Origin of the sequence: uncultured Sphingomonas sp. (assembly GCF_913062585.1) — a bacterium.
Classification (GTDB): domain Bacteria; phylum Pseudomonadota; class Alphaproteobacteria; order Sphingomonadales; family Sphingomonadaceae; genus Sphingomonas.
Window position 1 is genome coordinate 1 of the sequence record NZ_CAJXWX010000025.1, and the last position, 55,806, is coordinate 55,806.

Genomic DNA, 55,806 nt, shown 5'->3' on the forward strand with positions numbered 1-55,806 from the left:
AGCATCGCCTTGCGACGATCGCCGAAGCCCGGTGCCTTGACCGCTGCGACCTTCAGGCCGCCGCGCAGCTTGTTGACGACGAGCGTGGCCAGAGCCTCACCCTCGATGTCCTCGGCAATGATCAGGAGCGGACGGCCCGACTGGACGACGGCTTCCAGGATCGGGAGCATCGCCTGCAGGTTCGACAGCTTCTTCTCGTGGATCAGGATGTACGGGTCGTTGAGTTCGACCGTCATCTTCTCCGGGTTCGTGATGAAGTAGGGCGACAGATAGCCGCGGTCGAACTGCATGCCCTCGACGACGTCCAGCTCGAACTCGAGGCCCTTGGCCTCCTCGACGGTGATGACGCCTTCCTTGCCGACCTTTTCCATGGCCTCGGCGATCTTCTCGCCGACTTCACGGTCGCCGTTCGCCGAGATGATGCCGACCTGGGCAACTTCCTGGCTGCCCGAGACGGGCTTCGAGCGCGACTTGATGTCCTCGGTCACCTTGGCGACGGCGATGTCGATGCCGCGCTTCAGGTCCATCGGGTTCATGCCGGCCGCGACCGACTTCATGCCCTCGCGGACGATCGCCTGGGCCAGGACGGTCGCGGTGGTGGTGCCGTCACCGGCAATGTCGTTGGTCTTCGACGCCACTTCGCGCACCATCTGGGCGCCCATATTCTCGAACTTGTCCTTGAGTTCGATTTCCTTGGCGACCGAAACGCCGTCCTTGGTGATGCGAGGCGCACCGAACGACTTGTCGATCACGACGTTGCGGCCCTTGGGGCCCAGCGTGACCTTGACGGCATCGGCGAGGATGTCGACGCCCTTCATGATGCGCTCACGCGCGTCGCGCGAAAACTTGACTTCCTTGGCTGCCATGGTGGCTACCCTTTCAATCTGGAATGGTCAGAAAAACGGGAGAAGGATCAGGCTCAGCCGATGACGCCGAGAATGTCCGATTCCTTCATGATCAGCAGGTCTTCACCGTTGACCTTCACCTCGGTGCCCGACCACTTGCCGAACAGGATGCGGTCGCCGGCCTTGACGTCCAGCGGGGTGACCTTGCCGTCTTCGGCCTTCGCGCCCGAACCGGCGGCGACGACCTCGCCCTCCTGGGGCTTTTCCTTGGCGGTATCCGGGATGATGATCCCGCCAGCCGTCTTTTCCTCGGCCTCGACGCGACGGACGAGAACGCGGTCGTGCAACGGACGAAAGTTCATTGCCATGTCCCTTTATCTGGCATGTTACACTTTTCTGGCACTCGAGCCATGCGAGTGCCAACGCGACGGATATGTGAACGGCCATTCAGACCGTCAACGCCCTGCCCCAAAAAATTTCGGCGAGCCGCCCCGAAAGCGGGAACAAATTCGGCGCGCAGGGCTGCGTATTGGCACGCTAACACGGACCATTGCCGAGCCCTCGCGGCTGGGCTAGCCATGGTGCATGACCGACGCCCGCGCCGACGCCCTTCCGCCCGCCTCCCCGCTCGACCAGGATTTCAGCCGCCCGGGGCGCAAGCCCGGCAAGCGGAGCGGCTGGCGGCTGGTGCGCGGCGCGTGGAAGCTGCTGGTCGGCATCAAGGACCTGCTGGTCCTGGTTGCGATGCTCCTGTTCTTCGGGCTGATCTTCGCCGCGCTCAACGCGCGTCCGGGGACCAAGGCGATTAGCGACGGCGCGCTGCTCCTGAAGCTGGACGGCCCGATCGTCGAACAGCCCGAGACGATCGCGCCGCTCGCGCTGCTGTCGGGTGGCGGCGATACGCCGCGCCAGTACCGCCTGCGCGACGTGGTGCGCGCGATCGACACGGCGAAGGACGACAGCCGCGTCAAGGTGCTGGTCCTCGATCTCGATTCCTTCGGCGGCGCCTATCCGGCATCGCTTCAGGAAGTGGGCGAGGCGATGGCCCGCTTCCGCAAGGGCGGCAAGCCGATCCTGACCTATGCGACCGCCTATACCGACGGCGCGTATCGCCTGGCGGCCAATGCCAGCGAAATCTGGGTCAATCCGCTGGGCGGCACGATCTTCACCGGGCCGGGCGGCAACCAGCTCTATTATAAGGGCCTGATCGACAAGCTGGGCATCACCACCCATGTCTACCGCGTCGGCAAGTTCAAGTCGTTCGTCGAGCCCTATATCCGCGCCGACCAGAGCCCGGACGCCCGCGCCGCGTCGCAGGCGCTGTACGGCACGCTGTTCGCCCAGTGGCGCGAGGCGGTAGCCAAGGCCCGGCCCAAGGCGCAGATCGACGCCTTCCTGTCGCAGCCCGACCGCGCGATCCTGGCCTCGAACGGCAACATCGCCGAGGCCAATGTGAAGGCCGGCCTGGTCGACAAGCTGGGCGACCGCCTTGCCTTCGGCAAGCGCGTGGCCGAGATTGCGGGTGCCGAGGCGAACAAGCCCGTCGGCTCGTTCCGCACCATCTCCTACGCCTCCTGGGTCCGCGCCAATCCGCTGCCGAGCAAGGGCGACGCGATCGGCGTGCTGACCATCGCGGGCGACATCGTCGACGGTGAGGCCGGCCCCGGCACGGCGGCGGGCGACACGATTTCCAAGGCGCTGCTCGACGGCCTGGCCAAGAAGAACCTGAAGGCGCTGGTCGTCCGCGTCGCCTCGCCCGGCGGATCGGTGCTGGCGTCCGAACAGATCCGGCAGGCGATCCTGGAGGCCAAGCGGCAGAAGCTGCCGGTCGTCGTCTCGATGGGCGGCCTGGCCGCTTCGGGCGGATATTGGGTGTCGACGCCGGGCGACGTGATCTTTGCCGAGCCGGGCACGATCACCGGCTCGATCGGTATCTTCGGCATCATCCCGACCTTCGAGAACACGCTGGCCAAGATCGGCATCACCACCGATGGCGTGAAGACGACGCCGCTGACCGGCCAGCCCGACATCTATGGCGGCACGACGCCGATGCTCGACACCATCCTGCAGGCCGGGATCGAGAATGGCTATCGCCAGTTCCTGACCCGCGTGGCCGAATCACGCCACATGACGCCCGAAAAGGTCGACACCATCGCGCAAGGCCGCGTCTGGGACGGCGGCACCGCGCACCAGATCGGCCTGGTCGACAAATTCGGCAACCTGTCCGACGCGATTGCCGAGGCGGCCCGCCGCGCCAAGCTGGACCCGGCCAAGGTCCATGCCGAATATCTGGAGAAGAAGCCCGGCTTCGCCGCCTTCCTGGCCGAAGGGTTTGAGGGCGACGATGACGGCCAGCAGGGCAACGACGTCTTCGCCATCGCCGCCGCCGAACGCCGCGCGGTCCTCGCCCGCGCGCTGGGCGATGTGGCACGGCTGGCCAAGGGCGGCTCGGTCCAGGCGCGGTGCCTGGAATGCGGCGGGCTGGGTCCGATGGCCAAGGCGGGCGACCAGCGCCTGCTCGACCTGCTGATCGCCAAGCTGGAGCTGTAAAGGGGCGAATGGGCCCTCCCCTCCGTTCAGCCTGAGCGAAGTCGAAGGCCAAGGGATTCCCTCCCCGCCGTTCGCGCTGAACGAAGTCGAAGCGCATGGGAAGCCCGCGTCGATAGGGTGGAACCTGGCCTTCGACTTCGCTCAGGCTGAACGTTGGTTGGAATTATGGCGCTTCCTGACGGTGCACGGGAATCGGCACTTCCCGAACCGCCGCCGAGCGCGCTAGGCAGATCCCATCGCTTCCGGAGACCTGACCCCGCATGATCGCCATCCGCGCCGCCCGCCCCGAAGACGCCGCCGCCATTGCCGCCATCTATGCCCCGCATGTCCTGGCGGGCGTCGTCTCGTTCGAGACTCAGGCGCCCGATGCCGACACGATGCGCGGGCGGATGGAGGGCGCGGACGGCCTCTATCCCTGGATCGTCGCGACGCTTTCGGACGAACAGGGCCATGAGGAAGGCGTGATCGGCTATGCCTATGCCGCCCGTTTCCGCGAGCGCGAGGCCTATCGCTGGGTGGTGGAGACCACCATCTATGTCGCCGACGTGTCGCAGCGTTCGGGCATCGGGCGCCTGCTCTACGAGGCGCTGGTCGATACGCTGACCGCGCAAGGCTTCACCCAGGCGATGGGGGTGATCGCGCTGCCCAATGACGGCTCGATCAAGCTGCACGAAGCGGTCGGTTTCCGCCGCGCGGGCGTTTTTCGCGAGGTCGGGCACAAGCATGGCCGCTGGATCGACGTCGGCTATTGGCAGCGCGAACTCGCCCAGCCCGCACCCCATCCCGCCGAGCCGAAGCGTTTCGCGGAGGTGGGCGTGGTCCGCGATCCGGTGGCGGTGAAGCACCGGTGAGCCGCGGGCGGTGCGGCGGGACCAGTGCCCCGCCGCCCCTCTTCAGCGAAATACGAAGAACGACCCGCCCGGCTTCCAGTTGATCCGCTTGATCCACACCGATGCGGCGGGTTGGCCGTCCGGCCCGATCGCGGGCCGGAACTTCGCCCGCTTGGTCGCCGCCTCGCACGTCGCATCCTGAAAGGCCTTGTCGCCGCCCGACTTCGTGACCTCGCATTTCTGCACGCCGCCATCCGTCCCAACGAGCAAGCGGATGATGACCGCGCCGCCCAGCCCCATCCGGCTCAGGCCCGCCGGATAATCATCGGGCCGGAACCAGCGCAACGGACTTTCCAGCGGCTCCGGCCCGCTCTTCAACTGCCGCTGCTGGACGGGATCGAGTCCCCACGAGGTGATGAGATCGTCGAAGCATTTGTCCAGCGCGGCCAGCGGTCCTTTCATCGACCCCAGATCCAGCCGGACGGCATAGCGCCTGACGAAATTGATGCCCAACATGGTCGGCCGACCCGCCGCCACGTCACTACGCAATGCCTTGGGAAGATCGACATCGGGGCGGAAGCGGAGCGAACCCGGCACCTTGCCCGTGCCGGCAAAGCCCTGCGCCTGGATACCGGGCACCTCGGCCACGGTCGACGTGGCCACCGATACCGGGCCATTGTCATCGGTGGCGGGAATATGCGGCCCGGCCAGGGCCATCTCCAGCTGGTCGTGAAGGTCGTACCGGCTGAGCTGAAGCAGCATCTGCTCGGGCCCCTCGCCGAAGGCGCGCCTCAGGCGGCATTCGGTCGGGGCGTAATCGACTTCCCATTTGGATGATGGGGCCAGCGGCGGCTTCGGCTCGGCGGCCGAAAGCATCGACGGTGCGATCACCTCGATCACCAAGGCCGATGCGGCCAGGAACAATGCTGCCCGAACGTACATGAACATCCCCAGACACAAGACCGGCCCCATATGGTCGCCCGGCGGTCAAGACTGGCATGGGCGGGGCGATATCCCAAGGACAATATGGCGCATCGGTCTCCGACCGTTCACATCCCATCGCCACTCCGACCATCAAAGGCTTGGCTTTGCCCCCCGGCTTTGTCTAACGCCGTCGTGAAGCCCCACCGGGCACGTCAAGGAAGGAACAGGCATCATGGCTGCCGACTGGTCGACGATCGAATCGCTCCCGCAAACCCCGCTTCTCGATCTTTTCGCGAATGATCCCAACCGGCTGGCCTCGCTCAGCTTGGACGTCGCGGGCATCCATTTCGACTGGTCGAAGACGCACCTGACGCCGGAGGCGGTCGCCGCCTTCGCCGAACTCGCCAAGGCCAAGGGGCTGGCCGCCAAGCGCGACGCGCTGTTCGGCGGCGAAGTCGTCAACGTCACCGAAGGCCGCGCGGTCGAGCACACCGCCGAGCGCGGCGAGGGCAAGGCCGAGAGCGTCGCCACCGCCCGCCAGTCGCACGCCCGGATGCGCGCGCTGATCGACGCGATCGAGGCGGAGGCGCTGGGCCCCATCCGCCATGTCCTGCATATCGGCATCGGCGGCTCGGCGCTGGGCCCCGACCTGCTGGTCGATGCGCTGGGCCGCGACAGCGACCGTTACGACGTCGCGATCGTGTCGAACGTCGACGGCATGGCGCTGGAGGAGGTGTTCAAGCGCTTCGATCCCGCCGCGACCCTGCTGGTCGTCGCGTCCAAGACCTTCACCACGACCGAGACGATGCTCAACGCCACCTCGGCGCTGCAATGGATGACCGAGCATGGCGTCGAGGATCCCTATGGCCGCGTCATCGCGCTGACCGCCAACCCGGCCAAGGCGGTCGAATGGGGCGTGGACGAGACGCGCATCCTGCCCTTCGCCGAGTCGGTCGGCGGCCGCTATTCGCTCTGGTCGACGATCGGCTTCCCCGCAGCACTCGGCCTCGGCTGGGATGCGTTCGAGGAACTGCTGGAGGGCGCGGCCGAGATGGACCGCCATTTCCGCCTGACCGACCTCAGCCAGAACGCCCCCGCGCTCGCCGCCTTTGCCGACCTCTATTATACCCAGGTCCGTCATGCCGAGACGCGCGCGCCCTTCGCCTATGACGAGCGCCTGCGCCTGCTGCCCTCCTATCTCCAGCAGCTGGAGATGGAGTCGAACGGCAAGGGCGTGACCGTCGACGGCCAGCCCGTCGGCCGTCCGACCGCCGCGATCACCTGGGGCGGGGTCGGCACCGACGCGCAACATGCCGTGTTCCAGCTGCTCCACCAGGGCACGCATCTGGTGCCGGTCGAATTCATCGCCGTCATCGAGCCGGGCGATGTGCTGAGCGACGAACATCACCGGCAGTTGCTGCTCAACGCCTTTGCGCAGGGTGCCGCGCTGATGAAGGGCAAGACGGTCGACGATCCTGCGCGCAGCTATTCGGGCGACCGGCCGTCCTCGACCATCCTGCTCGACACGCTCGACCCGCGCACGCTGGGCGCGCTGATCGCCTTTTACGAACACCGCGTGTTCGTGAACGGCGTGCTGCTGGGCATCAACAGCTTCGACCAGTTCGGCGTCGAGCTGGGCAAGGAAATGGCCAAGGCCGCCGACCAGGGCGGACAGGATTTCGACCCCTCGACCGAGGACCTGATCAAGCGGGCGTTTGGGTAACTCAATCCTCCCCGCTCGCGGGGAGGTGGCAGGCCGCTAGGCCTGACGGAGGGGGGCGTTCCACAAAGGACATCCTTCGTGGAACGCCCCCTCCACCATGCTGCGCATGGTCCCCCTCCCCGTACCGGGGAGGATCATAATGAATTCCGATCACTGTCAGGGGGACGCTGAACTTGGCTCGGCGTCCCCCATTATGCTTTTAAGGGGCGAGCGCCCCATTCCCCGGAGAAACCCTTCCCATGGCTGAGTATGACTATGACCTTTTCGTCATCGGCGCGGGCTCCGGCGGCACGCGTGCCTCGCGCGTCGCGGCGGCGCATGGCGCACGCGTGGCGGTGGCCGAAGAATATCGCGTCGGCGGCACCTGTGTCATCCGGGGCTGCGTGCCGAAGAAGCTGCTCGTCTACGGCGCGCATTTCGCCGAAGACCTGAAGGACGCGCGCCGCTTCGGCTGGCAGGTGCCCAGCGACTGCGAGTTTTCATGGAAGACGCTGCGCGACAATGTGCTGGCCGAGGTCGACCGGCTGAACGGCGCCTATAAGAAGACGCTGGAAAGCCACAAGGTCGAGATCATCGACCAGCGCGCGACCGTCACCGGGCCGCACAGCGTCCGCCTGGCCGACGGGACCGAGAAGACCGCCGAGCGCATCCTGATCGCGGTCGGTGCGCATCCCGCCATCCCATCCTGCCCCGGCCATGAATATGGCATCACCTCTAACGAGGCCTTCCTTCTCGACGCGATCCCCAAGCGCGTCCTGATCGCCGGCGCAGGCTATATCGCCAACGAATTTGCGGGCGTCTTCCACCAGTTCGGCGCGCACGTCACGCTGATCAACCGCAGCAAGGAGATCCTGCGCGGCTATGACCTGACGATCCGCGACCGGCTGCTCCAGATTTCGATGATGAAGGGGATCGAATTCCGCTTCGACGCGACCTTCGAGGGGATCGAGAAGATGGAGGATGGCTGCCTGAAGGTGTCCATGTCCAATCACGAGCCGATCGTCGTCGACCTGGTCATGTTCGCGACCGGCCGGATGCCCAATACGCACGGCCTGGGGCTGGAAACGGCGGGCGTCGCGCTGGACGATCATGGCGCGATCAAGGTGGACGAGGAAAATCGCTCGACTTGCCCCAGCATCTATGCGGTCGGCGACGTGACCAACCGCGTCCAGCTGACCCCCGTCGCGATCCGCGAGGGACAGGCCTTTGCCGACACGGTGTTCGGCGGCAAGCCGACGCGCGTCGATTATGACTGCATCCCCGCCGCCGTGTTCAGCCACCCGCCGATGGCGGGCGTCGGCCTGACCGAGGCGCAGGCGCGCCAGACCCTGGGATCGGTGCAGGTCTATACCTCCGACTTCCGCCCGATGAAGAATGTCCTGGCGGGCCGCGAGGAGCGCTCGCTCTACAAGATGGTGTGCGACGGCGACACCGGCCGCGTGGTCGGGCTGCACATGATCGGCCCCGACGTGCCCGAAATCCTGCAGGCCGCCGCAATTGCGGTGAAGGCCGGGCTGACCAAGGCGCAGTTCGACGCCACCGTCGCGCTCCATCCCACCATGGCCGAAGAACTGGTCCTGATGCGCTAGGATCCGATCCGCCCCCCCCAACCTGCCCCTCATCTGTACCGGAGGGGGGCAGGCAAGGCGGTCCGCCCCATTTTTCCTATCGCAATAAACATTGTTGCGGTTTATGATTTGTTGAACAAGCTGACCTAGACCGCAGGTCATAAACAGGGCCGATTCGGACAGGATGCCATCATGAACAATCAGACCGTGACGTTCGAACAGGTCATCGCCTTCGCCCGCGCCGCCATGGAAGGCGCCGACGCGCTGAACCTGCCGCTGGCGGGCAATCATATCGCCGCAGGCCTCGACATGCTGCGCGCCGCGCAGGAAAAGATCGACGCCTGCGGGGTGACCGCCTGAGCCGCCTACCCGGCCGGGTCTAGTCGGCTTCGGCCGTTCCATCGTCCAGCGCGGTGGCACGGTGATGGGCGGGGCGGTCGTCCAGCCGCCCGATATAGGCCATGATCGCCTCGGTCTTCGAGATCAGCCCGAACTGGGTGAACCACATCAGCTGCGATCCGACATAGACATCGGCGGCAGTAAACCGATTCCCGGCGACATAGGGGGTCTGCGCCACCGCGTCGCCGATGACCCCGACCGCGCGGTCGAAATCGCCATAGCCCGCCATCCGCTGCTGCTCCGGCGTCGGCGTCACGCCCATGGCGCGGTTGGTGGCGGCGGCCTCCAGCGGGCCCGCACCGAAGAACAGCCAGCGATAATAGGCCGCCCGCTCGGCAGGTAGCGGCGCCAGTTCGGCATCGGGAAAGGCCTCGGCCAGATAGGCGCAGATCGCCGCCGTCTCGGTGACCACCTGCCCCCGATGGACGATCGCAGGCACCTTCATCATCGGATTGATCGCCCGGTAATCCGCGGCGACCATCGTCGTGCCATAGTCCAGGACGACCGTATCATAAGCGGCGCCGGTCTCCTCCAGCATCCAGCGCGCGATGCGCCCCCGCGACCGGGGATTGGTGTAGAGCGTCAGGTCGGCGGTCATGTTGTCCTCCCAATGTCAGCCAATGGTCTCACGCCCGGTCGAGATACCGGTGCAGGAAACGAGTCGTTCGGTCCCAGGCCTGCCCCGCCGCCGCCGCGTCATAGCGCGCCGCCGCGCTGTCATTGTTAAAGGCATGGTCGACGCCCGGATAGGTAAAGGCCTCGACCGGCCGCCCGGCCGCCTTGAGCGCCGCGACCCAGGGTTCGCCGGTCGCGTTCACCCGCGCATCCTTGCCCGCATAATGGAGCATCAGGGGGGCGCGTACCTTCACGGCCTCGGACGGATCGGGCGCGGGGCCGTAATAGGCGACGCCCGCCGCCAAAGCCGGTCCCGCTGCGACGGCCAACCGGTTGACGAACGCCCCGCCCCAGCAAAAGCCGACCACCCCGACCTTGCCCGTGCCGCTCCTGTCGGCGGCGGCATGCGCCATCATCGCCTGAGCCTGTTTCAGCGCCAGATCATAGTCGAGCGAACCGATCAGCGTGCGCGCCTTGTCCTCGTCCGGCGGCGTGCCCCCTTGCGGTGCGAGCAGATCGGGGGCGATAGCGTGGAAGCCCGACAGCGCCAGCCGCCGCGCGACATCCTCGATATGCGGGGTCAGCCCGCGATTCTCATGGATGACCAGCACGGTGCCCAGGCGTTTCCGGCTGGCCTTGGGGGTCGCAATATAAGCGGCCGAGCGCGCGCCCGCCTCCATCCCCTCGCGCCGGTCGATGCGCAGTCGCGCGTCATGCGGATCGGTGATCGCCGCCGCAGCCGGGCTGGCGGCGATGCCCAGAATCAGCGCCTCGGCCGCCGCCGCCGATCCGGCCAGCGCGGTCATCTGGCGCAGCAGTGTCCGCCGGTCGTGATGCTCATGGGTGAAGGCGTCGTAGATCCGGACGGCCCGGTCGTGCAGCGCATCGGTCGGGGGGATATCGGTCATGCGGGCATCCTCCACTCATGGTCGCGGGTCCGGCATCGGCGCCGGTATTTTTGCGATCCTGATGGCGAGCTTAGTGGGGTGCGAGGGTTGGAGCTAGGGGTGAATGGATGGGGTCGGGACGTGGCCTTCGACTTCGCTCAGGCTGAACGGAATGAGGGGGGTACGCTCCTTCACTCTTAACGCGTAAAACCCACCCCAACCTCCGTTCACGCTGAGCGAAGTCGAAGCGCACGGAATGGCGCCCGCCTCCCAACAAAAAGGCCACCCCCTTTCGGAGATGGCCCTTTTGTCAGCTTTGCTGGAAGATCACGCCCCCAGCGGGCTCGGCGATCCGAACGGCCCCGTGCCGCGCCGCGTCTTCGGGATCGAGGTCCCCGCCTTGGCGATCGGCATCGCCTTGGCTTTGGGATCGTCGCGACCGATATCGTCACCCGCAATCAGCTTCTTGATCTCGTCGCCCGACAGCGTCTCATATTCCAGCAGCGCACCCGCCAGCAGATGGAGCTGGTCGACATGCTCGGTCAGGACGTGCTTGGCGCGGTGCAGGCCGCCCTCGACGATCGACTTGATCTCGTCGTCGATCAGCTGTGCGGTCTGGTTGGACATGCGCACCGGCTGGCTGGACGAGTAACCCAGGAAGCTCTCGCCCTCGGGCTGGGCATATTCGACCGGTCCGACCTTGTCCGACATGCCCCATTTCGTGACCATGTCGCGCGCCAGACCCGTGGCGTACTGGATGTCGCCGCTCGCGCCGCTCGACACCTTGTCGTAACCGAAGATGATCTCCTCGGCGACGCGACCGCCCATGGCCACCGCCAGGTTCGCATACATCTTATCGCGGTGATAGCTGTACGAGTCGCGTTCCGGCAGGCGCATCACCATGCCCAGCGCACGGCCGCGCGGGATGATCGTCGCCTTGTGGATCGGGTCCGACGCCGGTTCGTGCAGTGCGATGATCGCATGGCCCGCCTCGTGATAGGCGGTCATCCGCTTCTCGTCCTCGGTCATGACCATCGAGCGGCGCTCGGCGCCCATCATGACCTTGTCCTTGGCCTCCTCGAACTCGGCATTGGCGACCAGCCGCTTACCCTTGCGCGCCGCCATCAGCGCGGCCTCGTTGACCAGATTGGCCAGGTCTGCGCCCGAGAAGCCCGGCGTGCCCCGCGCGATGACGCGAGCGTCGACGTCGGGCGCCAGCGGCACCTTCTTCATATGGACTTCGAGGATCTTCACGCGGCCGTCGATATCCGGGCGCGGCACCACGACCTGGCGGTCGAAGCGGCCCGGACGCAGCAGCGCGGGGTCGAGCACGTCGGGGCGGTTGGTCGCGGCGATGATGATGATGCCTTCATTGGCCTCGAAACCATCCATCTCGACCAGCAGCTGGTTCAGCGTCTGCTCGCGCTCGTCATTGCCATTGCCGAGACCGGCACCACGATGACGGCCGACCGCGTCGATTTCGTCGATGAAGACGATGCACGGCGCCGACTTCTTGGCCTGCTCGAACATGTCGCGCACGCGGCTCGCGCCGACGCCGACGAACATCTCGACGAAGTCCGAACCCGAAATGGTGAAGAAGGGCACGCCCGCCTCGCCTGCGATCGCGCGGGCGAGCAGGGTCTTGCCGGTGCCGGGCGAGCCGACCAGCAGCGCGCCCTTCGGGATCTTGCCACCCAGCCGGGCGAACTTCGACGGATCCTTCAGGAACTCGACGATTTCCTGCAACTCTTCGCGGGCTTCGTCGATGCCGGCCACATCGTCGAAGGTCACCTTGCCTTCCTTCTGGGTCAGCATCCGCGCACGGCTCTTGCCGAAGCCCATCGCCCCGCTCGCGCCGCCGCCCTTCTGCATCTGGCGCAGCACGAAGAAGGCGATGCCGATGAACAGCAGGAACGGCAGCGAATTATAGAGCATCAACATCCAGATCGACGGCCCTTCCTCGCTCTTGGCGGTGAAGGTCACGCCCTTCTGGCGCAGGCGCGGGATCAGCTGCGAATCGGGGACCGGCGTGGTGCGGAACTTCTCGCCCGACGACAGCTGGCCGGTGATCGAGTCGCGCGAGATCGTCGCGGTCTTGACCGTGCCTTCGTCCACCTTGTCCAGGAAGGTCGAATATTCGATCTGGTTGCCGCTCTGCGCGGTCGAGCCCGCACCCGACAGGCTGACGAACAGGGCGAGCGCCATCAGGATGCCCACCCAGATCAACAGGCTCTTCATCCAGGGGTTGCCGCCCCCATTGGGATCGGGGCTCTGCTGCTTGTCGTTGTCGTTCATCGGTGCCGGATACCTTTCAGCCTCCAAGATAGGCATGACGAGGTTAATGGCAATGGAACAAGACCGATCATTGTGATCGGTGAGATGCGATCCTTTCCAAGCCGTATTTGAGAAGGATCGCGATGTTTAGCCCGTCTTGCGCGGCGGTGCGGGGCGGAAGCGCCAGACGCCGGAACGGACGCTGCCGATCACGCCCGCCTGGGTCGCGCGGCTCCCTTGCATCAGCGCGTCGAGCAGCTTCTCGATATTGCTCGCCTCGCTCCAGGCGGGGGCTTCGATCCCCGCCGCCCGGCGCACCGTGCCGATCGCGCGCCGCACCAGCCGCCGCCCCAGTTCGCGCGGCAGGTCGGCGGCCTGGATACGGACATTGTCGCCCTCGACCTGCGCCCGCTCCTGCCACAGCCAATCGACGGTCGCGCGCAGATCGCCGTCCGCCTCGGCCAGCTGCGCCGCCGCACGCGCCAGTTGCGCGACGCCCAGCCATTCATGGCCGTCCAGCAGCTGGCGGAACCGGGTGCGGTCGTGGCGCGGATCGTGATTGGCGGGATCGTCGACAAAGGGCGCCTCGGCCCGGCGGACGATCTGGCGCAGCTCGGCCCGGCGCCAGTCGAGCAGCGGGCGCAGCACGACCGCATCGGCGATCACGGTCCGCGCGCGCACCCCGGACAGGCCCGACAATCCCGACCCGCGTGCCGCGCGCATCAGAAAAGTCTCCGCCTGATCGTCGGCATGATGGGCGGTCAGGATCGCCGCCGCACCCATCGCCTTCGCCTGAGCGGCCAGCAGGGCGTAGCGGGCGTCGCGCGCCTGGGACTGGATGCTCGCGCCCTCGATCGGCGTCGCGGGGCGCAGGGCATGATGCGGCACGCCCAGCTTCGCACAATGCCCGGCGACCATCCGTACCTCGTCGGCGGCCTCGGGACGCAGGCCATGGTCGACCGTCGCCACCGCGATCCGCCCCGGCAGCGCCGCCGCCGCCAAGGTCAGCATCGCCATGCTGTCGGGCCCACCCGATACGGCGAGCAGCAATGGCCCAAGCGAGGATTGCGGATCGAAAAGAAGCGTCAGGTCGGCGGCGAAGCGCGCGATCTGATCGTCGGCCGTGGCATCGGTGGCCATGATGCTCTCAAAACTGGTCAGGGATGCGCCCGCTCTGGCCCTTCCGGGGAGCGCGCGCAAGGGGTTTTGCGCCGGTTGGCCGGTCTGCGGGCGGGTCTAGGGCCGATCGACATTCATGAGGCTTGTCCCTTCCCTCGCCCCTGGACAGGGGAAAGGGTTAGCGAAGCTTGCCAGTTTACTGGCTAGCGCAGCTTGGGTGAGGGGTCGAGCGAGCCCGAAGGGCTCGCGCGCTCGGTCCCCGAGCGCCCACCCCTCACCCAGCTCCGACTAGGCCTTTGCTCTCGCAAAGACCAAGTCTGCGCAACCCTCTCCCCTCAGAGAGGGGCGAGGGAAAGAACGGGCGATCCTGAAAGCGATCCGGCGCCAAATCCTCCCCTTGCGGGGAGGAGCGGCTTTACTGGCACTTGGCGCCGGTGCGTCCTGCAGCGATCTGCGCCTTCATCGCGGCGGACAGCTTGGCGCCATACACGTCGCTCAGCTCGTCATAGACCTTGCAGGCATCGGCAGGCTTGTTGAGCTTGGTCAGCGCCTGGCCCAGATAGAGAAGGCTCTCCGGCGCGCGCTCACCGTCCGGGAATTTCTTGTAATTCTCATAGAATGCCATCGAGGCCAGGCTGGGCTTGCCCGAGTCGAGATAGGTACGACCCAGCAGATTCTGCGCATAGCTGGCACGGCGGCTCTTGGGATAGTCGGCGACGACCTTCTTCAGCGCCGCTTCCGCCTCTGGGTAACGCTTGGCCTGCCACAGGCGATAGCCGTAGAGATAGGCGTCCTCGGCCGCATCGCCCGTCGACGGCTTCTCGACCACCGCACCAGCGGCCGCAGGGGACGCCGCAGCGGTGTCGCCGGTGACGACGGAGGGTGCCGCAGGCGTCTTGACGGGGCGCGTCGGGGTCGCGGCAGGCGCGGACGTGTCGAGCGGCGCGCTCTGGCCGGCGGGCGCGATCGGTGCAGGGCCTGCTTCCAGCGCCTTCAGCCGGGCCTCGGTCGCGCGCTTATAGGCGTCGAACTGGTCCTGAAGCTGGCGGGTGCGATAGCCATTCTGCTCGATCTGGCCGGTCAGCCCGGCCATCTGCTCCTCGAGCGAGGTGACGCGCGAGGTCAGGTCGGTCAGCGCGCTGGAGGCGGGGACGCCCGGCGCCTGGGCCTGGGTCTGGGGCGCGGTGATCTCGGGCTGGACATAGCCGCCCGCGCCGCCGGGGAAGACCTTGCGCTGCACGGCGCGCATCTCGCTTTCCAGCTTGGTGACGCGGCCCTCGACATTGGACTGGGCCATGGCGGCGGTCGGCAGGATCATCACGGCCGCGACCCCGGCCAGCAACAGGTTACGCATCGGTTTCACCCCCGGTGGGCTGATTGTTGAAGCGACAGGCCATGGTACATGCCCCGTCCCGGCTGTCTCCAGCCTTAAAATACAGGGATTGCCTACAGATCGGCGGGCGCCGTAGCGGCCGGGGTCGGTGACGCGGCCGGAGCAGGCGCGGCGGTCGTGGTGCCACCCGTATCGCCCCGGCTTTCCTCTGTGCGCCGTGCCGGACGCTCGCGCGACGTGCTGCGGGCAGCGGGCGTCGGCGCCCCGGCGAGCACCGGGGCGCCCGACAGGCGCGCGGCGATCGCCTGCGGGTTCAGCGGCACGTCCTTGATCGCGCGCGATCCGTCGCCCAGCGGCGGGATCGGCTTGCCGTCCAGCGTCACGCTCAGCTTGTCGGGGCGGCCGACATTGAGCAGCGGCCCCTTGGCCGTGGCGGGCACCTCATAGCTTTCGCCGGGCTTCAGCGTGCCCATCTTCAGCGTGACATTATCCGCGTCATAGACGCGCAGCCAGACATCGCCGTTGGCGGTCAGCACGACCTTGCCCGCCGCGACCGGAGTCGGGCTGGGTGCAGGTGCGGGCGCAGCGCCGGTCGCATTGGCGAGCGGGGTCGCAGCGGGCACGTCCTGCGCGGTGCGATCGCGGCGGAACAGGTCGGTGCCGTACCAGAGCCCGGCGATGATCAGCAAAGCCAGCGCGAGGCCGACGCCCACGATCGCCAGCCCACGGGGCGGCACGCGGGCGGGATCGGCGATATCCTGCGGCACATATTCGGTGACGCGGCGACCGAACCGGTCGACATCGGCGCGCACCGCCTGCGCGATCGCGACCTCGTCCGCGCCGACCGCGCGGGCATAGGCCTTGGCGAAGCCGACCGCATAGGTCGCCGAAGGCAGGCTCTGATAATCGGAGGCCTCGATCGCCGCGAGATGACGGCTGGGGATGCGCGTCCGCGCACCGATATCGCCCAGAGAAAGCCCCTGCGCCTCACGCGCCGCGCGCAGGACGTCACCGGCGCGGGCAGGTGCCGCCGGTGCGGCATCGTGGCCGGGATTGACCTCGTCCATTCTCAACTCCGAAGTGACCATGGCCCACCCCATGATCGCGGTCGTTCTTTCAGAGCCCCGTGCTCAAGTCAACGCGAACCCCCGACCTATATCAGGCCAATTCGACACCGTTCGTCGCAGCCCAGGCACCAAGCGCCCCGCGCATGTCGCGGACGGGATTGGCCAGCAGCCTTTCCATCTCGGCGGTGATGCCCGCACGGTCGAGCGAGCGGATCATCGCCTTGACCGGACCGACCGCCGCCGGGGTGATGGACAGCCGGTCGAGGCCCAGCCCGATCAGTGCCATCGCCTCCAGCGGCCGCCCGCCCATTTCGCCGCACACGCCCACCGGCACGCCCGCCGCGCGCGCCGGCTCGACCACCCGGCGCATGAAGCGCAGGATCGACGGGCTGAGCCAGTCGTAACGCTCGGCCAGCTTGGGGTTCGCGCGATCGGCGGCGAACAGGAACTGGGTCAGGTCGTTGGTGCCGATCGACAGGAAATCGACGTTCGGCAGGATCAGGTCGAGCTGCTCGGCCAGCGCCGGCACTTCCAGCATCGCGCCATAGCGCACGTCGAGCGGCAGGCGGCGTCCGCGCTTCCCGAGCCAGGCGCGCTGCGCCTCGAACAAGGCCTTGGCCTCATCGAACTCCCACGCCTCCGACACCATCGGGAACATGATGTGGAGCGTGCGCCCCGACCCCGCCTCGATCAGCGCGCGCGCCTGCGCCTTCATCAGGCCGTCGCGCTCCAGCGCCAGGCGCAGCGCGCGCCAGCCCATCGCCGGGTTCTCCTCGTCGCCCGCCTCGGTATTGAGATAGGGCAGCGCCTTGTCGCCGCCGATGTCGATGGTGCGGAACACCACCGGCCGGTCGCCCGCCGCCTCCATCACGTCGCGGTACAGCCGCTGCTGCCGCTCGCGCTGCGGCAGGGTGGCGGATACCAGGAACTGGAATTCGGTGCGGAACAAGCCGATCCCGTCCGCCCCCGTCGTATCGAGGGCGGCGGCATCGTCGCGAAGCCCCGCATTGACCATCAGGGTGACGCGGTGGCCGTCCTTCGTCACCGGCGGCACATCGCGCAGCGCCGCAAAGGCCGCGCGCCGCTTCTGACGTAGCGCCAGCTTGGCCTCGAACGCTTCCTCCATCGCCGACGAGGGGCGCACCAGCACGCTGCCCTCGGTCACGTCGAGCAGCAGCTGGTCGCCGTCAGCGATCTGGCGGCGCACATCGCTGACCCGGCCCAGCACCGGCACGCCCATCGCGCGCGCGACGATGATGACATGCGCGGTCAGCGATCCTTCCTCCAGGATCACGCCCTTCAGCCGCCGCCGGTCATATTCCAGCAGTTCGGCGGGGCCCAGGTTGCGCGCGATCAGGATCGTGTCCTGGCGCAGGCCCAGCTGCGCCGCCGTGCCCATCTGACCCGACACGATGCGCAGCAGCCGGTTGGAGAGGTCCTCCAGATCGTGCATCCGGTCGGCGAGCAGCGGATCGTCGATCTGGCGCATCCGCTGGCGCGTGCGCTGCTGCACCCGCTCGATCGCCGCCTCGGCGGTCAGGCCGCTGTCGATCGCCTCGTTGATGCGGCGCGCCCAGCCCTCGTCATAGGCGAACATCTTATAGGTCTCGATGACCTCGACATGCTCGCCCGCGACGCCGAACTCGGCCTCGCGCGCCATGCGGTCGATCTGCTCGCGCATCTTGTCGAACGCGGCATAGACGCGGCGCCGCTCGGCATCGATGTCCTCGGCGACCGTGTGTTCGACGACGATGCGCGGCTGGTGATAGACGGCAAAGCCGCTGCCCATGCCGTCGACCAGCTTCTGGCCGCCCAGCCGGATCGTCGCGGTCATCTGGGGTCGCGCACCGGCGGCGCCCGCCGCGTCGATCAGCCCGGCATTGGCGATCAGCTCGGACAGGACCATCGCGACGGTCTGCAGCGCCTCGATCTCGACATCGGCATATTTGCGCGGCTCGCTATGCTGCACCGCCAGCACGCCCACCGCCCGTTCGCGCCGGATGATCGGCACGCCCGCAAAGCTGTGGAACCGGTCCTCGCCCGTCTCGGGCTTGTAGGCGAAGTCGGGGTGGCTGGCCGCTTCGTCCAGGTTCAGCACCTCGACATCCTCGGCGATGGTGCCCACCAGCCCCTCACCCAGCGCCAGCTTGGTGACGTGCACCGCCTCCTCGGCGAGCCCACGCGTCGCGAACAGCTCCAGCACGCCTTCGCGGAGCAGATAGATGGAACAGACCTCGCTCCCGATCGCCTCGCCGATGATCTGAACCACCTGGTTCAGCTTGGCTTGGGCGGGCGTGCGCGACGCCATCACGTCGTGGAGGCGGACGAGGATCTCGCGGGCGGATGCGGCGGCCGAAACGGGCATGGCGACAGGGCTAACAGACCCGGTGCGCAAGTGTCATGCCCTAATATCGCAGCGGGGGTATTTCCTGGGGCGAGGCCGGGGCCACCGGATGATCGGTAACCCCGGCCTCGGCCTCGGCCTCGGCCGCGTCGTTCAGTCGCGCCGCGCCAGGCCGATCAGGGTCGGCGCGTCGATGGTGAACTTGAAGCCGAAGACCAGCGCGTTGGGGATGTTGGTCCGACGGAAGGGCAGCCCGGTCTGGTCGGGATGCAGGATATACTGGACGTTGGGCGAGATACGGACGGCCGGGCCGATCTGCGCGCCGTAGGCCAGCTCCATCATATACTGGTTGCGCCGGATGTTCGCATCGCCTCCAGCTGCCACCCGCGCCGCACGCATCCGCGCCATCGCGAGGTCGGAGAAGCTCTGCTGGTTGATGACGAAGCCGATCGTGTCCTGGTCGCGGCCCGGGACCGTACCGGTCTGGAGCAGGCCCAGCTCCAGGAAGTGCCGCTCCTCGACGCGCCCCGACAGGTTGGTCATCGCGACGCCGAACACGCCGAGCCCACGATGCGAGTTCATGTCCGGCCGGGTCAGCATCTGGTCGAACCGCGCATAGATGCCGCTGCGCCCCTTCAGCGTCGCCGCCGGACGCCCGCTCAGGATCGCGACGCCGCCCCGGTCGTCGCGCAGCGGATCGGCATAGTCGCCCCGGTCGACCCAGCCGCCCAGGATATAATGGCGCGGCAGCCGGTCGGTCTGATAGTCCGATGCATAGCCCAGTTCATAGGGCACGATGAAGCCGGTGCCGCCCTTGAAGCTCAGGCTGAAGCCATTGTCGTCGGCACGCTTGCGGTTGGGATTGACCTCATAGATGCCCGCATGGGCGAACCAGTGGTCGGCCACCGTCACCTTGGCTTTGGCCATCCAGCTCGACGCCGGGAAATAGGTGAAGTTGCTGTTCTTGAAGACGAAGGTCGGATTGCCGCAGGCCGAGTTCGTCTGGAAGTTACAGTAATAGGGCGAGTTCAGGAAGTGGATGTTCGCCTGGCTCTTGCCCGCCTCGATATCGAGCGCGCCGTCGAACAGCTTCTGCTCCCAGGTCAAGATGGCGAGATGGGTGTTCTGGGTGCCCCAGACTTCCTGGACCGAGGTGTTGTTGCCGATCGCGATCTGCGACAGGCTCTGGCCGTGGCGATTGGTGATCGCCAGGTGCAGGCCGCCGCCCGAAATCCCGGCGATCTTCTCGAAGTCGAGATCGGCGCCGACATAGATCTGCCCGGTATAGGCCGCCTTCTGCGCAAAGCCGCCGGTCGCATTGGCGGCCGCCTCGCCGGTATAGCTCAGCGCCAGGGTGATGCCGTCATCGGCCAGCGGCTGATAAGTCTCGACGCCCTTCTTCTTCTGCCCCAGGACCACCGGCACCGTCTTCGTCGCCTGTTGCGACACCTGCGGCGCCGCCGGGCCGGACGCCGTCGGCGCAGCCGCCGTCGGTACGTCCTCGGCCTGTGCACCAGACGCAGCCACTCCCATGCCCAACGCGGCAAGCGCCGCGAGGCTCTTCATTCCAGCCATGAACCTTCCCCTCCTGGAAAATACCGCGCCCCGCGGACGGGGCGGGACGATCAGCCCTGCGCCACCGGGCGCTTCACCATTCCGACCAGCAATGCGCTGACCACGACCCCCGCCACGAGCGCCCCGACATAGGCGGCCAGATGCGTGACCGCGCCGGGGATCGGCAGGACGAAGATGCCGCCATGCGGCACGCGCAGCTCGACGCCCGCGACCATCGAGATCGCGCCCGTGATCGCCGAGCCCGCCATCAGCGACGGGATCACCCGGAGCGGATCGCGCGCCGCGAACGGGATCGCCCCCTCACTGATGAAGGCCAGGCCCAGCACCGCCGCCGCCGCGCCCGCCTCGCGCTCGTCCGCCGTGAAGCGGTTGGCGAACAGCCGCGTCGCCAGCGCGATGGCGAGCGGCGGGGTCATGCCCGCCGCCATGGTCGCCGCCATCGGCGTATAGACCTGCGACGCGACCAGCCCGACCGAGAAGGCATAGGCGGCCTTGTTGACCGGGCCGCCCATGTCGAACGCCATCATGCCGCCCAGGATCAGGCCCAGCAGCACCGCATTCGACCCCTGCATCCCGCGCAGCCATTCAGTCAGGAAGGACAGCACCGCCGCCACCGGCGTGCCGACCGCATAGATCATCAGCAACCCGGTCAGCAGCGTGCCGAGCAGCGGCAGGATCAGGACGGGCTTCAGGCCCTGGAGATTCTTGGGCAGGCGGATGACGCGGTTGAGCGCATCCACGCCATAGCCCGCGATGAAGCCCGCCACGATGCCGCCCAGAAAGCCCGCGCCCAGGCTGCTCGCCAGCATCCCGCCGATCATGCCGGGCGCGATGCCGGGCCGGTCCGCGACCGAATAGGCGATGTATCCGGCCAGCGCCGGGACCATCAGCGCAAAGCCGCCCTTGGCACCGATGGTGAACAGCGCATAGGCCAGCGTGCCCTTCGCCGCTTCGTCATTGGCGTGGATGCCGCCCAGCGCGAAGGCGAGCGCGATCAGAAGGCCGCCCGCCACCACGAAGGGCAGCATGAACGACACACCGGTCATCAGATGCTTGTACGGCCCGGCGCGTTCGGTCGCCGCGCTGGCGGACGAAGCACTGGCCTCGCCGCCTTGCGCCTTGGCCTCGGCCAACGCCTTTTCGATCAGCGCCGCGCCGCCGGTGATGGCAGGCTTGGTGCTGCTGACCAGCACCCGCTTGCCCGCGAAGCGCGCCCGGTCGACCTCGCGATCGGCGGCGATCACCACCACATCGGCCTCGGCGATCTGCTCGGGCGTCAGGGGATTGCCCGCGCCGACCGATCCTTGTGTCTCGACATGGATGTCATAGCCGAGCTGCCGCGCGCCTTCCTGCAGGCCCTCGGCCGCCATGAAAGTGTGCGCGATGCCGGTGGGGCAGGATGTGATCGCGACGATCTTGCGGGTCGCCGCGACGGCCTTGCCGCCCATATCCAGCGCGGCGGCCGGATCGGCGAGCACCGCCTCCAGCGTCAGCAGCCGATCGGCGCGCGCGCGGGTTGCCGCATCGGCGCTGCCCTCGGCCCCGACGAACAACAGCCGGTCGCCGTCCCCGGCCGATACCGGATTGACCACGCCCTGTGCGGTGCGCAGCTCGATCTCGATCGGCTGACCCGTATCGCGCGCCGCGCGGCGCAGCGCCTCGCCCGCCAGGACGCCGGTGACACCCGCGTCCCCGGCGTCGACGATCGCCAATAGCCTCTTCATGAATCCTCTCCCACCCTATGCGGGCCGGTGATCCCGGCTCCGCTGATCGTGACTTGCGCCGCCAGCGCGTCGATGGTTGCGAGGTCCGGCAGATGCGGACCCGGCCGTCCCAGCTTGGCGACGGCAAAGGCGGTCGACAGCCGCGCGATCCGCTCCAGCCCGGCGCCCTCGGCGATTCCGGCGGCCAGCCCGGCGACCATCGCATCGCCCGCGCCCACCGTGCTGGCGAGCGGCCCGGCGGGCAGATGTGCGACCAGCGCGCCTTCCGCCGACACGAACAGCGCGCCCTCCCCGCCCATCGACACGACCACCAGCGCCACGCCGCGCCGGTGCAGCGCGGTTGCGCAGGCGACGACATCCGCCATGGTCTCCAGCGCGGTGTCCGCCCAGGCGGCCAGCTCGCGGCGGTTGGGCTTGACGATCATCGGCAACACATCGGCGCGCAGCGCGTGGGTCAGCGGCGCGCCGCTGGTATCCAGCAGCACGCGGGCGCCCCGCGCGGTCAGCGTCGCGACCATCTGGGCATAGATGATCGGGTCGCATCCGGGCGGCACGCTGCCCGACAGCACGATCAGCGCGTCGTCGGCCGCGAAGTCCGCCACAGCCTCCGTCACCGCCGCGACATCGGCATCGCCGACCACGGGGCCGCTCATATTGATGTCGGTGGTGTCAATGTCGTCGACGATCTTCATGTTAACGCGCGTGTCGCCGTCCACCCGCACGAAGCGGTCGTCGATCGCCTTGTCCGCGAACAGCGCCTCGAACAGGGTCGCATTGCCCTCACCCAGCAGCCCGAAGACGCTGACCGACGCGCCCCAGTCGGCGAGGCAGCTGGCGACGTTGACGCCCTTGCCGCCCGCATCCTGACGGATCGAGCGGGCGCGGTGGACTTCGCCCGGGACCAACCTGTCGAGCGTGATCGTCTGGTCGATGGCTGGGTTGAAGGTGACGGTGGCGATCCGCATCATGCCGCACTCCGTTCGCGCAGCTCGGCGACCGGCGCGACATCGAGCGCACGGACATCGGCGGGGCTCTCCATCGTCAGCGCACGCGCGGCGAGCGCCTGAAGTGCGGGCAGCTCGCTGGCCCGCAGCCGCGCCTTGACGGCGGGCAGGTCGCGCGGCGTCATCGACAATTCGGTGACGCCCAGCCCGGTCAGCAGCGCCGCGCCGAACGGATCGCCCGCCAGCCCGCCGCAAACCCCGACCCAGCGATCATGCTGCCGCGCGCCCTCCACCGTCATCGCGATCAGCCGCAGGACCGCCGGGTGCATCGAGTCCGCCTCGCTCGCCAGTTCCGGATTCTGCCGGTCGATGGCGAGCGCATATTGCGTCAGGTCGTTGGTCCCGACCGAGAAGAAATCGGCGTGCTTCGCTAGGACATGGGCCTGGACGGCGGCGGCGGGCACCTCGATCATGATACCGACCGGCACGACCGGCGCGTCCAGCGACACGCGTATCGCCTCGCACCGCTCCCGCAACGTCACGAGTTCGGCAACCGAGGTGATCATCGGGAACATGATCGACAGGTCGCCACCATCCTTGGCGGCGCGGTAGAGCGCGCGCAGCTGCGGCTCCAGCAGATCGGGGCGGCGCAGCAGCAGTCGCGCACCACGCACGCCCAGAAAGGGGTTCTCCTCCTTCGGCAGATGCAGGTGCGGCACCTGCTTGTCGCCACCGATATCGAGCGTGCGGACGATCAGCGGACGGCCACCCAGCGCGTCGATCATCGCGCGATAGACGTCGTACTGCTCGTCCTCGCTGGGGCTGTCGCCACGTTCGAGGAACAGGAATTCGGTACGCATCAGGCCGACGCCCTCGCCGCCCTGCGCCAGCGCCTCGGCCACCTGGTCGGGGCGGTTCACATTTGCGGCGATCGCCATGCCATGGCCGTCGCGGGTGATGGCGGGGCGGCTGCGCTCGGCCTCTTCGGCGGCGCGGCGCGCGGCGATCGCGGCGATCCAGTCGCGCGCGGAGGCCAGGTCGGCCTCGGACGGATCGAGCCAGACCCGGCCGGTATCGCCATCGACGATCGCGACCGTGCCTGCTGCCTGCGACAACAGCTCCGCGCCCGCCGCCACGACCGAGGGCAGGCCGAGCGTGCGCGCCAGGATCGCGCTGTGCGAGGTCGGGCCGCCCAGCGCGGTGGCGATGCCCGCGACGCGGTTGGTGTCGAGCGCGGCGGTATCGGACGGCGCCAGATCGCCCGCGACCAGGATGCACGGCTCCTCCGGCAAATCGTCGAGCGTGCCGAGCCCCAGGCCGGGGTCGATCTGCGCCAGCACGCGGCGACCGATATCGCGAAGATCGGCCGAACGCGCGGCGAGCACCGGATTGCCCAGCGCCGACAGCTGCCCCGCCATCCGCTCGATCGCCTGATGCCAGGCCCAGGCGACACCATGCCCCTCGACCATCAGCTGGCAGGTGAGCGTGATCAGGTCCGTATCGTCGAGCAGCCCCGCCTGCGCCTTGAAGATCGCCGCATCGCCCGCACCCAGCCGGCGGGTGGTGTCGTCGATCAGCCCCTGCATCTGCGCGCGCGTGCGGACCAGCGCGCCCTCCAGCAGGGTGCCGCCGGTCGCCAGGTCGACGGGATGGTCGACCACTTCCAGTTCGGCCGAGGCCAGGACATGGACCGTGCCGATCGCCAGCCCCGGGCTGGCCGCGACGCCGGCGATCATCGCGGGCGTGCCGACGGGCTTCCAACCCTGGACGGGCACGGCGTCGGCGGCCTTTTGCGCGGCACGTGCCGCCTCGGCCTTTTCCCGGCTGCTCAGGCGAGAAATGGTCCCATGAAAGCTGTCGAGCGCGCCGCGCGCGCCGGGACCGGAAGCCGAAATGGTGACGGCATCCCCGGCCTTCAGCCCGAGTTGCAGCAGCGCGACCAGGCTGCGCGGATCGGCGGTTTCCGCGCCGTGCCGGACGCGAAGCGCCACCGGCAGTGCCTTGGCCGCTTCCGACCAGGCGGCGGCGGGACGGGCGTGCAGGCCGGTCGGATAATCGACCGTCCATGTCACCCGCTCGTCCAGATCGTCGGCGGCCAGGCCGCTGCGGTCCTGCGCGGTCGCATCATCCTGAAGCGCCGCGACGATCAGCGCCGGATCGCCGGTCGTCGCCAGCTGGTGCAGCCGCGCCTCGTCCTGGATCAGGCGGGTCAGGCGACGCAGGATCGCGATATGGCTGTCCGAACTGGCGGCGATACCGACGACCAGATGCGCGACCTGGCCGGGATTCCATTCGATTCCGTCGACGAATTGCAGGACCGCGATCCCGTCGCGCCGGACCAGCCCCTTGTCCTCGCCAAGACCATGCGGGATCGCCACGCCCGAGCCGAGGAACGTGTTCGCCACGCCCTCGCGCGCGATCATGCTCTCCTCATAACCCGCACCGACACAGCCAGCCGCCACGAGCAGCTGGCCCGCCTGGCGGATCGCGTCCGTCTTGTCGGTCGCCATGGCCGCGAGCCGGATCAGCTCCGGGCGGATGACAGAGGTTGGGGCGTGGGTGGACATGTCTTTCTGGCCTCTCCGGCGCGAATCTACTCTTCGCTTATGCTGCTAGAAAACGTTTTCTCAAATCGAAGTCAATAGCGCTTGCCAGAAATCGTACGGACGGGCATTAGCGAGAGAACAGCGATGTCAGATCGCGCCGCGGAGAGGAGAGAACGTTTTCCATGACGGTCGGTATCAAGGACGTGGCGCGCGTCGCCAATGTCTCCACCGCCACGGTATCGCGTGTGCTCGGCGGCCGCAATGTCGACGAGGCGATGCGTGACCGCGTTCTCGCGGCGGTGCGCTCGACCGGCTATCGGCCGAACCTCGCGGCCCGGCGGCTGCGGTCGCGGCACACCAACACGATCGGGCTGATCGTCGCGGATATCCGCAACCCCTTCTTCACCGCCGTTTCCCGCACCATCGAGAACCTGGCCTATGCCCGCGGCCTGCGGGTGATCCTGTGCAACACGGACGAGGATCCCACGCGTGAGGCCATGTACCTGCAACTGATGCAGGAGGAACGCGTCACCGGCGTCATCCTGGCCCCCACGCGACAGGGCCTGGCAACGCTGGCCAAGACGAAGCCCGATTATCCCATGATCCTGATCGACCGCGCCACGCCCGGCATCGCGCATGACTGCGTCGTGCTCGACAATGCGGCGATGGCCGCGATCCTGGTCGAGCATCTCCATGCCCGCGGCTTCCGCCGGATCGCCGGGCTGTTCGGCGCCTCCAGCAGCACCGGCGAGGAACGGCGCGCAGGCTTCGAGGCGGCGGCGCAGCGTCTGGACCTAGCGGCCGAGGCGGTCGCCGTCCCGCATGGCGATGGCGAGGTCGCGCGGATCGTGACCGACCTGCTCGCCCGGCCCGACCGGCCCGAGGCGCTGGTCGCCAGCAACGGCCTGGCCCTGATGGCGGTGCTGCGCACGCTCCACGGGCTCGGCCTGTCGGTGCCGGGCGACATGGCGCTGGCCGGATTCGACAATGAGGGATGGATGGACCTGGTCGGCGGCGGCCTGTCGGTGATCGAACAGCCGATCGAGGAGATCGGTCGCACCGCCATGGCGATGCTGGTCGACCGGCTCGACCATGCCGATGCCGCGGTTCGCAAGGTCGTACTCGCCGGGCGGCTGGTCGCCCGCGGCTCGAGCGAACCGGTCGCCTCGAACACCACCGCTTTCTTTCCCTCCACCGAGCCTGGAGCCTGACCATGATGCCACGAATGTCGCTCACGCGCTTCCTGATCGAACAGCAGCGGGGCCCCGCGCAACTGCCCTCCGAACTGCGCCTGCTGATCGAGACGGTCGCGCGCGCCTGCAAGACGGTCGGCCATGCGGTGTCCAAGGGCGCGCTGGGCGAGGTGCTGGGCTCACTGGGCAGCGAGAACGTGCAGGGCGAGGTCCAGAAGAAGCTGGACGTGATCGCCAACGACTTCCTGCTCGACGCCAATGAATGGGGCGGACATCTGGCGGCCATGGCGTCGGAAGAGATGGAGACGATCCACCGCATCCCCAATCGCTATCCCAAGGGCGAATATCTCCTGCTGTTCGATCCCATCGACGGGTCGAGCAATATCGACGTTTGCCTGTCGGTCGGCACCATCTTCTCGGTCCTGAAGGCCCCGGCGGATGCGACCGGCCGCGAGATCGGCGAGCAGGATTTCCTCCAGCCCGGTTCGGAACAGGTGGCGGCGGGCTATGCCATTTATGGCCCGCAGACGCTGCTGATGCTGTCGATCGGCACCGGCGTGTACGAGTTCACGCTCGACCGCGAGATCGGGGCCTGGAACCTGACCGACGGGCCGATCCGGATGCCCGGCGGCACCCCCGAATTCGCCATCAACATGGCGCGGCGGCGGCAATGGTCGGATATCGTCGCACGCTTTGTCGAGGAACGGATCCAGGGCACGGAAGGGCCGCTGGGAGCGGACTACAATATGCGCTGGACCGGATCCATGGTCGCCGATGTCCACCGCATCCTGAAGCGCGGCGGCACCTTCCTCTACCCCCGCGACGAGCGGACCGGGCAGGCACGGCTGCGACTGATGTACGAGGCCAATCCGATGAGCTACCTGATCGAACAGGCGGGCGGCGCGGCGACCGATGGCACGACACGCATCCTGGACATCCCCCCCACCGGCCTGCACCAGCGCGTCGGACTGATGCTGGGCGACGCAGCAGAGATCGCCGCCCTTCAGGCTGCATCGGTCGCCGCACCGGAACTGGCATCCTCGGCCGTCGCATAGGCCGATTCCGGCACGTCCCGAGCCCCTATCGGCCAGATTTGGGGGCTCGGACAGCCGAGCCCCGACAGCCACGCAGGATCGACGCCGCGATCAGCATGCGGGCGGGAAAAACAAACAAAAAATCGATGGCGCACCCGACAGGATTCGAACCTGTGGCCTCTGCCTTCGGAGGGCAGCGCTCTATCCAGCTGAGCTACGGGTGCGTGGGCGGGTCGACTAGCATCGCCTGCCCCCATGCGCCAGCCCTTTTTATGCCGCCACCGTTTTTGCGGCCTTGACCGTCGGGGCGGGTGTCTTGGGGCGATAGGCGCACAGATCCTCGACCGGGCAGCGCCAGCATTCGGGGCGCCTGGCCTTGCAGATGTAGCGGCCGTGCAGGATCAGCCAGTGATGCGCGTGCACCCGGAACGGCGCAGGCGTGGCCTTGTCCAGCTTCAGTTCCACCGCCAGCACCGTCTTGCCCTTGGCGAGACCCGTCCGGTTGCACACACGGAAGATATGGGTGTCGACCGCGAAGGTTTCCTGCCCGAAGGCGACGTTGAGCACGACATTGGCGGTCTTGCGCCCGACCCCGGGCAGCCGCTCCAGCGCCGCGCGGTCCTGCGGCACCTCGCCGCCATGATCGTCGACCAGCATCTGCGACAGCGCGATGACGTTCTTGGCCTTGGTGTTGAACAGGCCGATCGTCTTGATGTGCGCCTTGAGCCCCTCTTCGCCCAGTTCCAGCATTTTCTGCGGCGTGTCGACATCGGCGAACAGGGCGCGCGTCGCCTTGTTGACGCCGATATCGGTCGCCTGCGCCGACAGGGCGACCGCAACGACGAGGGTATAGGGGTTGCGAAATTCCAGCTCGGTCTCGGGATGCGGGTTCGCCTCCGCCAGCCGGTGGTAGAATTCGACGATATCGGCCTTCTTCATGGTCCTCAGAGGCCCAGCACGTCGCCCATGCGATAGCGGCCCGGCGCCTGCCCTGCGAGCCACAGCGCCGCGCGCACCGCACCGCGCGCGAAGATGGTGCGGTCCTGCGCGAAATGGCCGAGGGTCAGCCGCTCACCCTCGCCCGCGAAGATCACCTCATGATCGCCGATCACCGAGCCACCGCGCAGCGCCGCCAGCCCGATCGTCCCCTCGGTCCGCGCGCCGACCAGACCCGCGCGCCCATCGACGCGCAGTTCCGACAACGGATGCCCCCGCCCCGCCGCCGCCGCCTCGCCCAGCAGCAGCGCAGTGCCCGAGGGGGCGTCGACCTTGTGCCGGTGGTGCATCTCGGTAATCTCGATGTCCCAGTCGCTGCCCAGCCGTGCCGCCGCCTCGCGCACCAGATTGGCCAGCAGCGTGATGCCGAGCGAGGTATTGCCGGTCTGGAGCACCGCGATCTCGGTCGCGGCATCGTCAATCGCGGCATGTTGTGCAGGCGACAGGCCGGTGGTGCCGATGACAATCGGGGTCCGCGCGGCGCGGGCGGCGGCCAGATGCACGTCGAGCGCCCCGGCGATCGAGAAGTCGACCAGCACGTCGGCGGCCTTGGCCAGCGCGTCGGGATCGTCCCGCGAATCGCACCCACCCGCCAGGGTCGCGCCCTCGCCTTCGATCAGGTCCGCGATGGCGCGGCCCATGCGCCCGGCGCTGCCATAGATGCCGATGGCGGTCATGCGGGGGGCTCCGATGGATGAGAGGGAGGAGGTCGTCATGCGGATGTCCTTGGCACAGGTCCAGTCGAGGGGAAACCGGCGGGTCACGCAATCTTTATTGCCTACCCGTCGGCCGAACTGATGCTATGATCCGCGATGAAGAGCGGCCACTGCCTGTTATAGCGACGGGGACGAATAACCTTGCACCGCGCGATTGGGATGCTGACGATCGTGGCGCTGTCCATGCTGCTTATCGCCTGCGGGAAACGCGAGAGGGCCCCAACCCCAGAGCAATTTCACGCCGAGCAGCAGCGATCCACCTACGGACCCACGAGTGACTGGCGGCTCTCCAACGCGACATGGTCCCGTTCGACTCAAAAGATGCGCGATCGGGCCTATCTGTTCTGCTGGCAAAAGCGACGTGGCGATCCACTATGCCCGCCGTCACAGGATTTCGCACTCATCCTCGCCAATCATGCCGAAAGCAATGCGCGCGCCGCCGTCCGGGGCGAGGGGCATGGCATGCCCTTCTTTGATGCGATCCGTCAGCGCCCCGATGCTTATATCGCCGCCCGGCAACACTGCATGATGGTCTATCAGGATGGAGGAGCAGCCGATGCCCGGAGCCTAGGACCATGCCTCACCAACGCCGTCGGCGGGGATTATTTTGGTATCGTGCCTGTGCCATGAAACGGCTGTGAGGAAAATGTGACACCCTCGACAGCAAGGGTTTCGCCGGGAACAGCATCCGGGCGAGCACTGGGCTGAACACGACGTTCGCATATCGCGCATAGCGGATAGCTTCACCCCGGCAATCATAAGGTCCGCACTCTCAGATGACCACTACCCCCAACATCGTCATCCTCACCGGCGCGGGCATTTCCGCCGAGTCCGGGATCGCCACCTTTCGCGGCCCTGGCGGGCTGTGGGAGGGGCACCGGGTCGAGGATGTCTGCACGCCCGAGGCGCTCGCCGCCGATCCCGATCTGGTCCACCGCTTCTACGATCTGCGGCGGGCGGCCTTGGCCACGGTGGCGTCCAACCCCGCGCATGAGGCGCTGGCGCGGCTGGACCGGGAATGGCCCGGCGAATTGCTGATCGTCACGCAGAATGTCGACGATCTGCACGAGCGAGCGGGTGCGACGCGGATGCTGCACATGCACGGCGCGCTGAAGCAGGCGCTGTGCGCGGCCTGTGGGGAGCGGTTCGAGTGGGACGGTGCGCTGCCGCCGGGCACGCCCTGCCCCGCCTGTGGCGCGCCGCGCCTGCGGCCCGACATCGTGTTCTTCGGCGAGATTCCCTACGACATGGACCGGATCGAGGCTGCCCTGGCGCAGGCCGATCTGTTCGTGTCGATCGGCACCTCGGGCGCGGTCTATCCGGCGGCCGGGTTCGTGCGGATGGCGAGCGCATATGGCGCGGCGACGCTGGAGCTGAATCTCGATCGGTCGGAGGGCAGCGGCTGGTTCGACGAGAGCCGCCTGGGGCCGGCAGGGGAACGCGTCCCCGAATGGGTGGCGCAGATGCTCAGCCGGTGACGGGCACGATGACCTCGCGGGCGCGGGGGGCGAGCCGTTCGACCGCCGGTCCCTGAAGACCCCGCGCCGTCACCAGCACGCCAAAGGCACGCGGATCCGGCTTGTTGAAGAGCAAGGGCTGGCCCAGCGCATCGGCGACCCCCGCCCCGGCTTCGGACGCGATCAGCGCGGCGGCGGCGATGTCCCACTCATTGCCCCAGCGCAACGTGGCGACCAGATCGGCCTCGTCGGCGGCGACCATGGCGATGCGCAACGCGATCGAGTTGGGCTTGAACACCGCGACCAGATCGCGGTCGGCCTTGGGCAACGCATCGACGGGCACCCGCGCGCCCGGCATCTGGCGGCAATAGCCCGCGCTCAGCGGGCTGCCATTGCGGGTCGCGCCATGCCCTGCCCGGGCCAGCCACAATTCCCCGCGCGCGGGCGCGGCCAGCACGCCGATCACCGGCACCCCGTCCTCGACCAGCGCGACCGACACCGCCCAGCCTTCGCGGCCCCGGATATAGTCGCGCGTGCCGTCGATCGGATCGACCACCCAGACGCGGCGCGCCGCCAGCCGGTCGGGCTTGTCCGCCGTCTCCTCCGACAGCCAGCCCGCATCGGGGATCAGGGCGTGGAGCCGGGCGTGGAGCATCCGGTCGACGTCCAGATCGACCTCGCACACCGGGCTGCCCGGCGTTTTCTCCCACTGGCGGAAATCGGTACGCCAGCGGGCGAGCGCCATCGCCGCCGCCTCGCGCGCCGCCGCGACGACCGCCGGGACCAGTTCAGCCGCTGGCAATCGTCATTCCATCGACGCGCAGGGTCGGCACATTGACGCCGTAGCGGAATTCCAGGTCGTTGGCCGGGGTCATGGCAAGGAACATATCCTTCAGATTACCTGCCACGGTGAACTCCGCAACCGGCTCGGCGATCCGTCCGTCGACGATGCGAAAGCCCGCCGCGCCCCGGCTATAGTCGCCGGTGACGGGATTCACCCCGCTGCCGATCAGCTCGGTCACATAGATGCCGTCGGCGATGTCGGCGATCAGCGTCTCGACCGGCACGCGGCCCGCCGCCATGAACAGGTTGCTGGTCGACACGCCCGGCCCGCCCGCCGTGCCCCGCGCGGCATGGCCGGTCGGCTCCAGCCCCAGCTGCCGGGCCGAGGCGGAGTCGAGCAGCCATGTCTCCAACACCCCGTCCTCGACGATCGCGGTCGGCGACACGGCAAGCCCCTCGCCATCAAAGGGACGCGAGCGCAGGCCATGCGGGCGGTGGGGATCGTCCTCGATCCGGATACCCTCGGCCATCACCCGCTCGCCCAGACGGTCGAGCAGGAAGCTGGTCCGCCGCGTGATCGCCGCGCCCGCGATCGCCGAGACGAGATGCCCGACCAGCGACGAGCCGACACGCGGGTCGTAGACGACCGGCATGGTGCCGCTCGCCGGCTTGCCCGGATTCAGCCGTGCGACGGCCCGCTCGCCCGCGCGGATGCCGATCGCCTCTGGGCTTTCCAGCAGGCGGCGCAGGCGGGCACCGTGATGGGCATAGTCGCGCTGCATGGCGGCCCCCTCGCCCGCGACCACGCTGACCGACAGGCCATAGCCGGTGGCGGCATAGCCCGCCGCGAAGCCGTGGCTGGTGGCGAGCGCCGAGACGACGCGGGAAGCAGACGCGCCCGCCCCTTCCGAATTGGTCACGCCCGCCACGGCGCGCGCGGCCTCCTCCGCCTCCAGCGCGGCGGCGCGCAACGCCTCGGGCGCGACCTCGCCGCCATCGTCCAGGTCAAGCATCGGCGGCGCGCCGTGCAGCAGCCGCTCCTGCGGGGCCAGGCCCGCCCAGCGATCCTCGGGCGCCTCGCGCGCCATGGCGACGGCGCGCTCGACGGCACGGTCCATCGCATCGCCCGACAGGTCCGAGGTCGAAACGCTCGCCGAGCGCCGCCCGACGAACACGCGCAGGCCCAGCTCCTCGCTCTCCGACCGTCCGACATCCTCCAGCGCGCCGAGGCGCACCGACACCTCCAGCGCGGCATCGGCAGCAAAGACCGCGTCGGCGGCGTCGGCGCCGGCGGCACGGGCACGGGCAACGATATCGGCGGCCCGGTCGCGGGCCTGTTCGGGGGTCAACATGGGTACGGACTTAGGAGGGCGAGGGACGGGATGCCAGCCCTGACCACGTCATGATTCTGCGGCAGAGGCAGCGCTAATCCCTATGGTTTCTATCCAGGACCGGTCCTTCCAAAGTGTGGGAGCGGTCGAAACCGGGGCGATTACGCCGCCTGTATCCGTCAACCGAGCGGATACGGGCCGACTATCGTCCTTAGCGAATGGCCGTGCCTCCGGCTCGGCGGACAGCGTTTCCTTGCCGGGTTTTGATTGGCTCCACCACAGCTGGCCGGATATGATGGACGGGACAGCCCAATGCGGTGCGGTTGGCACGGGTGCGAAGGGAAAATTATGATCGTGATGGCCGTGGCATTCGCTCAAGCGGCTCCGGGCTTGCCCGCCCGGCATGAACGGCATGTTCCCGAAACGCCCAAAATTGCAGAATGCCGCTTCACCCAAGCAACGACCCGCTTCGACTCTCTCAAGGCACTGCCCGAACCGATTCGGGCGGAGATCGCCCGCTTTTTCAAGAACGGCGGCGGGCTGGCCGAGGCGGGCGGCGAATTCAACAGCACCGATGTGATCGACGCCCATATCCCTGGCGCGCGTTTCATCCGGGCCTATCACACGCAAGATACATGGTTCATCTGGTGGGAGCGCGGCGGATTCGTTCATAGCCTGCTGACCCTTGCGCTAACTAGAACGCAGGAGGCGACGAGCGGACCGGTATTTCGGGTGACGCCCGGGAGCATCTTTACGGGCGATCTCTGCGCAGGATCGAACGCCTTTCTACTAGGGGTGCGGGCAGCCAACTGAACCGCCAGATGCCCGGCGCGTTACATTCGGCATGGGCAACTCCCCCGAGAATCGAAGCCAGACGCGGTCTTATAATATGGGGGTAGCGTCCCTTACGGCCGGTAATGGCGCGCGGATTCGGGTAAAGGTGCGAATTTCCACCACCGGCCTGATCGCGATCGGCGGCCTTGTCTCGTCGATCCTGCTGTCCACAGCCGTCCTGGTCGGTGTCGCGACACGGCACCTGCCCCGGCGCGAAAGTCGGTAGGCTATACCGGCGCGGCGTCCGCCCCGGCGCCATAATGGTGCCAGGTGAAGATCGCGAGCGCGCTGCGGTGGGGGCGAAAGGCATCGGCCAGCGCACGGACCTGTTTTTCCGAGGGTCGTGCGTCGTGCCCCAGGATGCGCCCCATCTCGATCTGCACCGCCAGATCGCCCGCTGGCCAGATATCGGTGCGGCCTTCAGCAAAGAGCAGATAGACCTCCGCCGACCAGCGGCCGATGCCCTTGACCGCGACCAGCTTTGCGATCGCTTCCTCGTCATCCGCCGGCAGGTCGGCCAGGTTCAGGCGGCCGCTCGTCACCTCCTCGGCCAGGCTGCGCAGATAGCCCGCTTTCTGGCGCGAGATGCCGGCGCCGCGCAGTTCCTCATCGGTGACGCCGTGTAGGCGCGTCGGATCGGTGGCATCGCCGAGCAACTCGTTCAGCCGCCGCCAATGCGCATCGGCCGAGGCGACGGACACCTGTTGGCCCAGGATCGTGCGGACCAGCGTCGCATAGCCCCGCGCCCGGATCCGGGGCGCGGGATAGCCGATCCGGGCGATCGCGGCGGCGATGGCGGGCTCGGCGGCGGCCAGCGCGTCGAGACTTTCGCGAATTTGTTCGGCACTCAGGCCCATGATGCTTGATCCGCGCGTTCAGGCCCGGCAGAGGCGCTTTCAATACCAGGGCCGACAAGGAGAATGGACATGCCCAAGCTTATCGTCGTGACCCGCGACGGGGAAGAACGCGAAATCGACGGCGAGGCCGGTCTGTCGGTGATGGAAGTCATCCGCGACGCCGGCGTCGACGAGCTGCTGGCGCTGTGCGGCGGATGCTGTTCCTGCGCGACCTGCCATGTGCATGTCGATCCGGAATTTGCGGATTCGCTGCCCGCGATCGGGCCGGACGAGGACGATCTGCTCGATTCGACCAGCGACCGCGACGCGACCTCGCGCCTGTCGTGCCAGCTGCCCTTCGGTGCGGCGCAGGACGGAATGCGGGTGCGGATCGCGGCGGAGGACTGACGGCGCATTGCGCGTGAACGTCGGAGGGCGGGGTTTCGGCCCCGCCCTTTTTTTGTTCGCGGACTGGAATCCCTTGGCCTTCGACTTCGCTCAAGCTGAACGGAGGAAGGGGATGGTGGCCACGCGTACCAACATCCGTTCAGCCTGAGCGAAGTCGAAGGCCACGCTCCGCAATCGCCAACGATCCGCTCTACGCGCAAAAACGAGCGGCAGGACCGACCCCGCCGCTCCAGACCATCACCGCGCCGCCACCGCATACAGCGCGATCGCCGCCGCGTTGGAGACGTTCAGGCTCTCCACCTTCGAGCTGATCGGCAGCTTGGCGAGTTCGTCGCAATGCGCCTCGGTATTCTGGCGCATCCCCTCGCCTTCCGCGCCCAGCACGATGCAGATGCGCTGCGTGCCCATCGCCTGTGCGAGCGTCTGGCTGGCATGGCCGGTCAGGCCGATGCGCCAGAAGCCGGCTTCCGCAATCTCGTCGAGCGCACGCGACAGGTTCACCACGCGCACCCACGGCACCGTCTCCAGCGCGCCGCTGGCCGAACGGGCGACCGTGCCCGATTCGGGCGGCGCGTGGCGGTCCTGGGTCACGATGCCCACCGCATCGAAGGCGGCGGCCGAGCGCAGGATCGCGCCGACATTGTGCGGGTCGGTCACCTGGTCGAGCACGACGAGCGGCCGTTGATTGTCCTGCACCTCATGGAGGAGATCGCCCAGCCAGATATCCTCCAGCGGATCGACCTCGGCCACCAGGCCCTGGTGCGGTGCGTCGGCGGGGACCAGGCGGCCCAGATCGGCGGCATCGGCATAGGTGATCGGCACCACCGGCGGCAGGTCGAGCGCGGCCAGCGCCTCGCGCGTGCCCCAGATCTTGCGCACCGTCCGGTTGGGATTGGCGAGCGCCGCCGTCACCGCATGCCGTCCCCAGAAGCGGGGGCGGTTGGATGAAGCCTGGCTGGGGCGATGTCCTCGGCGTGCCATCAGTCGTCGTTGTCCGTAAAGTCAAAGGGTTTGGTCGTCGCCGGTTGCGTCGGCACCGGCGGGCGCGGCAACGCCTTGTCCGCATTCGCCGCCGCGAGCAAGACCCCGGCGAGCACGACCGAAGCCTGGCGCATGTCGTCGCCCTTCAGATGGTCGAAGGTATCGGCCGAGCTGTGATGCGTCCGACTGCCATAATCCAGCGGGTCCTGGATGAACTGATAGCCCTGCACGCCGATCGCCTGCATGAAGACATGGTCGGTGCCGCCGGTCGTCCGCTGCACGACATTGCCTGCGCCCAGCGAGGCATAGGGCGACAGCCATTCCTTCAGCATCGGCACTGCCGCCGGATTGTTCTCGGCATACAGCCCGCGCAGCTTGCCCGAGCCATTGTCGATGTTGAAATAGGCCGCGAGGTCGCCGTAACCGGGCTTCGTCGTGATCGGCCAGCGATTGGTCCAGCCATAATAGCGTTTCAGGCCCGATTGCGGCGCATCGTCAGGCCGCCCGCGCGTCGCCAGATGCTGTTCGACATAGGCCATGGAGCCAAGAATCCCCTGCTCCTCGCCCGACCAGAGCGCGAAGCGGATGGTGCGCTTCGGGCGCTGGCCGGTGGCGGCCAGGATACGCGCGGCCTCCATGACCATCGCGCTGCCCGCCGCATTGTCGGAGGCGCCGTCGCCCGCGACCCAGCTGTCGAGATGCGCGCCCGCCATCACATAACCCGCCTTCGGGTCGCTGCCGGGGATCTCGGCGATGATGTTGTACGCATTGACGTCACTGTCGTCGTACCGGACGTCGCTCAGGACTTCGAGCATGGGCGCCGGACCGACCTTGGTCAGCCGCGCGAGGCGGCGATAATCCTCGGCGGCCAGCTCGATGCCAGGGACGGCGGGCGTCTCACCGCGCCCGAACAGATAGCCTTCGCCATGCACCAGCTTACCGTCGCGATAGCTCTGCGTGACGTACGCCACCGCGCCCTCGGCCTTGAGGAAGGCGTCGAGCTTCTGCGCGAAGTCCAGCCGCTTCAACCGCCGGTCGGCGCTTTCCGGATCATGCTCGGGCTGTACATAGACGTCGAGCTTCGAAATATCCTCGCCGGTCAGGCGGCGGAAGGGCGCGGTGCCGGGTTCGTCGCCGGTGCCGGGCAGCGAGACCATCACGATCTTGCCGCGCAGCTGCCCCCGCCATTTGTCGAAGTCCCGCTCCCGCTTCATCGGCGCAACGATCACCGGCGCGGTCACCGTGCCGTTGGTGCCGGGCGTCCAGGCGATGGGAATGGCGGTCAGTTGCAGCGGACGGGGGCTGACCATCCGCACGCTCGCCCGCTCGATCGACCAGCCGCGCCCGAAGGCGAAGCCCTCCTTATGAACGTTCTTCAGACCCCATTTCGCGAATTGCTCGGCGGTCCAGGCTTCGGCGGTGCGCATCGCCGGGCTGTTGGTCATGCGCGGGCCGATCACGTCGGTCAGATGCTCGGCGGTCTGCATGACCTGGCTGTGATTCATCCCCTCGTCGATCAGCCGATTGGCGGCGCTGCGGTCCTGGGCCGACGCGACGGCCGCAGGCAGCAGGGCGACCGCCGCGACGGCGGCGAGCAAGGATGGACGCATTTGGATCGAACCCCCGGATGACTTCGTAATGGGACAAAGGCTATGGCCCAAGTCCGGACGATGCAAGCAAGCGGATCGGCCGGTGCAGGCAAAAACCCGCAAAACGGCGTTGACAGGCCGCGCCAGCTTCGGCATTGGGCGCGCCTCGCTCCGATGGAGTGACACCCCGGAAGGGTGGCCGAGTGGTTAAAGGCAGCAGACTGTAAATCTGCCCGCGTGAGCGTACACTGGTTCGAATCCAGTCCCTTCCACCATCCCCGCCGATCGGCTAGGGTCGAAAACGGCGCTGGATACTCGAGCGGGTATAGCACAATGGTAGTGCAGCAGCCTTCCAAGCTGAATACACGGGTTCGATTCCCGTTACCCGCTCCAAACTTTCTCCGACATCGCCGGTGCAGCAGCCTTCCAAGCTGAATACATTGCGGCTTGAGACTTGACCTATACGTCAGCACGCGCCACTCCCCGCCGCGATTTCACTGGAGTTACGCGTCATGGCATCGGTCAATTTCGACATCCCCCACAATCTGGGCCATGCCGAGGCGCGCCGCCGCATCGAACAGGGCCTGCCCAAGCTGGAGGCGCATATTCCCGGCGGGGGCCAGGTGACGTCCGAATGGCCCGCCGACGACCGGCTGATGCTGACCATCATCGCGATGGGCCAGACGGTGAAGGCCGACATGGACATCGCCGACGACAGCTTGCGGGGTACGGTGGCGATCCCGATGATGCTGTCGATGATGGCCGGGCCGATCGGCGAGTTCGTGAAGACCAGCGCCGAGAAGATGCTGGCCAAGGCGTAAAAGATCCTCCCCGGCACGGGGAGGTGCCAGCGCGGATGCGCTGACGGAGGGGGCTTCCACGAGGGACGACCTTGGCCGCACGCCCCCTCCACCATGCTCCGCATGGTCCCCCTCCCCGTGCCGGGGAGGATTGCAGGAAGGTCACTTCCCCCTTGCCCCGCCCGGCATGACACGCCACCATTTCCGGCGATGCCCACCCTTCCCGCCGTCGCTACCATTGCCCAGACCATCCAGCTGTCGCTGGCCCCCGTCTTCATGCTCGCCGCGATCGGGCAGTTGCTGAACGTGCTCGCCGGGCGGCTGGCGCGGGTGATCGATCGGGCGCGCGGGCTGGAGATGATGATCCACAAGGTCGATGACGGGCCCGAGCGGTTGCGCCACAAATGGGAGCTGCGGCTGCTCGACCGGCGGATGTCGATCATCAACGCCGCGCTGTTCCTGGCGGTGTCGAGCGCGGTCATGGCGTGCATCGTCATCGCGGTTCTGTTCATCGCCAATCTCGGCAAATTCCATATCGGCACCTGGATCGCGCTGGCCTTCATCCTGGCGGTCTGCCTGCTGACCCTGTGCCTGATCGCCTTCATGATCGAGGTGCGCATCTCGCTGCGCGCGATTCACGTCCGCAAGGAAATTCTGGATTGATCGTCACGTCGGCCGAACGGCGTGTGCTCCAGTGCATCGTTGCCATCGCCTGTCTGGTGCCCCTGGCGACCGGCGGGATCAGCATCGTGCGCGGCCCCGGCTGGCTGGGCCATGCGGCGTCGGTGCCGACCGACCTGGACAGCCAGTTCCGCTACGTCTCGGGCATCTTCTTCGCGCTGGGCCTCGCCTTCACCAGCTGCGTGCCCGGAATCGAGCGCAAGGGCGCGCGTTTCCGGTTGCTGGGGTGGATGGTGGTCGCGGGCGGACTGGCGCGGGCACTGTCCTGGGCGGTGGTCGGCGCGCCCTCGGTCGGGCATCGGCTCGGGCTTGTGATGGAACTGGGCGTCGTTCCGCTTCTTATGCTCTGGCAGGTCCGTGTCGCGCGGGCGTCCCGCTGATTTCAGGAGCATCGTCATGCGCTTTTCCAACCGGGCCTCTCTCGTCACCGGCGGCACCTCGGGCATCGGCCTCGCGACCGCGCGGCGCCTGATCGCCGAGGGTGGGCGGGTGCTCGCCACGGGACGCAGCCCCGAGCATATCGAAGAGGCGCGCGCCGCCCTGCCCGAGGCGACGATCATCGCGCACGACGCCGCCGACCCTGCCGCCACCGAGGCGCTGGTGAGCGCGGTCCGTGACTTCGCGCCGGAGGGGCTCGACGGCGCCTTCCTCAACGCGGGCATCGGCCGGTTCAAGACGCTGGAGGCGATCGACGCGGAGGAGTTCGATACGCATTTCGACCTTAACGTCCGCGCGCCGCTGCTCCAGGCGCAGGCGCTGGGGCCGTCGATCAAGGACGGCGGCGCGATCCTGCTGATCGGATCGGGCACGGTCGGCGGCGGGCGGGCGGATGCGCTGGTCTATGCCGCCAGCAAGTCCGCCGTGCGCCAAGCCGCGCGCAGCCTGGCCAGCCAGTTCGCGCCGCGCGGGATCCGCGTCAACGTCGTCGCCCCCGGCGCGACCGAGACCCGTTTCCACACGCGTGGCGGGATGAGCGACCCGGACCTCGCGCAATATAAGGCCAAGGTCGCCAAGGCGGTGCCACTCGGCCGCCTGGGCCAGCCGGAGGATGTGGCGGGGGTAGCCTGTTTCCTGCTGTCAGACGATGCGGCTTATGTCACCGGCTCTGAATATCGGGTCGATGGTGGACTTACCATGGCATGAAGGGCGGGGGCATGATGGCGCTCCGGTGGATCGCAAAGAGCGTTGCGCTCGTCCTGATCCTGGTCGGCTTGGCCGCGACGATCGTGCCGCATTATCTCGACCGGCTCTATTATGAGGGGCCGGAGAGCGGCCATTATGATGGCGAGCGTTTCTTCAACCCCGATGGCGATGCGGACACCTTCCGTATGCCGACGCGCGGTGGGCGAAGCGGCTTTTTGTGGCGGCAACTGACCGGCGATGATGGGCGGCCCGCCTGGCCGGAGACGGTCGCGGTCCGCCAGACCAGACCCGAACCCCGTGTCGAGGGGCAGCGCATGGTCGCGACCTGGATCGGCCATGCCACCGTGCTGGTCCAGACCCAGGGCCTCAACATCCTGACCGACCCCATCTATGCCGAGCGAGCAGGTCCCTTCGGCTTCGGCCCCAAGCGGGTGGCCCGGCCCGGCGTGGCGTTCGATGACCTACCCCGGATCGACCTGGTGGTCGTCAGCCACAATCATTACGACCATCTCGACCAGGCGGTGCTGAAGAAACTATGGGCACGCGACCGGCCGCTGATCGTCACCAGCCTGGGCAATGACAGCGTGATCGGCCAGGTCGGCGTGCCCGCCACCGCGCTCGACTGGGGGCGGGAAAAGATGATCCGGCCGGGCGTCTCGGTGGTCGTGACGCGCAACCATCACTGGGGCAGCCGCTGGTTCGCCGATCGCAACCGGGCGCTGTGGTCGAGTTTCGTGGTGAAGCTGCCCGGCGGGAATATCTTCTTCGCGGGCGATACCGGGATGGGCGACGGACGCTGGCCGGAGGAAGCGGCGAAACTGGGGCCGGTCCGGCTCGCGCTCTTGCCGATCGGGGCGTTCCGCTTCGTGCCCGGACAAATGGCGGCGGGCAGCCATATCGGGCCGCCGCAAGCGGTGCAGGTGTTCGAGCGGCTGGGCGCCTCGACCGCCATCCCGATCCATTGGGGGACGTTCCGGCTGTCCTATGAGGGCTATGACACGCCGCCGAAACTGCTGGAGGCGGCGATGCGGTGTTCCTGGACGCGGGTATCGCGACCCGGAGCGCGGTTCACGGCCGTGCGTCTGGGCGAACCCGTTACGATCGGGTCGTTTTTGAACACTCCGCCGGCAGCCATCGCGCTGCCTGAGCGGACCAGCGATGACGAGATGCGGCGCTGCCTCGACACGCCGCAGGTACGGGCACTGCGTTGAGGGGGCTGGAGCGGCGTTTGCCCCTTGGCCTTCGACTTCGCTCAGGCTGAACGGAGGAGGGTTTTGCAGCCCATTCCCAGCATCCGTTCACGCTGAGCGAAGTCGAAGCGCACGTTCCACCACCGGGGCTTAGCCGACTCACCCGCGCCGGATCAGGCCGCCCCCGGCTTGAGCAAATCCAAAATCGCCGCCGTCGTCGCCACCGCGCCGGTCACGATCGACGGCTCGGGCGCGATCTTGAACTGGGGCGAATGGTGCGACGCGACCGCAGGCCCACCCGCCTTTGCCGCCGCCAGTGCCTCGGCGGGCGTGCCGCCGACCGACAGATAATAGCCGCGCACGCCCGTATCAGGCTGAACCAGATAGGCGAAGTCCTCCGCCCCCATCCCCTTCTGCTCGAACGGCGTGACATGATCCGCGCCGAAGGTCGCGGCCATCACCGCATTCAGCCGCTTGGCCAATGCCGCGTCGTTGATCGTCGTCGGCGTGCCCTCGGTCACCGTCACCACCGGCATCTTGTCCTCGGGCATCCCGTTCATCACGCCGACGCCGCGCGCGACCCGCTTGATGCCCGCCAGCAACCGCGCCCGCTCCGCCTCGTCATTGGCGCGGACCGTCACCTGCAGCTTGGCCTCGTCCGAGATGATGTTGTGCTTCAGCCCGGCGTGGAACGAGCCGACGGTGATGACGCCGGGCTTCAACGGCTGCTGCTCGCGGCTGATCAGGCCCTGAAGCGCGACCACCAGTTGCGAGGCCATATAGACCGGGTCCTTGCCCATATGCGGGCTCGCCCCATGCGCGCCGATCCCCGGCACGGTGATGTCGACCGAGTCGGACGAGCTATACTGAATGCCCTCCGACGCCGACACCGTGCCCGCCGCGCGCTCGGCATCGACATGGAAGGCGACCGCGTAATCGGGCTTGGGGAAGCTGGTGTAGAGACCGTCCGCGACCATCGCCTTGGCCCCGCCCACCCGCTCCTCGGCGGGCTGGACGATGAACACGACCGTCCCGCGCCAGCGATCCTTCAGCGCCGCCAGCCGCCGCGCGGTCGCGACCATCGCGGTGATGTGGGTGTCATGGCCGCAGGCGTGCATCACCGGCGCCTCGATCCCGTCCACCCCGACCTGTCGCACGGTGGAGGCATTGGCGAGCCCCGACTTTTCCTCGACCGGCAGGCCGTCCATATCGGCGCGCAACAGCACGACCGGCCCCGCGCCGTTCCTCAGCACGCCGACGACGCCCGTGCCGCCGACCTTCTCGGTCACGACCATGCCCGGCACCGCGCGCAGCTCGGCCGCCATGCGCGCGCCCGTCTTCACCTCGCGGAAGGACAGTTCGGGATTGCGATGGAACCAGTCCCAGAGCTTGCCCAGGTCGCGGTCGTAATCTGCCTTCACCGCGGCGGCATAATCGGGCTCGGCCAGAGCAGGTGCGGCGGTCAGCAGAAGCGCGGCGGCGATGACGTGGCGCATGGATTCCCCTTTTTCGCGATTTTGGCCGATGCTAACCCAGATCGACGGGTGACGAAACGGGAACAGATACCCATATTCGCATTCATGGCGATCCAGATCCGCACCACCCTCGACGAGCCCGAAACCGGGGTCAGCTTCATCCCCCACCGCCCGTCGCGCCCCGAAAAGGCCGAGGGCGGCAAGCGCTTCGAGCTGGTGACCGAATACAAGCCCAGCGGCGACCAGCCCGCCGCGATCCGCGAACTGACGGCGGCGGCGCGCGCGGGCGACAAGGATCAGGTGCTGCTGGGCGTCACGGGCTCGGGCAAGACCTTCACCATGGCCAAGGTCATCGAGGAGTTGCAACGCCCCGCCCTCATCCTCGCGCCCAACAAGATCCTGGCGGCGCAGCTGTACGGGGAGTTCAAGAGCTTCTTCCCCAACAACGCGGTCGAATATTTCGTCAGCTATTACGACTATTATCAGCCAGAGGCCTATGTGCCGCGGTCCGACACCTATATCGAGAAGGAAAGCTCGATCAACGAGTCGATCGACCGGATGCGCCACTCGGCGACGCGTGCGCTGCTGGAGCGCGACGACGTCATCATCGTCGCCTCGGTGTCGTGCCTATACGGTATCGGCTCGGTCGAAACCTATTCGGCGATGATCTTCGACCTGAAAAAGGGGCAGAGCGTCGACCAGCGCGAAATCATCCGCAAGCTCGTCGCGCTCCAGTATAAGCGCAACGACGCCGCCTTCATGCGCGGCAATTTCCGGGTGAAGGGCGACAATCTCGAAATCTTCCCCTCGCACTATGAGGACTCGGCCTGGCGCGTGTCCTTCTTCGGCGACGAGATCGAGGAGATCGTCGAGTTCGATCCGCTGACCGGCAAGAAGGTGGCCAGCCTCAACTCGGTGCGCATCTACGCCAACAGCCACTATGTGACGCCGGGCCCGACGATGAAGCAGGCGGTCGAGGCGATCAAGTTCGAGCTGACCGAGCGGCTGAAGGAATTGGAGATCGAGGGCAAGCTGCTCGAGCGCCAGCGGCTGGAGCAGCGCACCAACTTCGACCTGGAGATGATCGCCGCCACCGGCAGCTGCAACGGCATCGAGAATTACAGCCGCTTCCTGACCGGCCGCCTGCCCGGCGAGCCGCCGCCCACGCTGTTCGAGTATCTCCCCGAAAACGCGGTGCTGTTCGTGGACGAGAGCCATGTGACGATCGGCCAGATCAACGGCATGTCGCGCGGCGACCATCGGCGCAAGATCACGCTGGCCGAATATGGCTTCCGCCTTCCTTCCGCGATCGACAACCGGCCGCTGCGCTTCAACGAATGGGACGCGATGCGCCCGCAGACGGTCAGCGTCTCGGCCACGCCCGGTAACTGGGAGATGGAGCAGACCGGCGGTGTCTTCGTCGAACAGGTCATCCGCCCCACCGGGCTGATCGACCCGCCGGTCGAGATCAAGCCGGTCGAGGAACAGGTGCAGGACCTGATCATCGAGGCGCGCAAGACGACCGAACTCGGTTACCGCACCCTCGTCACCACGCTGACTAAGCGTATGGCGGAGGACCTGACCGAATATATGCACGAGGCGGGGATCAAGGTCCGCTACATGCACTCCGACGTCGAGACGCTGGAGCGTATCGAGCTGATCCGCGATTTGCGGCTGGGCGTGTACGACGTACTGATCGGCATCAACCTGCTGCGCGAGGGGTTGGACATCCCCGAATGCGGTCTGGTCGCGATCCTGGATGCGGACAAGGAGGGCTTTCTGCGCTCCGAAACCTCGCTGATCCAGACGATCGGGCGTGCGGCGCGTAACGTCGACGGGCGCGTGATCCTCTATGCCGACCGGATCACCGGGTCGATGGAACGCGCCATGTCGGAGACGTCGCGGCGTCGCGAAAAGCAGATGGCGTACAACACCGAACACGGCATCACGCCGCAGACGATCCGCCGCCAGATCGGCGACATCATCGCGCATGTCGCGAGCGGCGACCAGGTGACGGTGCCGATCGACGAGGACCGTCCGCACATGGTCGGCCATAATCTGCGCGCCTATATCGAGGAACTCGAGAAGAAGATGCGCAAGGCCGCCGCCGACCTCGAGTTCGAGGAAGCGGGGCGGTTGCGTGACGAGATCCGCCAGTTGGAGAATGAGGAACTGGGCCTGCCCGTGCATGAGCAGAAGGCGCCGATCATGGGCCGCTCCAACGAGGGCAAGCCGGGGACGCGCAAGACGCGGTTCGGGAAGAGCAAGAAGTTCGCGAGCGGGCGGAAGGCGAACTGATTATGGGGGATTGGGGCTGCTCGGCCCTTACCCCTCTCCAACCCCTCCCCCTGCCGGGAGAGGGGGTATCGCGTCACGGCAAGCCTACGCAATGAGGCACGCATGACGCCGCCACGCGCACGCCCCTCCCGCAGGCGGGAGGGGATGGGGAAGGGAAAGCCCCGAGAACTGCAGCCGCTGGGTCACCCCAGATCCAGATTCTCCGTCCCCACGCCATAATAACCCGCGACCCGATCGGCATAAGCCTGGTCGAACACCGGCGCATTGTTCGCCCAGCTCGGCCCGCCCTCCAGCAGGCGACGGTCGACGGTGATCACATATTTATCGCCTACGGGGTCGAACTGCAACAGGCTGAACGGCACCGGATAGAAGCTCTTGCCCATGCCCAGGAACCCGCCCAGCGCCAGCACGGCATGGGTCACACGCCCGGACCGCTTGTGGACCATGAAGGCATGGACGCTGCCGATCGCATCGCCGTCGCGGCTTTCCAGCTTCAAATTGCCCGAAACAGTGGACTGCACCAGGATCAGGGTCGGCGTATCGTGATCGGCCATGTTTAACCTCCGTTTAGGTCGAAGAAACCGCCAGCCCGGGGCCCGGTTCCGATGCCCGCCGCATCGGCACGCTCCGTCGCACCACGGGGTTGAGCATCGGGGAGCGCTCCCGCATAGGCTGAGGCCGATGCGTCGCCTCTCCCTTGCTTCCTTCGCCCCGATCGTCGGGGCCGCCGCCCTGTCGGGCTGTATCCCTGCTGCCCCGCGCCCCGAGGCTGCGCCACCGGTGCGGCAAGCCCCACGCCCCGCTCCGCCCGCGGCGCGTCCGGTGCTGGGGAATGACTGGCGCGACTGGCCGCTGACGCCGGGGGACTGGCGGTATCAGCGGACCCCGACGGGCTCGGTCGCGACCTTCGGGACAGGGGGTGTGAACCGGCTTGCGCTGACCTGCGACCTGCGCGCCCGGCAGGTTCGCCTCGACCGCCCGGCCTCGATCGCGGGTGCGGTGACCATCCGTACGTCCAGCACGACGCGGACCGTCGCGATGCGCGGCGTCGCCACGGGTGCCGAACTCGCCCTGCCCGCCGCCGATCCGCTGCTCGATGCCATGGCGTTCAGCCGGGGACGGTTCACCATCGAGCAGACCGGCCAGGTGCCGCTGGTCATCCCCGCCTATGCCGAGATCGGACGCGTGATCGAAGATTGCCGGGGGTGAATCACGCCATTTGGCGGGCGAAAGATGCTCGGCCAAACATCATCGCATTACAAGTCTTGTTTATCGGAATCCGACTGCGCACATTAACCGTGCGTCCTTGATCGGGCGCATTGGCTTTAACTAGCGAAAGGAGGTGATCCGATGTCTCATGGTTCAGCAATGGGGTCGGTTCAGTTCGTTCGGGGGACCGGCTTCTGACATCGATGGGCGCGGTGCGGGGGGTATCCTCCCCCAATCAACGGCTGCGTCTGATGTTCTGAGGCCCACATGGTCTCCCGGGCTGGAGCTCTCCGGCCGCTGACCATGTTTAGGGGTTGCCGGGGCCGTCGCGATGACGTCCCGGCAGCCTCTTTTCATTTGTGGGGGGTGTCTGGCTGTGTGAGGCGGCTCTCAGCCTGGAGGGGGCGACCCAAGCAGACTTTTCGTTCGAGCGATCACGCGCTCGGCCCGTCCTTCGGCTCGGAATATTGTGCCGTCCTGCCACCCCGGCGAAGGCCGGGGTCCAGTTGGGGAAACGCGGGTAAGCTGTGCGTTACCTTCTACATCAGGCTTTGGCGCAACTGGACCCCGGCCTTCGCCGGGGTGGTTGTCGAAAGAGGGCGCGATTTCGGCGATCTTCGCGACCTATTCCGCCTTTTCCTCGCGATACTTCATTTCCAGGAACCGGCCGCGCGTCGACAGGCTGTCGAGATCGGCCTGGGCGAGACGCTGGGTCATGTCGCCGATCTCCTGCTCGATCAGCCTCAGGCCGTCGATCAGCTGTGCGTCGGGCGTCCGGCCATTGCGCTCGACCCGGCGGAGCGGCTCGGGCACGCGTTCGTAATCGCGCAGGAAGGCTGGCAGCTGCTCGCCGATCAGGCGGCGGACTTCCATCGCCTCCGCCGTGTCGTTGTCGACACCCGACAGCTGCGGCGACAGCGTGTCGAGCCGCTGGCCGATCCGGTCGACCAGCTGGACGGCGGGCGCGGGCAGCAGCGGGCGCTGCGCCTCCAGCCAGCGTTCGGTCTGGGCGGGCAGCGCCTTGATATCGACCTGAGCCAACTTGGCCGGGCTCGGCGCGCGCGCGGCGGGGGCGAGCGCGATGGCCAGCGTCGCCGCCACCATCAGCATCATCGCCGCCAGCGCGCCGAAAATGCCGATTCCGCCGGGCAGGATCAGGCCCGTCACCATCGCCGCGATCAGGATGATCGCATTGGCGACGGCGATCAGGATCAGCCGCTGCAAGGCCGAACGCGTACGGCGACGCACCCGCTTGACGGTCGCCTGCGCGGTCCCACGATAATCCTGCGAGATGCGCGCCATCACCTCGCGCGCACGCTCGATCTGCGCATCGACCTCGTTCGAGCGGGGGATGGTCACGACCTTACAGCGCCTCCAGCTTGAACGACGACGCACCGCTGGTCAGTTGCGGATTCTGCGCGCCCTCGGCCCGCGCGATATAGCCTTTCGACTTCTCGACCTCGTTGCCCAGCGTGGTGACGGTGGTCTTCATCGAATCGAGCGCCTTCAGCTTGAAGCTGTCGATCGCATCCATCGTGTCATAGATATTCTGGAAGGCGCGTTGCAGCGTCTCCAGCGGAATGGTCGAGGCCGCCGCCTGCTCATGGATCTGCGCGGTCTGGCTGCGCAGCAGCTTGCCGGTCGAATCGATGATGTTGGCCGTGGTCGAGTTGAGCGCGGTGATCTGGTCGAGCACCAGCTTCTGGTTGGCCAGCGCCTGCGCCACGGTGACGGCGGTACGCAAAGCGGAGACGGTGGTGGTCGAGGCGCGGTCGACACCCTTCACCAGCTCGACATTGTTCTTCTTGACCAGGTCGAGCGCCAGATAGCCCTGCACCGTGACCGCCATCTGGGTCAGCAGGTCCTGGGTCCGCTGGCGGGTATAGAAGAGCGCGGTCTCGCGGATCGCCTTGGCCTTGGCGGGATCGGTGTGGTCCAGCTCGTTCGCGGTATCCTCCAGCTTGGAGTCCATCGTCTTGGACAGATGGATCATCTGCTCCAGCCGCCCCATCGCCGACCACAGGTTCGCACGCTCGGTGTCGATGGCGGCATTGTCCATCAACAGCTCGTCACGGCCCGAGGACAGGCTCTTCAGGATCGCGGCGATATGCGACTGCGACGAGCGATAACCGTCGAAATAGTCGCGCATCTTGTTGCCGAAGGGCAGGATGCCGAGCAGCTTGCGCGGGGCGGAGAGATTGCCCTGGCGACCGGGATCGAGGCTTTCGACCACGCGGCGCAGTTCGGTCAGGTCCTTGCCCACCCCCGTCTCACCGTCCATCGCCTTGACCGGTCGGTCGAGGAAACGGTTCGACTGGCTGGCCGCCTCGCGGATTTCCTTCTGGCCCATCGCGGTGATCGCATCGACGCGGCGGCCGAATTCGGGGCTGTTGACGTCCTGCGCGATCAACTCGGCGACGAAGCCGTCGACCTTCTGCTCCAGCTGGCTGCGCGTCTTGTCGTCCACGGGCACCAGCCCGGCGGCCTGGGCGGGCGCCACCGTCGGCACGGGATCGGGCGGCGTGAGCGTCAGCCCCTTTTCCTGGGTCACGGTATCGGCGGTCGTGGCCATGCTCAAACTCTCCAAATGCGCAGCCCTAGTGTGGAGGGGATGGCGGCAGGGTTCAAGTGTATTATGCAGGTAACACTATGCCAAAGGGGTTTCCCCCACATTCCTCCCCTGGAAGGGGAGGTGGCAGGGCGAAGCCCTGACGGAGGGGTGTCACGCTATCGAGAGGTGGACACCCCTCCGACGCGCTAACGCGCGCCACCTCCCCTTCCAGGGGAGGAATGGGGGAGAAATTGATCGCTCTCTTTGCGCAACCGAAGCCAGGGGGGTTCGTTACCTCGGCTCGGCCTCGCCTCTCCGGGCGGTCTGATCGTCCTCGAAGCTTATGATCCCGCGCCTTCACGTGCGGAATCATAATGCTGGGGGGTCGCGACCATTTCCCGAACGGAGGTGCCGGGCCGAACGCAGCAGACAGAGACACCTACCTGGCCCCTAACGGTCATCTGACCGGCGGGGGTCCGTTTTCGACGCGATACCAACCTGCGTTCAGGCGTCGAACAGCCCGTCCTGCGACCCGATCGGCGGATTGAGGCCCAGATGCTTCCACCCGCCCGGATTGAGGATGCGCCCGCGCGCGGTGCGGGCGAGCAGGCCGAGCTGGATCAGGAACGGCTCGATCACCTCCTCAATCGTGTCGCGCGGCTCCGACAGTCCGGCGGCCAGCGTCTCCACGCCCACCGGTCCGCCACGATAGACATCGGCGATCATCGTCAGATAGCGCCGGTCCATCGCGTCCAGTCCCAGCGCATCGACCTCGAGCCGGTTGAGCGCCTGGTCGGCAGCGGCGGCGTGGACGATCTCATGCCCCGCCACGGTCGCGAAGTCGCGCACCCGGCGCAGCAGGCGACCGGCGATACGCGGCGTGCCCCGCGAGCGGCGTGCGACCTCGACCGCGCCGTCCTCCGCGATCGGCAGGTCGAGCAGGCGGGCGGCGCGGGTGACGACGCGGGTCAGTTCCTCGACCGTGTAGAATTGCAGGCGGACCGGAATGCCGAATCGGTCGCGCAAGGGGGTGGTCAGCAACCCCTGCCGCGTCGTCGCTCCGACCAGCGTGAAGCGCGGCAGGTCGATCCGCACCGAACGCGCCGACGGCCCCTCGCCGATCATCAGGTCGAGGACACGGTCCTCCATGGCGGGGTACAGGACTTCCTCGACCGCCGGTTGCAGGCGGTGGATTTCGTCGATGAACAGGACGTCGCCGTCCTCCAAATTGGTCAGCAGCGCGGCGAGGTCGCCCGACTTGGCGATGACGGGCCCGGAGGTCGCGCGGAAGCCCACCCCCATCTCCCGCGCAATGATCTGCGCCAGCGTCGTCTTGCCCAGGCCCGGCGGGCCGAAGAACAGGACGTGATCCAGCGCATCGCCACGCCCCCGCGCCGCCTGGATAAAGACGCGCAAATTATCGCGCGCCGCCTGCTGGCCGACAAATTCGTCCAGGCTTTTCGGGCGGAGCGCGGCGTCGACATCCTCGGGACGGCGGCTGGCGGATAACAGGCGGTCTTGGTCGGTCACGCCCGTCCTCCTAGCGGCTGCGGCCCCCGACTGTCGAGCGGAAGCGCGAACATTGCGCGAACATGTTGCCGCCAACCGGCCGATGCTGATCCGGGTGGCGGACTCAGGGCCAAAATCGCGCTAAAACAAGGGCCATGCCGTACGACATCTTCCTGGCCACCGCCATTCCGCCCGCGCTGGAGACCCTGCTCGCCGAACGCTTCACGCTTCATCGCGACACCGCACCGCCGACGACGCGCGCGATCGTCGGCGGGGGCATGATGACGGTCGACGCCGCGCTGCTCGACCGGCTGCCCGAGCTGGAGATCATCGCGGTTCACGGCGTCGGCCATGACGGGATCGACCACGACGCCGTCGCCGCGCGCGGCATCCGCATCGCGATCACGCCCGACATCCTGACCGAGGATGTCGCCGACCAGGCGATCGCGCTGTGGCTGGCGGTCGACCGGCGGATCGCGGCGAATGATCGGGCGGTGCGGATGGGCAATTGGACGGTGCCTCTCGGCCGTCGGGCCAGCGGGCGGCGGATCGGGATTTTCGGGCTCGGCCGGATCGGTCAGGCCATCGCGCGGCGGGCGGAGCCGTTCGGGGGCGAGATCCTCTACACCGCGCGGTCGCAGAAGGACGTGGCGTGGCGATTCGTGCCCGATCTGACAGCCCTGGCGGCGGCGTGCGACGTGTTGTTCCTCGCCGCGCCCGGCGGAGAGGAAACGCGCGGCGTGGTCGACGCGCAGGTGCTGGCGCAGCTGGGGCCGGACAGCGTGCTCGTCAATATCGCGCGCGGCAGTGTGGTCGATGAAGCTGCGCTGATCGCGGCGCTGGAGTCGCACGGGATCGCGGGGGCGGGCCTGGATGTCTTCGCCGACGAGCCCGACGTGCCCTATGCGCTGCGCCGGATGAACCATGTCGTGCTGGCCCCGCACCAGGGGAGCGCGACGCGAGAGGGCCGCGCGGCGATGGCGGAGATGGTGATGGCCAATCTCGACGCGCATTTTGCGGGGCGGGAGGTGCCGGGGTTGTTGGGTTAGCGGATCCCCTTGGCCTTGGCCTTGGCCTTGGCCTTGGCCTTGGCCTTCGCTCAAGCGGAACGGGGTTTGGATTGGGCGCACATTACAAACAGCCGTTCAGGCTGAGCGAAGTCGAAGCCCACGCCCCGCGTTACTTCGCCGCCTTGCGCAAAGCCAAACGGACGAGCGCATCAAGCGAAGCCCCCGCCCCCAACTCCTCTTCCGCCGCGGCGACCGCCGCATTGGCTTCGGCCGGGCGGAAGCCCAGGTTGAGCAGCGCCGACACCGCATCCGCGCCGGCGCCCATCGGCGCAGCTCCCCCGCCGCCCGATCCGGGCGCGAGGACGATCCCGCCGACCTTGTCCTTCAACTCCATGACGATCCGCTGGGCGAGCTTGGGCCCGACGCCATTGGCGCGGGCGACCATCGCCTTGTCGCCGCTGGCGATCGCGCGCATCAGGTCGGCGGGCTCCAGCGCCGACAGGATCGCCAGCGCCACGCGCGACCCCACGCCCTGCACGCCGGTCAGCAAGCGGAACCAGTCGCGCTCATCGGCGCTGGCGAAACCGACGAGGCGGATCGAATCCTCCGACACCAGCATCTCGGTATGCAGCATCGCCGCCTCGCCCACCGGCCCGATGGCGGACAAAGTGCGCGCGGAGGCGCCGACCAGATAGCCGACCCCGCCCACGTCGATCACCGCATGATCGATGCCGGTGGAGTCCAAACGTCCCTTGAGATGCGCGATCATGGACGTGGGTTAGAACAAAAGGGGGTGGACGTCACGGGGGTTATCGCAGGCGATTCGCGTGCGGCGGGCCCTCCCCCATCCCCTCCCACTTGCGGGAGGGGCGTGCCAAGGTTCGAACGCCGGAATCCCTTGAAGCTGCGCTTGCGGATAGCCCAGTAACGCACCCCTCCCGCAGGCGGGAGGGGATGGGGGAGGGAAAGCCGCGAGCAAGACGGCCCGTTAAACCGCCCCCACCCGCCGCTGCATCGCCCGCGCGCTCGCCAGGTGATGCGCGTGCGTAATCGCCACCGCCAGCGCATCCGCCGCGTCGGGCCCGGTCAGCTTCACGCCGGGCAGCAAATGCCCGACCATCGCCTGCACCTGTTTCTTGTCCGCGCCGCCGGTGCCGACGGTCGCTTTCTTGACGATGCTGGGATGATATTCGCCGACGATCAGCCCCGCCTGCGCCGCCGCGAGCAGGACGATGCCGCGCGCCTGGCCCAGCTTCAGCGTCGATTGCGCATTGCTGTTGCCCAGCACTTCCTCGACTGCCGCGCCGTCGGGCCGTTGCTGGCGGATCACGTCGTAGAGCGCGGCGTGCAGGTTCGCGAGGCGCCGGGGGAGCGGCATCGATGGCTCGGTCTTGATCTGCCCGTTGGCGACATGACGCAGCCGGTTGCCTTCCACTGCGATCACCCCCCAGCCGGTGGTGCCAAGGCCGGGGTCGAGGCCGAGAATGATGGCAGGGGGTGGCGTCATGTTAGGTCTTTCGGAGGGTCATCGCTGCCTGGCCTGCCCCTCCACCACGCGGCCTTGCCGCGCGGTCCCCCTCCCCAGGCACAGCCTGGGGAGGAATGGGGATTAGCCGAGCTTTTCCATCACTTCGTCGGAGACTTCGTAATTGCCCCAGACGGTCTGGACGTCGTCGTCATCGTCCAGCGTGTCGATTAGCTTGAACAAAGTCGCCGCCGCCGCTTCGTCGACCGCGACCATGGTCTGCGGACGCCAGGCGAGCTTGGCGCCTTCCGCCTCGCCCAGCACGGGCTCCAGCGCCTTGGCAACTTCATGCAGATCGGCCTGCGCGGTCCAGATCTCGTGGCCGTCTTCCGACGAGGTCACGTCCTCGGCCCCCGCTTCCAGCGCCGCCTCGAACACCTTCTCGGCGTCGCCCGCGCTGGCGGGATAGTTGATCAGGCCCATCCGGTCGAAGCCATGGCTGACCGAACCGGCGGTGCCGAGGTTGCCGCCATTCTTCGACACCGCAGTGCGCACATTGGTCGCGGTGCGGTTGCGATTGTCGGTCAGCGCCTCGATGATCAGGCTGACGCCGCCGGGGCCGAAGCCCTCATAGCGGACTTCCTCGTAATTCTCCCCATCGCCGCGCGAGGCCTTGTCGATCGCGCGCGCGATATTGTCTTTGGGCATCGAGGCCGCCTTGGCCGCGTTGACGGCGGCGCGCAGACGCGGATTCATGTCCGGGTCGGGCGTGCCCATCTTGGCCGCGACGGTGATTTCGCGGCTGAGCTTGGAGAATGCCGCCGAGCGCTTCTTATCCTGCGCGCCCTTGCGGTGCATGATGTTCTTGAATTTGCTGTGGCCTGCCATCGGTGCCTCTTGAAATGATCGCGCTCTCTACGACCGCTCTAGGGCCTTTGCCAACCCGTCGATCTTCGCCTCCAGGCTGTCGAGCCGTTCGATCACGGCATTGTCCAGCTTGTGGTGCAACCGCAATATGTCGATCTCGGCGCGCAAATTGGTGCGATAGTCGAGGCTGGCGGCCAGCCGGTCCTTTGCCGATTGCCGGTTCTGGCTCATCATGATGACCGGCGCCTGGACCGCCGCCAGCGTCGAGAGCATCAGGTTGAGGAAGATATAGGGGTAGGGATCGAAGACCAGCCCGAAATGGCCGAGCACGTCCGAGTTGAGCAGCATCCAGGCCAGCAGGATCACCGAAAAGGTGATGATGAAGCCCCAGCTGCCGCCGACCGCCGCCACCCGGTCCGCCAGTTTTTCGCCCCAGGTCGAGCTTTCGTCGGCGACATCGGCGGCGTCGCGGGCGCTCAGCTGGCCCGACTCGATATCGGCGATGACCTGGGTTTCTTCCTCGTCCAGTTCATGCGCGGGTTTGCCCAGCGTCCGGCGGGCGATTTCGGCGGCGGTCGACAGGGCCATCGGCAGAGCGCTCCGTTCAGAGAATCAAATGCCTTGCTCCTTGGGGCGTTGATCGGCCAAACGCCAGAGTCATGACGGTACGCGTGGATATGGGAACCGACGAGCGTGGCTCGTCGGTGCCGATCGATCTTGAGGAACTGCTGGCGACCCGCCTGCTGGTGCAGGGCAATTCGGGGTCGGGAAAGTCGCATCTGCTGCGCCGCCTGCTGGAGAAATCGGCGGGTCAGGTGCAGCAGGTGGTCATCGACCCCGAAGGCGATTTCGTCACCCTGTCCAAGGCGTATGGCCATGTCGTGATCGAGGCGGGCGACTATGCCGAGCGTGAGGTTGGGCGCTTCGCCACACGGATTCGCGAGCACCGCGCCTCGGTGGTTTTGAGTCTCGAAGGGCTGGAGATCGAGGGGCAGATGCGCTGCGCCGCGACCTTCCTCAACGCGCTGTTCGATGCCCCGCGCGAGCATTGGTATCCCGCGCTGGTCGTGGTCGACGAGGCGCAGCTCTTCGCCCCCACCACCGGCGGCGAAGTGACCGAGGAAGTCCGTCGCGCCTCGCTGTCCGCGATGACCAATTTGATGTGCCGCGGGCGCAAGCGCGGGCTGGCGGGGGTGATCGCGACCCAGCGACTCGCGAAACTCGCCAAGAACGTCGCGGCGGAGGCGTCCAACTTCCTGATGGGGCGCACCTTCCTCGACATCGACATGGCGCGCGCCGCCGACCTGCTGGGCATGGAGCGGCGGCAGGCCGACTCGATCCGCGATCTGGCGCGCGGCACCTTCCTGGCGCTGGGGCCTGCGGTGTCGCGGCGGCCGATCACGGTGAAGATCGGCGCGGTCGAAACCTCGGCCCGGTCGGGCAGCCCCAAGCTGACCCCCCTGCCCGACGCGCCGCCGCCGGACCTGCAGGAACTGCTCTTCGCGCCCGTCGAGGACGCGCCGACGCTGCCAATGACCTTCGACCCGCGCCCGCGCCGGGTGCCCGCCGAGGAACTGATGGCCGATCTCGGCCGCCCGCCTTTGCCGACGACCGCCGCGCCGCCCGCGCCGGAAATGGATGAGGCGGAGGTTGAGGCGATCTACGAACAGGTGCTTCGCGCGATCGTCGAGGACCCCGAATCGACCTTCCGCCCTGCCTCTGTGCTGTTCCAGGACTTCCAGGTGCGGTGCCGGATGGCGGGACTGGCCCGGCCACCGCTCGACCTGAACGGCTTTGCCCGGCGCCTGTCCTGCGCGCGCGCGGGGATTTTCGACGTCAACGATCCCGACTGGCAGGAAGCACTGGCACTGGCGGCGATGCTGCCCGACGACATGCTGGGCGCATTCCTGCTGGTCGCACGCGCCGCGCGGGAGGGCCTGCCCTGCCCGCCGGATACAAAGATCGCCGAGACATACGGCACCAGTTCGCTGGGCCGGGTGAAGCGGCTGATCGCCTATATCGAGAGTCGGGATTTGTTCGTGTGCCGGACCGATTTGACGGGGAAGCGGTCGATCACGATTCCGCGGCTGGGCTGGACGACCCAGGCGGCGGAGATGGGGTGAGGGTTTGGCTTGGCCTTCGACTTCGCTCAGGCTGAACGGGGGTTGGTGATTAGGGCCAGC

50 protein-coding genes and 3 tRNA genes are annotated in these 55,806 nt (G+C 67.6%); 22 read left to right on the forward strand and 31 right to left on the reverse strand.

Translation table 11 applies throughout. From position 1 onward, the window contains the following. On the reverse strand, positions 1-866 hold an 866-nt coding region (gene groEL / locus QZ546_RS14605), incomplete at its 3' end, for a chaperonin GroEL (protein WP_294239031.1). Between the two features lie 53 nt (positions 867-919). Beyond that, a complete protein-coding gene (gene groES / locus QZ546_RS14610) occupies positions 920-1,207 on the reverse strand; it encodes a co-chaperone GroES (RefSeq protein ID WP_294239034.1) in 288 nt (95 codons plus the stop codon). 223 nt (positions 1,208-1,430) lie between these two features. Between groES and sppA the strand changes: the two genes are divergently transcribed. Together sppA and QZ546_RS14620 are read left to right on the forward strand one after the other, a co-directional pair. Next, positions 1,431-3,395 (forward strand): signal peptide peptidase SppA, encoded by a 1,965-nt coding sequence (gene sppA, locus QZ546_RS14615; protein ID WP_294239038.1) that lies wholly within the window; start codon positions 1,431-1,433, stop codon positions 3,393-3,395. Between the two features lie 260 nt (positions 3,396-3,655). Further along, entirely contained in the window at positions 3,656-4,246 is a 591-nt protein-coding gene (locus QZ546_RS14620) for a GNAT family N-acetyltransferase (protein ID WP_294239040.1), read from the forward strand. 42 nt (positions 4,247-4,288) lie between these two features. Here the strand turns inward: QZ546_RS14620 and QZ546_RS14625 are convergent, their stop codons facing one another. Continuing rightward, the gene (locus tag QZ546_RS14625) at positions 4,289-5,167 is read right to left on the reverse strand and encodes an energy transducer TonB (RefSeq protein WP_294239042.1); all 879 of its coding nucleotides are present in this window, start codon (positions 5,165-5,167) and stop codon (positions 4,289-4,291) included. Positions 5,168-5,381: 214 nt separating this feature from the next. Between QZ546_RS14625 and pgi the strand changes: the two genes are divergently transcribed. The 3 genes from pgi (at position 5,382) to QZ546_RS14640 (ending at position 8,800) form a co-directional block, all read left to right on the forward strand. Beyond that, positions 5,382-6,872, forward strand: coding sequence for a glucose-6-phosphate isomerase (pgi, locus tag QZ546_RS14630; RefSeq protein WP_294239045.1), 1,491 nt, complete (start codon positions 5,382-5,384; stop codon positions 6,870-6,872). Between the two features lie 239 nt (positions 6,873-7,111). Further along, the gene (gene gor / locus QZ546_RS14635; protein WP_294239046.1) at positions 7,112-8,461 is read left to right on the forward strand and encodes a glutathione-disulfide reductase; all 1,350 of its coding nucleotides are present in this window, start codon (positions 7,112-7,114) and stop codon (positions 8,459-8,461) included. Between the two features lie 171 nt (positions 8,462-8,632). Continuing rightward, the gene (locus tag QZ546_RS14640) at positions 8,633-8,800 is read left to right on the forward strand and encodes a hypothetical protein (RefSeq protein WP_294239049.1); all 168 of its coding nucleotides are present in this window, start codon (positions 8,633-8,635) and stop codon (positions 8,798-8,800) included. 19 nt (positions 8,801-8,819) lie between these two features. Here QZ546_RS14640 and QZ546_RS14645 read toward each other — a convergent pair whose 3' ends face one another. From QZ546_RS14645 to ptsP (QZ546_RS14695), 11 genes are all read right to left on the reverse strand, one after another. Continuing rightward, complete coding sequence (locus tag QZ546_RS14645; protein ID WP_294239053.1) at positions 8,820-9,437, reverse strand: glutathione S-transferase family protein; 618 nt, start codon at positions 9,435-9,437, stop codon at positions 8,820-8,822. Positions 9,438-9,465: 28 nt separating this feature from the next. After that, positions 9,466-10,362, reverse strand: coding sequence for a dienelactone hydrolase family protein (locus QZ546_RS14650; RefSeq protein ID WP_294239056.1), 897 nt, complete (start codon positions 10,360-10,362; stop codon positions 9,466-9,468). A gap of 306 nt (positions 10,363-10,668) precedes the next feature. Next, entirely contained in the window at positions 10,669-12,636 is a 1,968-nt protein-coding gene (gene ftsH, locus QZ546_RS14655; RefSeq protein ID WP_294239059.1) for an ATP-dependent zinc metalloprotease FtsH, read from the reverse strand. Between the two features lie 126 nt (positions 12,637-12,762). Further along, positions 12,763-13,755 carry a tRNA lysidine(34) synthetase TilS gene (gene tilS / locus QZ546_RS14660; protein ID WP_294239062.1) on the reverse strand — a complete coding sequence of 331 codons (993 nt, stop codon included), beginning with the start codon at positions 13,753-13,755 and terminating at the stop codon, positions 12,763-12,765. A gap of 394 nt (positions 13,756-14,149) precedes the next feature. Beyond that, positions 14,150-15,088: a tetratricopeptide repeat protein gene (locus QZ546_RS14665; RefSeq protein WP_294239067.1), complete on the reverse strand. Its 939-nt coding sequence runs from the start codon at positions 15,086-15,088 to the stop codon at positions 14,150-14,152. Between the two features lie 92 nt (positions 15,089-15,180). Continuing rightward, positions 15,181-16,134: a helix-turn-helix domain-containing protein gene (locus QZ546_RS14670; protein WP_294239071.1), complete on the reverse strand. Its 954-nt coding sequence runs from the start codon at positions 16,132-16,134 to the stop codon at positions 15,181-15,183. Between the two features lie 91 nt (positions 16,135-16,225). Next, the gene (gene ptsP / locus QZ546_RS14675) at positions 16,226-18,499 is read right to left on the reverse strand and encodes a phosphoenolpyruvate--protein phosphotransferase (RefSeq protein WP_294239075.1); all 2,274 of its coding nucleotides are present in this window, start codon (positions 18,497-18,499) and stop codon (positions 16,226-16,228) included. Positions 18,500-18,631: 132 nt separating this feature from the next. Further along, complete coding sequence (locus QZ546_RS14680) at positions 18,632-20,044, reverse strand: carbohydrate porin (RefSeq protein ID WP_294239187.1); 1,413 nt, start codon at positions 20,042-20,044, stop codon at positions 18,632-18,634. Positions 20,045-20,103: 59 nt separating this feature from the next. Next, on the reverse strand, positions 20,104-21,777 hold the full coding sequence (locus QZ546_RS14685) for a PTS fructose transporter subunit IIC (protein ID WP_294239078.1): 1,674 nt from the start codon (positions 21,775-21,777) through the stop codon (positions 20,104-20,106). Then, positions 21,774-22,742: a 1-phosphofructokinase gene (gene pfkB, locus QZ546_RS14690; RefSeq protein WP_294239190.1), complete on the reverse strand. Its 969-nt coding sequence runs from the start codon at positions 22,740-22,742 to the stop codon at positions 21,774-21,776. Before pfkB ends, QZ546_RS14685 begins: the two co-directional genes overlap by 4 nt. Continuing rightward, positions 22,742-25,288 carry a phosphoenolpyruvate--protein phosphotransferase gene (ptsP, locus tag QZ546_RS14695; RefSeq protein ID WP_294239080.1) on the reverse strand — a complete coding sequence of 849 codons (2,547 nt, stop codon included), beginning with the start codon at positions 25,286-25,288 and terminating at the stop codon, positions 22,742-22,744. Before ptsP (QZ546_RS14695) ends, pfkB begins: the two co-directional genes overlap by 1 nt. A gap of 161 nt (positions 25,289-25,449) precedes the next feature. Between ptsP (QZ546_RS14695) and QZ546_RS14700 the strand changes: the two genes are divergently transcribed. Then, positions 25,450-26,478 (forward strand): LacI family DNA-binding transcriptional regulator, encoded by a 1,029-nt coding sequence (locus QZ546_RS14700; RefSeq protein ID WP_294239081.1) that lies wholly within the window; start codon positions 25,450-25,452, stop codon positions 26,476-26,478. Positions 26,479-26,483: 5 nt separating this feature from the next. Then, positions 26,484-27,515, forward strand: coding sequence for a class 1 fructose-bisphosphatase (locus QZ546_RS14705; RefSeq protein WP_294239193.1), 1,032 nt, complete (start codon positions 26,484-26,486; stop codon positions 27,513-27,515). Positions 27,516-27,641: 126 nt separating this feature from the next. Here the strand turns inward: QZ546_RS14705 and QZ546_RS14710 are convergent. From QZ546_RS14710 to dapB, 3 genes are all read right to left on the reverse strand, one after another. Then, positions 27,642-27,718: transfer RNA gene (locus QZ546_RS14710), tRNA-Arg, on the reverse strand. A gap of 46 nt (positions 27,719-27,764) precedes the next feature. Further along, entirely contained in the window at positions 27,765-28,433 is a 669-nt protein-coding gene (gene nth / locus QZ546_RS14715; RefSeq protein ID WP_294239084.1) for an endonuclease III, read from the reverse strand. A gap of 5 nt (positions 28,434-28,438) precedes the next feature. Next, a complete protein-coding gene (gene dapB / locus QZ546_RS14720) occupies positions 28,439-29,167 on the reverse strand; it encodes a 4-hydroxy-tetrahydrodipicolinate reductase (protein ID WP_294239089.1) in 729 nt (242 codons plus the stop codon). Positions 29,168-29,365: 198 nt separating this feature from the next. Between dapB and QZ546_RS14725 the strand changes: the two genes are divergently transcribed. Both QZ546_RS14725 and QZ546_RS14730 read left to right on the forward strand, forming a co-directional pair. Beyond that, positions 29,366-29,836, forward strand: a complete 471-nt coding sequence (locus QZ546_RS14725; RefSeq protein ID WP_294239092.1) for a hypothetical protein — start codon at positions 29,366-29,368, stop codon at positions 29,834-29,836. A 146-nt stretch (positions 29,837-29,982) separates the two neighbouring features. Further along, positions 29,983-30,684: an NAD-dependent deacylase gene (locus QZ546_RS14730; RefSeq protein ID WP_294239094.1), complete on the forward strand. Its 702-nt coding sequence runs from the start codon at positions 29,983-29,985 to the stop codon at positions 30,682-30,684. Here the strand turns inward: QZ546_RS14730 and QZ546_RS14735 are convergent. Together QZ546_RS14735 and QZ546_RS14740 are read right to left on the reverse strand one after the other, a co-directional pair. Continuing rightward, a complete protein-coding gene (locus QZ546_RS14735; RefSeq protein ID WP_294239098.1) occupies positions 30,674-31,465 on the reverse strand; it encodes a 3'(2'),5'-bisphosphate nucleotidase CysQ in 792 nt (263 codons plus the stop codon). The two genes, QZ546_RS14730 and QZ546_RS14735, sit on opposite strands and share 11 nt — an antisense overlap. Then, positions 31,452-32,798, reverse strand: coding sequence for a metallopeptidase TldD-related protein (locus QZ546_RS14740; protein WP_294239100.1), 1,347 nt, complete (start codon positions 32,796-32,798; stop codon positions 31,452-31,454). Before QZ546_RS14740 ends, QZ546_RS14735 begins: the two co-directional genes overlap by 14 nt. Positions 32,799-33,125: 327 nt before the next feature. Between QZ546_RS14740 and QZ546_RS14745 the strand changes: the two genes are divergently transcribed. After that, a complete protein-coding gene (locus QZ546_RS14745) occupies positions 33,126-33,590 on the forward strand; it encodes a hypothetical protein (RefSeq protein ID WP_294239103.1) in 465 nt (154 codons plus the stop codon). Positions 33,591-33,838: 248 nt separating this feature from the next. Here the strand turns inward: QZ546_RS14745 and QZ546_RS14750 are convergent, their stop codons facing one another. Beyond that, positions 33,839-34,468: a DNA-3-methyladenine glycosylase 2 family protein gene (locus QZ546_RS14750; protein WP_294239106.1), complete on the reverse strand. Its 630-nt coding sequence runs from the start codon at positions 34,466-34,468 to the stop codon at positions 33,839-33,841. Positions 34,469-34,537: 69 nt separating this feature from the next. On the opposite strand from QZ546_RS14750, the gene QZ546_RS14755 reads away from it, so the two are divergent. Further along, on the forward strand, positions 34,538-34,855 hold the full coding sequence (locus QZ546_RS14755; protein WP_294239109.1) for a 2Fe-2S iron-sulfur cluster-binding protein: 318 nt from the start codon (positions 34,538-34,540) through the stop codon (positions 34,853-34,855). Between the two features lie 237 nt (positions 34,856-35,092). Here QZ546_RS14755 and rlmB read toward each other — a convergent pair whose 3' ends face one another. Both rlmB and QZ546_RS14765 read right to left on the reverse strand, forming a co-directional pair. Beyond that, complete coding sequence (rlmB, locus tag QZ546_RS14760) at positions 35,093-35,836, reverse strand: 23S rRNA (guanosine(2251)-2'-O)-methyltransferase RlmB (RefSeq protein ID WP_294239112.1); 744 nt, start codon at positions 35,834-35,836, stop codon at positions 35,093-35,095. Further along, on the reverse strand, positions 35,836-37,446 hold the full coding sequence (locus tag QZ546_RS14765; protein WP_294239116.1) for a M20/M25/M40 family metallo-hydrolase: 1,611 nt from the start codon (positions 37,444-37,446) through the stop codon (positions 35,836-35,838). Before QZ546_RS14765 ends, rlmB begins: the two co-directional genes overlap by 1 nt. Before the next feature lie 168 nt (positions 37,447-37,614). On the opposite strand from QZ546_RS14765, the gene QZ546_RS14770 reads away from it, so the two are divergent. The 7 genes from QZ546_RS14770 to QZ546_RS14800 all read left to right on the forward strand — a co-directional run bounded on the left by QZ546_RS14770 (position 37,615) and on the right by QZ546_RS14800 (position 41,260). Further along, positions 37,615-37,700 (forward strand) — tRNA-Tyr (locus QZ546_RS14770). A gap of 44 nt (positions 37,701-37,744) precedes the next feature. Then, positions 37,745-37,818: transfer RNA gene (locus tag QZ546_RS14775), tRNA-Gly, on the forward strand. 119 nt (positions 37,819-37,937) lie between these two features. Beyond that, positions 37,938-38,246, forward strand: a complete 309-nt coding sequence (locus tag QZ546_RS14780; RefSeq protein ID WP_294239118.1) for a polyhydroxyalkanoic acid system family protein — start codon at positions 37,938-37,940, stop codon at positions 38,244-38,246. A gap of 189 nt (positions 38,247-38,435) precedes the next feature. Continuing rightward, positions 38,436-38,888 carry a DUF2721 domain-containing protein gene (locus QZ546_RS14785; RefSeq protein ID WP_294239119.1) on the forward strand — a complete coding sequence of 151 codons (453 nt, stop codon included), beginning with the start codon at positions 38,436-38,438 and terminating at the stop codon, positions 38,886-38,888. Further along, positions 38,885-39,286: a DUF4345 domain-containing protein gene (locus QZ546_RS14790; RefSeq protein ID WP_294239122.1), complete on the forward strand. Its 402-nt coding sequence runs from the start codon at positions 38,885-38,887 to the stop codon at positions 39,284-39,286. Before QZ546_RS14785 ends, QZ546_RS14790 begins: the two co-directional genes overlap by 4 nt. Before the next feature lie 16 nt (positions 39,287-39,302). Beyond that, positions 39,303-40,049, forward strand: coding sequence for an SDR family oxidoreductase (locus QZ546_RS14795; RefSeq protein ID WP_294239124.1), 747 nt, complete (start codon positions 39,303-39,305; stop codon positions 40,047-40,049). 11 nt (positions 40,050-40,060) lie between these two features. After that, the gene (locus QZ546_RS14800; RefSeq protein WP_294239128.1) at positions 40,061-41,260 is read left to right on the forward strand and encodes an MBL fold metallo-hydrolase; all 1,200 of its coding nucleotides are present in this window, start codon (positions 40,061-40,063) and stop codon (positions 41,258-41,260) included. Positions 41,261-41,412: 152 nt separating this feature from the next. On the opposite strand, the gene QZ546_RS14805 is transcribed toward QZ546_RS14800, so the two are convergent. Next, positions 41,413-42,735: an amidohydrolase gene (locus QZ546_RS14805; RefSeq protein ID WP_294239131.1), complete on the reverse strand. Its 1,323-nt coding sequence runs from the start codon at positions 42,733-42,735 to the stop codon at positions 41,413-41,415. Positions 42,736-42,819: 84 nt separating this feature from the next. Between QZ546_RS14805 and uvrB the strand changes: the two genes are divergently transcribed. After that, positions 42,820-45,012: an excinuclease ABC subunit UvrB gene (gene uvrB / locus QZ546_RS14810; protein WP_294239134.1), complete on the forward strand. Its 2,193-nt coding sequence runs from the start codon at positions 42,820-42,822 to the stop codon at positions 45,010-45,012. A 182-nt stretch (positions 45,013-45,194) separates the two neighbouring features. Here uvrB and QZ546_RS14815 read toward each other — a convergent pair whose 3' ends face one another. Beyond that, positions 45,195-45,566 (reverse strand): PRC-barrel domain-containing protein, encoded by a 372-nt coding sequence (locus QZ546_RS14815; RefSeq protein WP_294239136.1) that lies wholly within the window; start codon positions 45,564-45,566, stop codon positions 45,195-45,197. 127 nt (positions 45,567-45,693) lie between these two features. Here QZ546_RS14815 and QZ546_RS14820 point away from each other — a divergent pair, with 127 nt between their 5' ends. Beyond that, positions 45,694-46,221, forward strand: coding sequence for a hypothetical protein (locus QZ546_RS14820; RefSeq protein WP_294239138.1), 528 nt, complete (start codon positions 45,694-45,696; stop codon positions 46,219-46,221). Positions 46,222-46,845: 624 nt separating this feature from the next. On the opposite strand, the gene QZ546_RS14825 is transcribed toward QZ546_RS14820, so the two are convergent. The 3 genes from QZ546_RS14825 to ruvB all read right to left on the reverse strand — a co-directional run bounded on the left by QZ546_RS14825 (position 46,846) and on the right by ruvB (position 50,302). Further along, the gene (locus QZ546_RS14825; protein WP_294239145.1) at positions 46,846-47,580 is read right to left on the reverse strand and encodes a hypothetical protein; all 735 of its coding nucleotides are present in this window, start codon (positions 47,578-47,580) and stop codon (positions 46,846-46,848) included. Between the two features lie 4 nt (positions 47,581-47,584). After that, the gene (locus tag QZ546_RS14830; protein ID WP_294239148.1) at positions 47,585-48,793 is read right to left on the reverse strand and encodes a toxic anion resistance protein; all 1,209 of its coding nucleotides are present in this window, start codon (positions 48,791-48,793) and stop codon (positions 47,585-47,587) included. A gap of 483 nt (positions 48,794-49,276) precedes the next feature. Continuing rightward, positions 49,277-50,302, reverse strand: a complete 1,026-nt coding sequence (gene ruvB, locus QZ546_RS14835; RefSeq protein ID WP_294239154.1) for a Holliday junction branch migration DNA helicase RuvB — start codon at positions 50,300-50,302, stop codon at positions 49,277-49,279. Between the two features lie 134 nt (positions 50,303-50,436). Between ruvB and QZ546_RS14840 the strand changes: the two genes are divergently transcribed. Further along, positions 50,437-51,330 (forward strand): 2-hydroxyacid dehydrogenase, encoded by an 894-nt coding sequence (locus QZ546_RS14840; RefSeq protein ID WP_294239157.1) that lies wholly within the window; start codon positions 50,437-50,439, stop codon positions 51,328-51,330. A gap of 130 nt (positions 51,331-51,460) precedes the next feature. Here QZ546_RS14840 and ruvA read toward each other — a convergent pair whose 3' ends face one another. From ruvA to QZ546_RS14860, 4 genes are all read right to left on the reverse strand, one after another. Then, the gene (gene ruvA / locus QZ546_RS14845; protein ID WP_294239160.1) at positions 51,461-52,060 is read right to left on the reverse strand and encodes a Holliday junction branch migration protein RuvA; all 600 of its coding nucleotides are present in this window, start codon (positions 52,058-52,060) and stop codon (positions 51,461-51,463) included. A 219-nt stretch (positions 52,061-52,279) separates the two neighbouring features. After that, the gene (gene ruvC / locus QZ546_RS14850) at positions 52,280-52,798 is read right to left on the reverse strand and encodes a crossover junction endodeoxyribonuclease RuvC (RefSeq protein WP_294239162.1); all 519 of its coding nucleotides are present in this window, start codon (positions 52,796-52,798) and stop codon (positions 52,280-52,282) included. A gap of 102 nt (positions 52,799-52,900) precedes the next feature. Beyond that, entirely contained in the window at positions 52,901-53,644 is a 744-nt protein-coding gene (locus tag QZ546_RS14855; protein WP_294239165.1) for a YebC/PmpR family DNA-binding transcriptional regulator, read from the reverse strand. Positions 53,645-53,671: 27 nt separating this feature from the next. Next, positions 53,672-54,211, reverse strand: a complete 540-nt coding sequence (locus QZ546_RS14860) for a DUF1003 domain-containing protein (protein ID WP_294239168.1) — start codon at positions 54,209-54,211, stop codon at positions 53,672-53,674. Between the two features lie 71 nt (positions 54,212-54,282). Here QZ546_RS14860 and QZ546_RS14865 point away from each other — a divergent pair, with 71 nt between their 5' ends. Beyond that, positions 54,283-55,746: an ATP-binding protein gene (locus QZ546_RS14865; protein WP_294239171.1), complete on the forward strand. Its 1,464-nt coding sequence runs from the start codon at positions 54,283-54,285 to the stop codon at positions 55,744-55,746. The last annotated feature ends 60 nt before the right edge of the window (positions 55,747-55,806 follow it).

What these genes read in the sequence shown, in the direction of transcription:
- groES (WP_294239034.1), bottom strand. Translation starts at nt 1,207, where the DNA reads ATGAACTTTCGTCCGTTGCACGACCGCGTTCTCGTCCGTCGCGTCGAG.
- sppA (WP_294239038.1), top strand. Translation starts at nt 1,431, where the DNA reads ATGACCGACGCCCGCGCCGACGCCCTTCCGCCCGCCTCCCCGCTCGAC.
- QZ546_RS14620 (WP_294239040.1), top strand. Translation starts at nt 3,656, where the DNA reads ATGATCGCCATCCGCGCCGCCCGCCCCGAAGACGCCGCCGCCATTGCC.
- QZ546_RS14625 (WP_294239042.1), bottom strand. Translation starts at nt 5,167, where the DNA reads ATGTACGTTCGGGCAGCATTGTTCCTGGCCGCATCGGCCTTGGTGATC.
- pgi (WP_294239045.1), top strand. Translation starts at nt 5,382, where the DNA reads ATGGCTGCCGACTGGTCGACGATCGAATCGCTCCCGCAAACCCCGCTT.
- gor (WP_294239046.1), top strand. Translation starts at nt 7,112, where the DNA reads ATGGCTGAGTATGACTATGACCTTTTCGTCATCGGCGCGGGCTCCGGC.
- QZ546_RS14640 (WP_294239049.1), top strand. Translation starts at nt 8,633, where the DNA reads ATGAACAATCAGACCGTGACGTTCGAACAGGTCATCGCCTTCGCCCGC.
- QZ546_RS14645 (WP_294239053.1), bottom strand. Translation starts at nt 9,437, where the DNA reads ATGACCGCCGACCTGACGCTCTACACCAATCCCCGGTCGCGGGGGCGC.
- QZ546_RS14650 (WP_294239056.1), bottom strand. Translation starts at nt 10,362, where the DNA reads ATGACCGATATCCCCCCGACCGATGCGCTGCACGACCGGGCCGTCCGG.
- ftsH (WP_294239059.1), bottom strand. Translation starts at nt 12,636, where the DNA reads ATGAACGACAACGACAAGCAGCAGAGCCCCGATCCCAATGGGGGCGGC.
- tilS (WP_294239062.1), bottom strand. Translation starts at nt 13,755, where the DNA reads ATGGCCACCGATGCCACGGCCGACGATCAGATCGCGCGCTTCGCCGCC.
- QZ546_RS14665 (WP_294239067.1), bottom strand. Translation starts at nt 15,088, where the DNA reads ATGCGTAACCTGTTGCTGGCCGGGGTCGCGGCCGTGATGATCCTGCCG.
- QZ546_RS14670 (WP_294239071.1), bottom strand. Translation starts at nt 16,134, where the DNA reads ATGGACGAGGTCAATCCCGGCCACGATGCCGCACCGGCGGCACCTGCC.
- ptsP (WP_294239075.1), bottom strand. Translation starts at nt 18,499, where the DNA reads ATGCCCGTTTCGGCCGCCGCATCCGCCCGCGAGATCCTCGTCCGCCTC.
- QZ546_RS14680 (WP_294239187.1), bottom strand. Translation starts at nt 20,044, where the DNA reads ATGAAGAGCCTCGCGGCGCTTGCCGCGTTGGGCATGGGAGTGGCTGCG.
- QZ546_RS14685 (WP_294239078.1), bottom strand. Translation starts at nt 21,777, where the DNA reads ATGAAGAGGCTATTGGCGATCGTCGACGCCGGGGACGCGGGTGTCACC.
- pfkB (WP_294239190.1), bottom strand. Translation starts at nt 22,742, where the DNA reads ATGCGGATCGCCACCGTCACCTTCAACCCAGCCATCGACCAGACGATC.
- ptsP (WP_294239080.1), bottom strand. Translation starts at nt 25,288, where the DNA reads ATGTCCACCCACGCCCCAACCTCTGTCATCCGCCCGGAGCTGATCCGG.
- QZ546_RS14700 (WP_294239081.1), top strand. Translation starts at nt 25,450, where the DNA reads ATGACGGTCGGTATCAAGGACGTGGCGCGCGTCGCCAATGTCTCCACC.
- QZ546_RS14705 (WP_294239193.1), top strand. Translation starts at nt 26,484, where the DNA reads ATGCCACGAATGTCGCTCACGCGCTTCCTGATCGAACAGCAGCGGGGC.
- nth (WP_294239084.1), bottom strand. Translation starts at nt 28,433, where the DNA reads ATGAAGAAGGCCGATATCGTCGAATTCTACCACCGGCTGGCGGAGGCG.
- dapB (WP_294239089.1), bottom strand. Translation starts at nt 29,167, where the DNA reads ATGACCGCCATCGGCATCTATGGCAGCGCCGGGCGCATGGGCCGCGCC.
- QZ546_RS14725 (WP_294239092.1), top strand. Translation starts at nt 29,366, where the DNA reads ATGCTGACGATCGTGGCGCTGTCCATGCTGCTTATCGCCTGCGGGAAA.
- QZ546_RS14730 (WP_294239094.1), top strand. Translation starts at nt 29,983, where the DNA reads ATGACCACTACCCCCAACATCGTCATCCTCACCGGCGCGGGCATTTCC.
- QZ546_RS14740 (WP_294239100.1), bottom strand. Translation starts at nt 32,798, where the DNA reads ATGTTGACCCCCGAACAGGCCCGCGACCGGGCCGCCGATATCGTTGCC.
- QZ546_RS14745 (WP_294239103.1), top strand. Translation starts at nt 33,126, where the DNA reads ATGATCGTGATGGCCGTGGCATTCGCTCAAGCGGCTCCGGGCTTGCCC.
- QZ546_RS14750 (WP_294239106.1), bottom strand. Translation starts at nt 34,468, where the DNA reads ATGGGCCTGAGTGCCGAACAAATTCGCGAAAGTCTCGACGCGCTGGCC.
- QZ546_RS14755 (WP_294239109.1), top strand. Translation starts at nt 34,538, where the DNA reads ATGCCCAAGCTTATCGTCGTGACCCGCGACGGGGAAGAACGCGAAATC.
- rlmB (WP_294239112.1), bottom strand. Translation starts at nt 35,836, where the DNA reads ATGGCACGCCGAGGACATCGCCCCAGCCAGGCTTCATCCAACCGCCCC.
- QZ546_RS14765 (WP_294239116.1), bottom strand. Translation starts at nt 37,446, where the DNA reads ATGCGTCCATCCTTGCTCGCCGCCGTCGCGGCGGTCGCCCTGCTGCCT.
- QZ546_RS14780 (WP_294239118.1), top strand. Translation starts at nt 37,938, where the DNA reads ATGGCATCGGTCAATTTCGACATCCCCCACAATCTGGGCCATGCCGAG.
- QZ546_RS14785 (WP_294239119.1), top strand. Translation starts at nt 38,436, where the DNA reads ATGCCCACCCTTCCCGCCGTCGCTACCATTGCCCAGACCATCCAGCTG.
- QZ546_RS14795 (WP_294239124.1), top strand. Translation starts at nt 39,303, where the DNA reads ATGCGCTTTTCCAACCGGGCCTCTCTCGTCACCGGCGGCACCTCGGGC.
- QZ546_RS14800 (WP_294239128.1), top strand. Translation starts at nt 40,061, where the DNA reads ATGATGGCGCTCCGGTGGATCGCAAAGAGCGTTGCGCTCGTCCTGATC.
- QZ546_RS14805 (WP_294239131.1), bottom strand. Translation starts at nt 42,735, where the DNA reads ATGCGCCACGTCATCGCCGCCGCGCTTCTGCTGACCGCCGCACCTGCT.
- uvrB (WP_294239134.1), top strand. Translation starts at nt 42,820, where the DNA reads ATGGCGATCCAGATCCGCACCACCCTCGACGAGCCCGAAACCGGGGTC.
- QZ546_RS14815 (WP_294239136.1), bottom strand. Translation starts at nt 45,566, where the DNA reads ATGGCCGATCACGATACGCCGACCCTGATCCTGGTGCAGTCCACTGTT.
- QZ546_RS14820 (WP_294239138.1), top strand. Translation starts at nt 45,694, where the DNA reads ATGCGTCGCCTCTCCCTTGCTTCCTTCGCCCCGATCGTCGGGGCCGCC.
- QZ546_RS14830 (WP_294239148.1), bottom strand. Translation starts at nt 48,793, where the DNA reads ATGGCCACGACCGCCGATACCGTGACCCAGGAAAAGGGGCTGACGCTC.
- QZ546_RS14840 (WP_294239157.1), top strand. Translation starts at nt 50,437, where the DNA reads ATGCCGTACGACATCTTCCTGGCCACCGCCATTCCGCCCGCGCTGGAG.
- ruvA (WP_294239160.1), bottom strand. Translation starts at nt 52,060, where the DNA reads ATGATCGCGCATCTCAAGGGACGTTTGGACTCCACCGGCATCGATCAT.
- ruvC (WP_294239162.1), bottom strand. Translation starts at nt 52,798, where the DNA reads ATGACGCCACCCCCTGCCATCATTCTCGGCCTCGACCCCGGCCTTGGC.
- QZ546_RS14855 (WP_294239165.1), bottom strand. Translation starts at nt 53,644, where the DNA reads ATGGCAGGCCACAGCAAATTCAAGAACATCATGCACCGCAAGGGCGCG.
- QZ546_RS14860 (WP_294239168.1), bottom strand. Translation starts at nt 54,211, where the DNA reads ATGGCCCTGTCGACCGCCGCCGAAATCGCCCGCCGGACGCTGGGCAAA.
- QZ546_RS14865 (WP_294239171.1), top strand. Translation starts at nt 54,283, where the DNA reads ATGACGGTACGCGTGGATATGGGAACCGACGAGCGTGGCTCGTCGGTG.